The sequence below is a fragment of the Caulobacter sp. DWR1-3-2b1 genome, assembly GCF_049895765.1.
Classification (GTDB): Bacteria; Pseudomonadota; Alphaproteobacteria; order Caulobacterales; family Caulobacteraceae; genus Caulobacter.
The window spans coordinates 333,567-374,951 of sequence record NZ_JAFCSZ010000001.1 but is presented as its reverse complement, the minus strand read 5'-3'; the positions used below and the strand labels follow the sequence as shown (position 1 = coordinate 374,951).

The window sequence follows — 41,385 nt, the reverse complement described above, 5'->3', positions numbered from 1 at the left end:
GTCGGTCAACACGGTGTGGATCTTGTAGGGCACGGCCGCGATCAGGTGGCGCAGGAAGTCCCCGGCTATGTGTCTGGTGGCCTTCTCGTGGAGCTCGACGAAGGCGAACTTCGAGGTCCTGTCGATCCCGACGAACAGATAGAGCTTGCCTTGCTCGGTGCGGACCTCGGCGATGTCGATGTGAAAGTAGCCGATCGGATAGGTCTTGAACTTGCGCCAGTTGGGCTTGTCACCCTCGACCTGCGGCAGACGGGAGATGTCGTGACGCTGCAGGCAGCGATGCAGTGACGAGCGCGTCAGATGCGGGATGGTCGGCTGCAGGGCATACAAGCAGTCGTCCAGCGGCAGCAGCGTGTGCCGCCGGAAGGCGACGATGATCGCCTCCTCTTCGACCGTCAGGACCGTCGACCTGGGATCCTTCGGTCCGGTTCGCAGATCTTCGACCGAGGCCCGTCCCTTCCACTTGGCGACGGTCTTGGGGTTGATCCCATGACGCTTCGCCAGGCCCCTCAGGCTCTCTTGACTATGCTGTATCGCTCGACGGACCGCCGCTGTCGTTGTGGCGCTCCCGTGGTGTACCTGCCCCATAACGCATCCTTCCAACCATCGGAAAATAGTGCACCATCAAAGTCCGGGACCAAACATCTAGCTCCCGTGCGGCCAGGAACTTCTTTCCTGGATTTTTGGAAAACACCGCTGAGGCAGAGCGCCGCAGAGACGATGATCGACCCTTCCGGCACCAACTCCTAATGCCCTGTTAACCATATCTCGGCATCTTGAACCCTAGATTCTGAGCCCTGTTCGGGCCGGCTTTGACGGGGATTCTGATGACCGGCGCCGAAGTTCTTGATGTCGGTCGCGACGCGATCTGGCTGACCCTTCAGCTCTGCGCGCCTGTGTTGATCGTCGGCCTGGTGGTCGGCGTCGCCATCGGCCTGTTCCAGGCCCTGACCCAGATCCAGGAAGCCACCCTGGTCTATGCCCCCAAGATCGTGGCGATCTTCGTGTCCCTGCTGATCTTCCTGCCGCTGATGGGCGCGCTGATGGCGGGCTTCATGCGCCAGATCGCCGCCCGCATCGCTGGCATGTAGGGGAGGCGAGGACCGCTTGGACTCCTACGCGACAGCCGCCCAGGTCTATGTCGCCGGCCTCGTTTTCGCGCGGGTCGGCGCCATGGTCATGCTTATGCCCGGCATCGGCGACGCCTCGGTGCCGGCGCGCGTTCGCCTGGGCTTTGCCCTGCTGATGTCCCTGTTGCTGACCCCCTTGGTGCAGAACACTGTCCCCGGCGTGCCGACCTCGGTCGGTGGCCTGTGGGGCCAGGTGATCCACGAGATCTTGATCGGCCTGATGATCGGCTCGGTGCTGAAGCTGTTCTTTACCGCCATGTCGACGGCCGGCGAGGTGATTTCGATGCAGACGACCCTGTCGTTCGCCCAGACCACCAACCCATCGATGGGCCAGTCCAGCACGGCGGTGGCGACCTTCCTGTCGATGCTGGGCTTGACCCTGATCATGGCCACCGACCTGCACCACCTGTTCATCGGGGCGATCGTCAAGTCGTACGACATCTTCCCGTTCAGCCGCGCCGTGCCCGTACACGACGCTGCGACCCTGGCGGTGCGCACCGTGGCCGACAGCTTTTCCCTGGGCATCCAGCTGGCCGCCCCGGTGATTGTGTTCTCGCTGGTCTTCAACCTGGCCGTCGGCCTGGTGGGACGGGTCATGCCATCGTTCCAGATCTTCTTCGTGGCGTCTCCGCTCAGCGTGATCCTGGGCCTGTCCCTGCTGGCCCTGAGCCTTGGCGGCATCGCCATGGTCTGGACCGACCGCTACCGCGACCTCCTGATGATCTTCAACTAGGGGCGGGCCGTGGCGGAAGACACAGACAACGACTCGAAAACAGAAGAACCCTCAGCCAAGAAGCTGTCGGACGCCAAGGCCAAGGGCGACGTCGCCAAGAGTCAAGACGTTCCTCAGCTGGCCTCCCTGCTCGGCGCGGTTTGCGTGATCCTGATGGCCGGGGGCTGGCTGACCCGGGACCTTTCGGCGGCCCTGGTGCCGTTCCTGGCCCATGCCGGCCGGATGGATCTGAGCAGTGGCGGCGCGGTGGTCATCGCCCGGCAGGCGATCATGGCGGCCATGCCGCCGCTGGTCCTGGTGATGATTGTCACGGCCATCTTCGGCATCGTCGCCCACGTCGGCCAGACCGGCTTCATGATGACGCCGGAGAAGATCAAGCCCGACCTCAAGAAACTGGACCTGATCAAGGGCATGGGCCGGCTGTTCGGCATCGATGGCCTGGTGCAGTTCGCCAAGTCGGCGCTAAAGTTTATCCTCATCGGCATCATCGCCTATTACGTGCTCAAGCCGCACGCCAGCGAAGTGATCAACATGGTCGGCATGGCGCCGTCGGCCATGATCCCGGCGGCCATGAAGCTGGCGACCAAGCTGTTCTTTGCCGTCCTGATCCTGCTCAGCGTCACCGCCGGCTTCGACTGGTTCTGGCAGCGCCAGCGGTTCATGAAGCGGATGCGGATGACCCTTCAGGAGGTCAAGGACGAGTACAAGCAGTCGGACGGCGACCCCCACATCAAGGCCAAGCGCCGCCAGATCCAGATGCAGCGCTCGCGCCAGCGGATGATGCAAGCCGTGCCAAAGGCCACCGTCGTGGTCATGAACCCGACCCACTACGCCGTCGCGCTGAAATACGAGCCGGGCGAGACGCCGGCGCCGATGTGCGTGGCCAAGGGCATGGACGACCTGGCCCTGAAGATCCGCGCCGTCGCCGAAGAACACGGCGTGCCCGTGCTGGAAGATGCGCCCCTGGCGCGCGCGCTCTATGCTACCGTCGAGGTCGATGAGGAAATCCCAGCCGATCATTTCGAGGCCGTGGCCAAGGTCATCGGCTTCATCATGAACGGCAAGAAGCCCAAGGCGTCGGCGCGTCCTCTCTAATCGGCCGTTTTTAAAGCGTATTTCAAACGCCCTCTGACCTTGCGTTCCATAAAGAGTATCCTCGGATCGGCTCGAAGTGAGTCGCGACCGAGCATTGAACAAGGATTGCCGTCGTCCATGGCCGAAATGCCCGTCCAGGACATCGCCGAGACCGGTGTCTCGCGCCGCCGCTTCGACCCCTATATCTGGGGCGCGGCGATCTTCTTCGTGGCCGCCGCAGGTCTGGCCGCCGTCCCGGCCCTCCGCGCCGGACCGGCCACCCTGGCGGGCCTGCTGCTGCTGGGCGGCGTCGCCGGCGTCGCGATCCTTGGCCTCGTGGCCATCCGCGCCTCGGCCCATCATGAGAGCGACCTGGACGCCGCCGAAGGCTTCATCGACGCCCTGAACGAACCGACCGCCCTGGTCGCTGCCGACGGCCGCCTGCTGGCGGCCAATGCCGCCTGGCGCCTGGTCATTGGCGACGCCAAGCGCCTGCCCAAGGGCGTGGCGGGTTCCGGCCTGTTCGCGGCCCTGGTCCGCGCCCGCAAGGGCGAGATGGCCGAAGGCGCGCTGCGTGTCGACGGCGCCGACCGCGTGGCCGCTGTGTCGCGCTTGGCTGGCGGACGCCTTCTGGTCCGCTTGCCTCCGCCCGCCGTGGTCCAGACCATTGCTGCCGATGCCCTGCCGGCGCCCGTGGTCGAGGCCATCGCGCCACCGCCGGGTTCGCTGGACGCCTTCTCCGGCGCCTCGCCGTTCGGCGCGGCCCTGCTGGAAGGGCTGGACCCCTTCAATTCGCGTATTCTCGAGGCCAATCCGGCCCTCGCCGCCATGGCCGGTCCAAACGCCAAGGCCGGCGTGCTGTTTGGCGACCTGATCGAGCCCGTTACCCGCACCGAGGCCGAGACCCGCCTGGCGGGCGGCAAGGCCGGACCCTTCGAGGTGCGCCTGTCGCGCGACCCGACCCGCATCGCCCACCTCTATCTCTACAAGGCCGAGGGGCGTCTGGTCGCCTATATGATCGATGTCTCGGAGCAGAAGCAGATCGAGCTGCAACTGGCCCAGGCCCAGAAGATGCAGGCCATCGGCCAGCTGGCCGGCGGCGTGGCCCACGACTTCAATAATCTGCTGACCGCCATCCAGTTGCGTCTGGACGAACTGCTACACCGTCACCCGGTGGGCGACCCCTCCTATGAAGGCCTCAACGAGATCCGCCAGACGGGCGTGCGCGCCGCCGACCTGGTGCGCAAGCTGCTGGCCTTCTCGCGCAAGCAGACGGTGCAGCGCGAAGTGCTGGACCTGGGCGAGCTGATCTCGGAATTCGAGGTCCTGCTGCGCCGTCTGCTGCGCGAAGACGTCAAGCTGATCACCGACTATGGCCGCGACCTGCCGCAGGTGCGGGCCGACAAGAGCCAGCTGGAAACAGCGGTCATGAACCTTGCCGTCAACGCCCGCGACGCGGTGCGCGCCGCCAAGGGCGGCGGCATTGTTCGCATCCGCACGGCGCGGCTGACACAGGAAGAGGCTGTTTCGCTTGGCTTCCCGGGCGCCGACGGCGACACCGCCTTCATCGAGGTCAGCGACGACGGTCCCGGCATTCCGCCCGACGTCATGGGCAAGATCTTCGACCCGTTCTTCACCACCAAGCCGGTGGGCGAGGGCACGGGCCTGGGTCTGGCCACCGTCTATGGCATCGTCAAGCAGAGCGACGGCTGGATCCATGTCCACAGCCGTCCAGGTGAAGGCGCGGCGTTCCGCATCTTCCTGCCGGTGCACGTACCGACAGCAGCCGCCATCGCCGAGGCCGCCGCCGTCGCCGCCGCGCCGCCCAAGGCCCGTCCGCCCCGCGATCTCTCGGGCGCCGGCCGCATCCTGTTCGTCGAGGATGAGGACGCGGTGCGCGGCGTCGCCGCTCGCCTGCTCCGCGCCCGTGGCTACGAGGTTCTGGAGGCCTGCGACGGCGAGGAAGCTCTGCTGATCGCCGAGGCGAATGCCGGCACCATCGACCTGCTGATCAGCGACGTGATCATGCCGGGCATCGATGGTCCGACCTTGCTGAAGAAGGCGCGCGGCTATCTGGGCAATGCGCCGGTGATGTTCATCAGCGGCTATGCCGAGGCCGAGTTCAGCGACCTGCTGGAAGGCGAGACGGGCGTAACATTCCTGCCTAAGCCGATCGACATCAAGACTCTAGCCGAACGGGTCAAGCAGCAGATACAGGCGGCTTAGAGCATTTTCCGATAAGTGTGAAACGGTTATCGGATCGAAAAATGCTCTAAACCTCTGATTTAGAGCCATTTTCGCCCGATCCTGATGAAGCCATCAGGTCGGAAAGGGCTCTAGGGGTTAGCGACGGCGGGAGCTTCTCAGCCCCCGCCATCGCCGTCAGGCCTTGTCGATCGCCGTGACGATCTGATCAGCGGTCTGGCCCGTCAGATCCTTGGCGATTTCGCCGACCAGCTTGGCCTGGAGCGGCTTGCCCCAATGCTTGCGCAGCTCGCCGAGGGTCTTGGGCGCGGCGATGACCAGCAGGTGATCGAAGGCGCCGGATAGGGCCTGGGCGTTTAGCATCTCGGCCACGCCGGCGGCGTAGCCGTCTTCGGCCTGAGTGCTGTTGTCGGGGTTGGCGGCGCTTGACTGGTGACCGGTCGAGCCTGCGCCCTTGGCATCGATGGCGGGGGGCGGCAGCGCCGACAATTGCGGCTCGTGCTCTCCGGTGTTCTTGAACATCACCAGCTTTTCGCCGTCGACGACGGCGACTGTGGCGCCCTTGGGAAGTATCATGCGGCGTATCCTCTTGTGAGGCACGCTAACGGGTGGCGAAGGTGGAGGTTGCGACCGCAAGCGGCGGACGCGATCCGGCGCTCTATTCGGGCGGGCAGCCCTTGAATTCGCCGACCTTGCTGACCGACAGATGTGTCAGGTTCAGGGGCATCAGCGGAGCCATCGACGAGCGGCCTGAGCCGCTGAACAGGTCGAGCTTCAGGCCCTTGATCGCGCCGCCGACGTCGGAGGCGTACCAGTAGCCATCGTGCTTGCGACCGTCGGGCATCGGCAGGCCGACGGTTTCCTTGATGAAGAGCACGGTGCGGCGCGGGATCACGGTCTTGTCGACCGCCACGGTGCGCATGGCCACGACCTTGCAGCCCAGCGAGTCCAGGGCGCGGATGCCCTTGGCTCCGGCGTGGTACAGCGTCGCCTTCATCTTGTATTCGAGCGTGCCGGGGATCGTGCCGGTCAGCGCGCCGGCGATGAGGTCGCCCAGCGGATCGGAACGCGAGGCGGACTCGGAGTCCAAGGCGAAGGCGGGGAGGGCGGTGGAAATGGCCATGAAGGCCATAATTCCGGCGAGCGTGCGACGCATCGAGGGAATCCTCTTATCGGCGTATCTGTCGGGCGGGCTCTGGATAGTCCGATCACGGCCGCGTGACAACCCTTTGGAGGCGAACAGTGACCTTGCGCATCTACGGTGACACGAAATCGGGGAACTGCCTGAAGGTGAAGTGGACGGCCGAGTGCCTCCACCTGCCGTTCAACTGGATCGAAGTCGACATCATGAAATCGGAGTCGCGGACGGCCGATTTCCTGGCGATGAACCCGGCCGGCCAGGTGCCGGCAGTGATCCTCGACGACGGCGGAGCCCTGGCCCAGTCCAACGCCATCATGCTGCATCTGGCCGAGGGCTCGACGCTGATCCCCAGCGCTCCCTTCGAGCGCGCCAAGATGTATGAGTGGCTGTTCTGGGAACAATACAGCCACGAGCCCTATGTCGCCGTGGCCCGCTTCCAGGTGGCCTATCTGGGAAAGCCCGTGAGCGAGCTGGACCCTAAGCTGGTGGAACGCGGCCATGGCGCGCTGATCCGCCTGGAAACACAGCTGACACACACTCCCTATCTGGTAGGCGAGCGCCTCACTCTGGCGGATATCGCGCTGGTGGCCTACACCCGGGTCGCCCATGAGGGCGGTTTCGACCTGTCGCTATATCCGGCCGTCAAGGCGTGGGTGGGCCGGGTCGAGGTCGCCCTGGGTCTTTAAATGTTTCGCGGAGCTTCCATGTCGCGCCTGTCGTCCAGCCTCAAGGTTCTCGCCATTGCGGCGACCCTCGCCGCCCCGGCCAATTCCGCCTTGGCGTGGGGCTCGTCGGGCCACCGTCTGATCGGCGTGCTGGGCGTTCAGGGCCTGCCATCGGATGTGCCGGCCTTCGTGCGCACGCCGACGGCGGTCGCCACCATCGGCGAATATGCCCGTGAGCTGGACCGGTCGAAGGGCTCGGGCAAGATCCACGACCACGACCGCGATGCGGCGCACTTCCTGGACGTCGATGACGAAGGACGGATGTTCGGCGGACCGATGTTTACGGTCGCAACGCTGCCGCCCACGCGCGCCGACTACGAGACCGCCCTGCGCGCCGCTGGCATGGACAGCTGGAAAGCCGGTTACCTGCCCTACGCCATGATCGACGGCTACCAACAGCTGGTGAAGGACTTCACCTACTGGCGCATCCTGGTGGCGGCCGAGAAGTTGGCGACCGATCCGGTCAAGAAGGCCTGGTACGCCGCCGACCTGAAGCGCCGCGAGGATCTGCTGCTCCGCGACCTTGGCGTCTGGGCGCACTATGTCGGCGACGCCAGCCAGCCGCTGCACTTGTCGGTGCACTACAACGGCTGGGGCGATTATCCCAATCCCAACGGTTACACCAACGCCCGTTCGACCCATTCCAGCTTCGAAGGCCCCTTGGCGAAAGCCCTGGGCGACGAGGCCCAGGTGAAGGCGCTGATGCCGGCCTACACAGATTGCGCCTGCTCCATTGAGACCCGCGTCGTCGGCTATCTGACCACCACCTGGAAGCTGACCGAGCCGCTTTATGCGCTGGAGAAGTCGGGCGGCATGGTCGACACCGATCCGCGCGCCAGGGCCTTCGTCCAGACCCGTCTTGCGGCCGGCGCCGGCGCCCTGCGCGATCTGGTGACCGACGCCTGGCGCGAGAGCGCCAGCGGCAAGATCGGCTATCGCCCGGAGATCAGCGTCGCCGACGTCGAAAGCGGCAAGGCCGATCCGTGGCTCGATCTCTACGGCAAGGACTGACGACTTGCTCGCGTTCGGCCAACCGGCGCCGGGGTTAGACTATCTGGAGCGCCCGGCGGCCTTCGGGATCGTCGAGAATTCGGCTGGCGAGATCGCGCTGGTGCGGGTCAGCAAGCCTGGCAAGTCGCCCTATTTCGACCTGCCGGGCGGCGCCGTCGATCCGGGCGAAACCGAACCGCAAGCCGTGGTCCGGGAGTTTGGCGAGGAGACCGGTCTGGTCGTCAAGGTCGGGACCCTGATCGCCTCCGTCTCGCAGCTGTTCCTGAAGTCCGACGGCCAACCCGTGCGCAACTTTGGCGGCGTTCATACGGCGCGCATGATCCAGCTGAAGGCCGGACTCAAGGTCGAGGACGACCACGAGCTGGTCTGGCTGGATCCGCGCGACGCGGTGGTCGCCTTGCGCCACGACGCCCACGCCTGGGCCGTCGCCGCGTGGATGCGTGGCGGCTAGAGCATTTCCCGATAAGTGTGAAACGGTTATCGGATCGAAAAATGCTCTAAACTTCTGATTTAGAGCCCTTTTCGCCCGACCCTGATGAAGCCATCAGGTCGGAAAGGGCTCTAGACGGTTAGGTTAGAACAGGCCGAGCGAGCGGGTGGCGAACGCCGCAGGCTTGGCGCGGCGCGCGGCGCGAAGGTCGGCGATTTGCTCGCGGCTCAGTTCCGAACGGACGTCGGCGTTGAAGTCCTGGTAGCAGGCGCGAACCGACAGACCGCGAAGCTTCTCGGTCGTTGTGCGGGCCGAGCAGACCTCGTCGGCGGCCACGCGGGCGCGGCGGACGAATTCGGCAGCGTCGCCGGGGTTGACCAGCTTCAGGTCGCCCACCTGGATCCGGGCCGGTTCGGCGGCATGAGCGGCGGTCAGGCCGACGATCGGCGTGGCGGCCAGGGCCAGGGCGGCCACAGCGGCCAGACGGTTGATGAACTTGGTCATGTGCGTAACTCCCTCGATCTGCGCCAGGCGCGCTTGATGACGAGGGTGTAGACCTGACGTAACGCCGTTACCCGTTACGTCTGCTTCATGACGCGGAATTAAGTCTATGAAAGCAAAGTAATAATTCTGCCTTCATTTCGTCACGATCAAGCGGCGGCGAAGTCGCGGGCCGGATTGATCTCGCTCTGGCGGATCGGCAGGGAGAAGCACACCGTGGTGCCTTCGCCCGGCGTGCTGGTCATGTCCAGCGAGCCGTCGTGCATCTCGATCAGCGACTTGGTCAGGGCCAGGCCAAGGCCCGTGCCTTGGGTGGTCTTGGAAAGCTGGCTCTCGACCTGCTCGAACGGGCGGGCCAGACGCGCCAGGTCTTCCTTGGCGATGCCGATGCCGGTGTCCTGCACCGAGACCCGCACGCGCTCGCCCAGCGGATCGCGACGCACCTCGGCGCGGATCGTGACGCTGCCGGCCCGGGGCGTGAACTTGATGGCGTTGGACAGCAGGTTCAGCAGCACCTGTTTGACCGCGCGATAGTCGGCTTCGATCTCGGGCAGCTGCGGGAAGTCGATGAGCAGCTTCAGGCCCGCAGCCTCGGCGCGGTTGCGCACCAGACGCACGGCGTCCTCGGCGACGTCTTCCAGGTTCAGCGGCTCGAACTTCAGGTTCATCTTGCCGGCCTCGATCTTCGACATGTCGAGGATGTCGTTGATCAGGGCCAGCAGGTGCTGACCGGAATTATGGATGTCCTGGCTGTAGCCCTTGTAGCGCTGGTCGCCGAGCTGGCCGAACATCTCGTTCATCATGATCTCGGAGAAGCCGTTGATGGCGTTCAGCGGGGTGCGCAGCTCGTGGGACATATTGGCCAGGAACTCGCTCTTGGCCTTGTTGGCGCCCTCGGCCTTGACCTTCTCCATCTCGTACTTGCGGGCGAGTTCCGCCAGTTGCTCCTGGCTGCGCTCAAGGCCCGTGACGGCGCTCTGGAGCTGCTCCTCGTTGAGGCGGCGGGCTTCTTCCTGGTTCTTGATGGCGGTGATGTCGGCGGCGGTCATCACCAGGCCGCCTTCGGCCGTGCGGCGCTCGCTGATCTGGATCCAGCGACCGTCCATCATCTCGGCCTCGCGAACACCCTTGGCGCCGTCGGGCGCCGGGTGGTCCTGCTTGATGGCCAGGGCCGCGAAGCGGTTGACCTCGGCGCGCGGCGCACCGGGCTTCAGCAGCTTGGGCTCCAGATTGAAGACGCTGCGATAGTTGCGGTTGCACATCAGCAGTCGGCCCTGGCGATCCCACAGCACGAAGGCTTCGGAGACGCTTTCGATGGCGTCGCGCAGACGGTTCTCGGCGGCCTGGGCGCGGGCCTGGGCCAGGCGCTCCTCGGTGACGTCCAGAGCCACGCCGATGATGCGGACATAGCCGTCCTGGCCGGGCTTGCCGAACCCCTGGCCGCGGGCGTCGATCCAGATCGAGCGACCGCCCTGCTGGGTGGCGGGTACGCGGAATGAAACATCGAAGGCGCCGTACATGGCGGCGTTTGCCAGGGCCTGCCGGACGCGCTCGCGGTGATCGATGGAAATGCGGTCCAGCATCTCCTGGCCAGAGACTATGCCGCCGCCGCCCCAGCCGAACATCACGCCGGTGACGTCGGACAGGAACACCTGGTCGCCGCGCAGATCCCATTCCCAGATGCCGCAACGGGCGGCTTCGACGGCGAGACGGAAACGCTGCTCGCTATCGACAAATTCGCGGTGGGCGACCTCGACCTTGCGGCTCTGCAGCATCAGCATCAGGGCAAGGGCGATGCCGACACCCAGGGGGGCCAGCAGGTTGACGGCGCCTTCCATGACCTGTCGGTCCATGTTGGCGACGTTGCGCGATGGCGCGCCGGCCACGGCCAGCAGGGCGCCCTCGGCCAGGGGCTGCACCGCCACGTCCAGCAGGGCGCCACTGGCGGCCTGGCCGCGCAGGGCGGCGCTCTGGCCCCCGACGTCCTCCATCGACAGGGCGAAGGCTTCGCGGAAGGTTTGCATGCCTTGGACCGGGCGGCCCTGGGCAGCCACGAGGCGACCGTCGGGCAGGGCGATGGCGCGGGCGCCGCCCTTGCCGGGGTCGATCAGCAGGCGGTTGGGATCGCCGCTGGAGATGATGAAATTGCGTCCGGTCGAGGCCGGGGCGACGGCGGCGACATAGAGGCGGCCGGTTTCGCCGGCCGCGCCGATCCAGGTCGAGCGGCCCGAGGCGGCGGCGGCGCGGGCGGCGGCCTTCCAGTCGGCCCCCTCATCGCGGCCGGCGACGGCCTGGACGCCGGCTGGCCCGGCCACGGCGACGGCCATGGCCTCGCCGCCGCTGGCGCGCAGGGCGATCTCAGCGGCGTCCATGGTGTCGGCCGGGTCGCGTTGGAGGATGTCGGAGGCGGCCGAAAGACCGGCGCGCTGGGCGGCCAGATTGGCTTCGATGCGGCTCGCGACCAAGCTGGCCTCGGCGGCCAGCGGCGCGCCGCCCGGAGCCATCTCCGCCTCGCGCTGCAGGCGCTGGATCCCGAAGGCGGTATAGACGGCCAGCAGGAGCAGAGCGGCGAGGATGGCGACGCGGACATAGACCTGCGAAGGCGAGCGCGCGGCGATCGACCGCACGACACCCGCCGCGGAAGGTCCGGCTTCCGCAAGCCTCCCGGGTCTCGCATCCCCAACGCGCAAAACGGCTCCCGCTTCCCCTGGCGAGTCACTTCGCCAACATGGTGAATCTACCGCACGCCAAAGGCTTCCGTCACGGACGAACGGCCGATTTGGCGGGGGATGAGCCTATTGGTCGCAATCCATCCGCCGTCGAACAGACCCGGACGAGGACCAGTCGGCGTCAGTCCAGCGCCTTGGTCGCCAGTTCCAGCACGTTCTTGGACAGGCCCGGATGAGCGGCGATCTCCTTGAGCGCTTCGCGCATCTGGCTGCCCAGCGCCTCGGAATAGCGCCGCCAGCCGCCCAGGGCCTCGACCAGACGCGCCGCCGTCATGGGGTTGTAGGCGTCCACGGCCAGGATCTTCTCGGCCAGGAACCGATAACCCGCGCCACTCGGATCGTGGAACCGCGACGGGTTGAAGTTGGCGAAGGTCGAGACCAGAGCCCTGAAACGATTGGGGTTGGTGGCGTCGAAATCGGCGTGCTGGGTCAGGGCGACGATGCGTTCGAGGACGTCTTCCGACGGATCGCGCGCCTGGACCGCGAACCACTTGTCCAGCACCAGCGGCTCGGGCTTCCACTTGGCGTGGAACGCGGCGAGGGCTTGGTCGCGGGCTTCGCCGCCGATCTGCACTAGCGCCGACAGAGCGCCCATGGCGTCGGTCATGTTTGCGGCCGCCTCGAAGTGGCCGACGATGCGCTCGACGTTCACCGCATGCGGATCGGCTGTCAGCAGGTCGGCGCAGCCACTGCGCAGGGCGCGCTTGCCGGCCGCCTGGGCGCTGGCCGAGAACTCGCCGGCGACCTGCAGATCGCCATGCAGGCGACGCAGCAGGTCGCCCAGATGCACGGCGATGCGCGCGCGCAGGGCGTCACGTGCGGCGTGGATTGCCGCCGGATCCGCCGGCTCCATGGCTAGGGACAGGTCAGGCTCGCTGGGCAGGGCCAGCAGCAGGGCCTTGAAGGCGGGCTCGGAGGCGTCGTCGATCAGGGCGCGGCCCAAGGCGTCGGCATAGCGTTCCTCGCCGACCTCGTCGGGCGCGCCGCCCGCGCCGGCCAGGATCAGTTCGCGGGCCAGGGTCTGGCCGGCTTCCCAGCGGTTGAAAAGGTCAGGATCAGCGGCGAACAGCACGTAGCGATCCACCGGTCGTGCATCGGTGGTCAGTTTCACCGGTGCGGAGAAGCCGCGCAAAGCCGAGATCACCGGCTGGGAGGCGACGCCTTCCCAGCGCACCGTGGTGGTCGCGCCGTCTAGCACCACGACCTCGCTATCCCGCATGGGCGCGCCATCTGCGTCGAGCAGGCCGATGGTCACCGGGATCGGCAGGGGGCGCTTGGTGGGCTGGCCCGGCGTAGGCGCGGTGAACTGGGTGAGGGTGATTTCCAGCGCCTTGAAGTCCTCGTGGTACTCGCTGACCAGCGACACCGATGGCGTGCCGGCCTGTTCGTACCAGCCGAAGAAGTCGGTCAGATCGCGGCCCGAGGCGTCGGCGAAACAGGCGATGAAGGCCTCGACCGTGGTCGCCTGACCGTCGTGGCGCTCGAAATAGAGATCGCTACCCTTTCGGAACGCCTCGGCGCCCAGCAGCGTCTTGAGCATCCGGATGATCTCCGAGCCCTTCTCGTAGATCGTCGCGGTGTAGAAGTTGTCGATCTTCATATAGCTGGACGGCCGCACCGGGTGGGCCAGCGGGCCGGCGTCCTCGGCGAACTGGCGGGCGCGCAGGGCCTTGACGTCCTTGATCCGCTGCACGGCCGCGCCGCGCTGGTCGGCGCTGAAACTCTGGTCGCGGAAGACCGTGAAACCCTCCTTCAGGCACAGCTGGAACCAGTCGCGGCAGGTGATGCGATTGCCGGTCCAGTTGTGGAAATATTCGTGGGCCACGACGGCCTCGATGCGTTCGTAGTCGGCGTCGGTGGCGGTCTCGGGATCGGCTAGCAGCAAGGAGCTGTTGAAGATGTTCAGCCCCTTGTTCTCCATCGCGCCGAAATTGAAGTCGCGCACGGCGACGATCATGAAGAGATCAAGGTCGTATTCGCGGCCGAAGGCCTCCTCGTCCCACTTGATCGAGCGCTTCAGGCTATCCATGGCGTACTCGCCGCGCGGGGCCTGACCGGGATCGACGAACACCTTCAGGTCGATGGTCCGCCCGCTCATGGTGACGAAGCTGTCCTCCAGAACATCAAGCTCGCCGGCGACCAACGCGAACAGATAGGCCGGCTTGGGGAAGGGGTCGTTCCAGACCGCATAGTGGCGGCCAGCTTCCAACTGCCCGCTGTCGACCAGGTTGCCGTTGCTGAGCAGGTGGTGGAAGGCCGTGTCGGCCTCGATCCGCGCGGTATAGCGGCTCAGCACGTCTGGCCGGTCGGGGAAGTAGGTGATGGTGCGGAAGCCCTCGGCCTCGCACTGGGTGCAGAACCGGCCGCCGGACATGTAGAGGCCCATCAGCGCCTTGTTGGCGGCCGGGTCGATCTCGACCTCGGTGGTCAGGACGAAGGCGTCGGGCACATCGGCCAGGGTCAGATATTCTGCGTCGAGCTTGTAGTCCGAGGCGCTCAAGGCCCGGCCGTCGACAGCCGCCGAGATCAGCTTTAGTCGCTCGCCGTTCAGCACCAGGGGCTCGCCGGCCGCGCCGCTGCGTTTGATCGTCAGCGTCGCCCGCACCCGCGTGGCGCTGGGCTGCAGATCGAAGACCAGCTCAGTGGTCTCGATGGCGAACGGGAAGGGGCGATAGTCCTGGAGGCGGACGGCCTGGGGCGTGTCGGTGCGCATGGCTCCTATGTAGGAGCGTGCGTCGGCCGAGGCGAGAAAAAGCGCGTCATGGCGGCCCGAAAACCTACTCGGTCAGGCCAGCCGAGGTCGCCGTCTCGGGGGCCGCCGGAACCTCATGCAGATAGCGCTCGATGGCTGAGGCCTGCTGGGCCAGCGCTGTCAGGGCCGGCGGCGCGTCCTCTGGATAGTCGGCGACCAGTTCCAGAATCTGGCGGGCGATGGCGTGCAGGCGCGGGGCGCTGGAGATCAGCCGGGCCTGATACTCGATCTTGCGCGGATCGCGGTCGTACTCGGCCCCGGGCGTACGCCAGCCGCCCCAGTCATTGGGATCGGTGACCACCACCGGATAGGTGCCCGGATAGGGGTGATGAGGGCAGTCGCTTTCCTGCTGCCACTTGTTGCGGGCCCGCAGGACCCGCCAGTTGGCGACCATGCCGGCGCCCTCGGCGTCGACCTTGTCTTCGGGCTTCAGCTCATGGGCGTGGAATTCGCGGCCAAGACCGACGTCGTAGGTGACGCGCACGGGCTCGTCGAAGCCCTTGGCCCAGATCGGCACTATGCGCTCGATCGTCGCCCAGGCGCCGACGCTCTCGACCCACACCTTCTGGTTACGCTGATAGACGGTCTTGGCCATGAGTCCCAAACGCAGGCGCGAACTGTTCGGCTTGCATAAGAACCTGAAATCCTTGACGCCGGGTCAATCTTTCCCTGGAGCCAAAGGTCGTTCAGGGTGGATATCGAGGCGGGCCGGTTGAGAGCCATGCCCAGGGAGGCGTCCAGTGGATTTCGACTTTTCCGACGACCAGAAGTTCTTGAAGGACGAGGCGCGCAAGTTCCTAGACGGGCGCTGCGGTCCTGCTGTCGTGCGCGGCGTGCTGGACGACGCCACGCGCTCGTTCGATCAGGACCTGTGGCAGGCGGTCGCCGAGCAGGGCTGGCTGGGCGCCTGCATCCCCGAGGAATTCAACGGTCTGGGTCTTGGCCGGGTCGAGCTGTGCGCCATCGCCGAGGAACTGGGCCGCGCCGTCGCGCCGATCCCGTTCGCCTCGACGGTCTATTTCATGGCCGAAGGCGTAATGCTGGCCGGCAGTGAGGCTCAGAAGGCCGCTGTCCTGCCGCGCATCGCCGCCGGTGAGCTGATCGGGTGCCTGGCGACCTCCGAAGGTCCCGGGGTGGTCAATGCCTCGAACCTCGCCTGCCGTGTCGAGGGCGGCAAGCTGACGGGCGCGAAGATCCCGGTCACCGATGGCGACGTCGCCGACATGGCGCTGGTCCTGGCCAGCGAAGGCGGCAAGCCGGGTCTGTTCCTGGTCGACCTGAAGGCCAGGGGCGTAGCCCGCGAAACCCTCAAGAGCCTGGATCCCACGCGCGGCGTGGCCAGGCTGACCTTCGACGGCGTCACCGCCGAGCGGGTGGGTGAGGCGGGCGCCGGCCTTGACCTCGTCCAGGCGATCATGGACCGCGCCGCCGTGCTGCTGGCCTTCGAACAGCTGGGCGGCTCCGACAAATGCCTGGAGATGGCCAAGGGATACGCGCTTGGCCGCTACGCCTTCGGCCGCGTCATCGCCGGCTATCAGGCGATCAAGCACAAGCTGGCCGACATGTACGTCAAGAACGAGGTCGCCCGCTCCAATGCCTATTACGGGGCCTGGGCCCTGAACGTCGACGCGCCGGAACTGCCCATCGCCGCCTCGGCCGCCCGCATCGCCGCTTCCGATGCCTACTGGTTCGCCAGCAAGGAGAGCATCCAGGTGCATGGCGGCATGGGCTTCACGTGGGACGTCGACTGCCACCTCTATTACCGGCGCTCGCGCCAGCTCAGCCTCGTGGCCGGTGCGCCGCGGGTCTGGAAGGAACGGCTGGTCAGCCAGCTCGAACAAAAGAACGCGGCGTAAGGGAGAGACGATCATGGACTTCAACGATTCCCTCGAAGAAGCCGCCTATCGCGAGACCGCCCGCGCCTGGCTGGCTGAAAACGCCGCCGCTCATCGCGGCCAGTTCGGCGAGCTGAAACCCAACACTGACGAGCACATGGTTGCCGCCAAGGCGTGGCAGGCGCGCAAGGCCTCGGGCGGTTACGCCTGCATCACCTGGCCGGCCGCCATCGGCGGCGGCGGCGGCACGCCGATCCAGTCGGTGATCTTCGGCCAGGAAGAGACCAAGGCGGGCCTCTCCTACGGCTACTTCACCATAGGCCTCGGCATGTGCGTGCCCACAGTGATGGCCTTTTCCGACACGCAGACCAAGCAACGCTTCGTCAGCCCCGCCGTGAAGGGCGAGGAGATCTGGTGCCAGCTGTTCTCGGAACCGGCCGGCGGCTCCGACGTGGCGGCACTGCGGACCCGCGCTGTGCGCGACGGGGACGACTGGGTGATCAACGGCCAGAAGGTTTGGACCACCGGCGCCCACTATTGCGACTACGGCATCCTGCTGACCCGGACCGATCCCGACGTGCCCAAGCACAAGGGCCTGACCATGTTCTGGATCGACATGCGCGACGCCGCCGTCGAGTGCCGGCCCATCCATCAGATGTCGGGCGGTCGCGAGTTCAACGAGGTCTATTTCACCGACCTGCGGGTCAAGGACAGCCAGCGCCTGGGCGAGGTCGGCGAGGGCTGGAAGGTGGCCCTGGTCACCCTGATGAACGAGCGCCTGGCCGTGGGTGGCACGTCCGGTCCCAACTATCGTGAGATCATGGGCCTGGCCCGCCAGCTGACCGGCGCCACCGGTCCGGCGCTGAAGGACAATGCCTTCCGCGAGAGGCTGGCCGACTGGTACGTGCAGTCCGAGGGCCTGAAGTTCACCCGCTTCCGCACCATGACCGCCCTGTCGCGCGGCCAGACGCCGGGACCGGAAAGCTCGATCGGCAAGATCATCGCGGCCAACCAGATGCAGGAACTGGCCAACACCGCTGTCGAGATGGAGGACCAGTACGGCATTCTGGTCGATCCGGATCAGGCGCCAGCCGAGGCGGCGTTCCAGCAGAGCCTGATGTGGGCGCCGGGCCTGCGCATCGCCGGCGGCACCGACGAGATTCTCAAGAACATCATCGCCGAGCGGGTTCTGGGCCTGCCGGGCGATGTGCGGGTCGACAAGGACGTCGCCTTCAGGGACATGCCGACCGGGCGATAGTCGGCCTCGGCAGGACCACGGCTCGCCGCGCTCGAAAACCGGGCGCGGCGCGTCGGTTTCAGGGCAACCGAAGATTCGCTTCGCAGTTGTGTCATTTGCAATCGCACCACCATGATCGGCGACGAATCCAGCCTGGGTCTGATGGATTCTCCTGAGGCGCGAGTCCTTGCCTGGGCGCGGAAACACGCCGGTGGTCGAACGCCGTTGCTTCACCTTGACAGCATGCAACCCCGGGCACATGAGTTCTCGATGGTTATGGTTAACGGCGTGCTGGAGGAGGAGTGATGCACGAAGTCAGCGATGCTGTTTCGCGCTATTCCGCGCTCCGAAAGACCCTGTTGGGGGCGGTTTCCGGACAGGGCGCGCTGTTGAAGCGTATCCCTATCGGGGCGCTGGTCGCCGCCGTGGTGATTCCCCTGGTCGGCTGCGACGTCGGTCCCAACCTCTGGTTCCAGAAGCGCGCAAGCGCCTGCCCGCGTCCCCAGGCTGCCCAGGGCGTGTCGGGGCAATTCAACCAGCAACAGCAAGAGATCCGGGCGCTTCGCCAGGGCGGCTTCCGCGGCGACTTCTTCGCCCAGCTGGAATTGGCTCGTCGCTATGAAGGCCAGCGCTCGGTCGACAAGAATCTCGAGGATCAGGTCGAGGCGGCCACCTGGTACGCCATGGCCCTGGCCAATTCCGGCGGCTACGCGCCGATCGCGGCCTATGAGCGCCGTGGCAAGGGTGACGGCAAGGCGCTGTCGCGCTTCGACGACTGCCGCGCCTTCGAGCGCCAGAGCGCCTATGGCGCGCTGGACCGCCTGCTGTCGCGCATGTCGACCGAAGAGCGTGAGAAGGTCCGCAATCGCGTGATCTATGTGCTCTCCAGTCAGGGCGCCGACGGCTATCGCGTGCTGGCCCGCATGCATGACGGCTTCTTTGGGCCCTATGGCGAGCCCTCCGACAATCTGCAGGCGGTCGAGGCCCATGGCAGCCACAAGCGCGCCGGCACGCCCGCTGCGCTGGACCTGTTCCGCCGCAACGACGTTGACGCCTATCTCTACAATTATCTGGCGGTGCAGACCGGCGACGTCTCTGCCTATGTGATGCTCAAGGACTTCGAGCGCTCCTCGCCGCAGCGCGCGTCCTATGGCGGCTTCGTCGAGACCAAGGCCAAGCGCTGGATCCCGCCCTACGAGTTCTATCCGCCTGAATCCCCGGAATCGGGCGTGCCCCATTCCGACGAGGCCGACCAGTCGGGCGAGGCCAAGGAGGCCGCACAGGCGCGGCTGCACGAGCTGCCCTTCGTCCACATTGGCGAGGCTCTGGCCTATCTGCGCGTGATCCCGGCCCCGCTCATCGACGAGAAGCAACTCTCGACCAATGACGCCCAGACCTTCCAGGCGATGATCGGCCGTCCGATCACCGGCCGGCTGAGCGCCATCGAGAAGGTGCGGGTTGTGCAGTACGCAGCGGTCAATGGCTCGTCCAAGGCTCAGCTGGTGCTGGCGGTAATGTATTCCGAAGGCGTGGGCGTGCCGCGCGACTATGCTCGCGCCTATCACTGGTACGAAGAGGCGGAACGTCAGGGCTCTGCCGAAGCCAAATACGCCATGTCGACCTTCTTCTCGCTGGGCCTTCAGGGCGTGGCCGACCAGGATCGCGCCAAGGCGGTGGTCTATCAGCTGGATGGCGCCCTGGCCGGCTTCAAGCCTTCTGTCTGGCGCTTGCAGCAACTGCTGGCCCAGGTTTCGCGTCCGCCCAGACCCGCCGCCGAGCGCGGTGGCCGACCCTATATCGAGAGGGACTACCGATGAGCCGCCTGCGCCGCTTCCTGGCCCTGGTGGCCGTGCTGACGCTCGGCCTCGCCGCTGCGCCCGCTGTCGCCCTGGCTTCGCCGGACGCGAAGATCGACCAGCAGATCCGTCCGTGTTTCGGTCTTCTGCTGGAGCCGAACCTGTCGCATGGCTGCAAGGTTCGCTATAAGCCCAGGCCCTGCGCGCGTGGCTATTACCGTGTGCGCGGCAAGTGCGTGGCCGGCAATGGCGGCGGCTACGGTCCCGGCCGCGGTCGCTATGTCCCGCGCGAGATCAATTGCGACTACGCCTATCCCGGTCAGGTCAACGACACCTTGGCGCGGCTTTACGACGGCGACATCCTCACCCTGACCTCGAGACAGGGCGGCGCCTGCGTGGAGTCGCTGAACATCACGCAGTCGATCACCATCGTGGTTCGCAACTATACCCCGGGCCTGGGCAAGCCGATCCTGGTGGCGCCCAGCGGCCAGCCTTGCGTGCGCATCGCGCCAGGCGTCGGCTATGTGGTTCTCGACGGCGTTGGCTTTGAAAGCCTGCGCGCTGGCGAGGCCTCGTGCATCGTCGGTCGTGCGACAGAGCTGGCCCTGAAGGGCGTGACCGTTCGCTACGACGGCGCCGGTTCGGCCTTGCAGATCGAGGACAGCCGCGTCGAACTTGCCGACTCGGTCTTCATCGGCCGCACGCGCAAGCCGGTCGTCCGCGCCACCGGCGAGATCATGGCTTCCAATGTCGAGATCGCCGCCACCGCCGTGGGCGCCAATTTCGAAACCTCTGGCGACAGCCGCATGAAGGACGTCCGCATTACCCGCTTGGGCGATTGGAGCGGCTCGGACCGCACCCGCAACTCAGCCGGCTTTGTGCTTTCCGGCATGAACCGCGAGCAGCTGGTGCAGATCGACAGCCTCTATGTCGATGGCTTCTCGCGCGGCATCTATATCGCGGGCGGCGACGAGACGACCCTGTTGCGCCCCGTGGTGCGCGATAGCGACTGGGCCGTGCTGACCGAGGATAGCGACGTCCGCGTCCTCGACGGCCAGCTCGAGGCGGTCGATGTGGGTCTCTACGTCGACTCCGGAACCCTGAACGCGGCCAACAACAAGATCGTCGGCGTCATGCGGGCGGGTCTGTATGCCGAAAAGGGCGCCCAGATCCGGGCTCGGGACAACCGCGTCTTCGCCCGCCCCGGCGGCTGCGAGGCCCTGGTCACCGGCTATTTCGACGACGCCCTGACCTGCCGTCCATGGTTCGAGGCGCCCGAGCTGTTCCGCACTGGACGCGACCGGGCCCGTCTCGACTTCGACGATTATTGGCCCGCCCCTGGCATGACGATGGCCGGCGTCTCCGCCGACCGGTCGTCGAGCATCCCGGGCGAAGCGCCGCCAAGCGTTTCGTATCAGACCGGCAGGCCCCTGTCGGGCGCACACCAAGCTGAAGGAGCTCCGAAATGAGCAAGCTCGTCACCGGTCTGGTCGCGCTCCTGATGGCCACGACATCGCTCGCCGTCGCCGAGGCCCAGTCGGGCCGTCGAGGACCGCCTGGCGGTCGCGGCGGTCCGTGCGGCGGTCCGCTGGTTGGTCAGGCGCCGGACATCATGACCTATGACCGCGCGACGGGGACCCAGATCTTCGTCGGCGGCGGCAAGGGCGACACCGATGTGTCGGCCTATAACGCCCAGACCCGGTCTTCGGCCGCCTTGACGGGCGACCTGTCCAAGCCCGGCCTGGTTTCGTCCTGCGCCGTGGACGGTATCCTGAACCAGTCGTATGGCGTCCATTCCGAGCGTCCCGGCGAGCTCAGCGTCCACAGCAAGGACGGCCAGGGCGATCGCTGGGCGTTCACCCGCGCTGACGGCCGGGTCGAGATCTGGGACCCGCGCGGCGATAATCGCTGCTTCAAGTCCGGCGTTGGCGTGTTCAACTCGGGCGGCCGAGCCAGCGGATGCTGAAGACGAGCCTGATCCTGACGCTTTGCGCCGTGGCGCTCGGCGCCTGCGCCTCGCACGGCGGCGGACCCCCGGCCCCCTATTCGCCGTCGCCCGACCGGGTGACGCCGCCCCCCCCGCCGATCGAAGTGATCCGGCCGAAGGTCTGAGAACCCGCTCTCCCTGGCGAAGGCCGGGGTCCAGGTTCAGCCTGAGCGTCTGGGGATGATGCGCCTTCTGAGCGAGCAAGAAACGCCGGCCTCCCGGGGCTCGACCTGGGCCCCGGCTTTGGCTTCGCCGCCCTCCGGTTCGCCGGGGAGAGCCAATGATGAACTACGGCGCTATCGTTTTCAGGAAGGTCGGCGCCTTGCGCTTCATCGTCGCCTGCTCGTAGGCGTAGCCCAGGTTCAGCAGCAGCTTCTCGCTCCAGGCCGGGCCGATGAACGACAGCCCCACCGGCAGGCCCGTAACCTCGCCCATCGGCACGGTCAGATGCGGATAGCCGGCCACGGCGGGCAGGGTGGTCGATGAGCCGCCATAGTTGTCGCCGTTCAGCGGATCGATGGTCCAGGCCGGGCCGGTGGTCGGGGCGACGATGGCCACCGCGCCGGTGTCCTTCAGGATCTTGTCGATACCTTCGGGACCGGACAGGCGCTTGGAATCCGCCAAAGCCTTGATGTACTCCGGGTCGCTATAGCCCTTGGTCTTTTCGGCCTTCTCGAAGCTTTCCTGACCAAACCATTCGAACTCGTGGGGCGTGGCCTTGTTGAAGGCGATGACGTCGGCCAAGGTCCGGGTCGGCACCTTCTTTGGGTCGGTCGAGGCTAGGTAGGCGGCCAGATCCACCTTCAGTTCGGTATAGAGCACCACGCCCTCGGCCTTGCCGATCGGGCCTTCGTCGAACGCCTTCACCTCGACCAGCGTCGCGCCCTGGGCCTTCAGGTCGGCCAAGGCCTGCTCGAACACCGCGTCTGTCTTGGGAGAATAGCCGGTATAGAACCGCGCAACGGCCAAGGTCACGCCCTTCAGGGCGTCCTTCGACAGGCCCTTGGCGTAGTCGGTCTTGTGGCTGTCGGCGGCCTTGGTCGCGACGTCGGCGGGATCGGAGCCGGCGATGGCAGTCAGGATATCGGCGGCGTCCTTGACCGTCAGGGTCATCGGGCCGGCGGTGTCCTGGCTGTGGCTGATCGGCACGACGTGGGTGCGCGAGACCAGGCCCACGGTGGGCTTCAGCCCGACCAGGCCGTTGACCGCCGCCGGGCAGGTGATCGAGCCGTCGGTCTCGGTGCCGATGGCCGCCCAGGCCAGGCCCGCCGCGACGGCCGCGCCCGAGCCGCTGGACGAGCCGCAGGCGCTGCGGTCCAGCACATAGGGATTGCGCACCGTGCCGCCCACGGCGCTCCAGCCGCTGATCGAGTTGTTCGAGCGAATATTGGCCCATTCCGAAAGGTTGGCCTTGCCCAGGATCACGACCCCGGCGTCGCGCAGACCCTTGACCAGCGGCGCGTCGCGGCCGGTGACATTGTCCTTCAGGGCCAGCGAGCCGGCGGTGGTGGCCAGCGGCTCGGCGGACTCGATATTGTCCTTCAGCAGGATCGGCAGGCCGTGGATGGCCGAGCGAACCTTGCCGGCCTTGCGCTCGGCGTCGCGGGCCCTGGCGTCGGCCACGGCGGCGGGGTTTACGGCGATCACCGCGTGCAGGATGTCGTTCTTCGCCTTGATCTCAGCCAGATAGGCCTTTGTTGCCTCTTCAGAGGTCTGGGCGGCGGCGCTGGTCGCCAAAAGGGCGGCGACGGCCGCTCCGGCCAGGCAGGCGATCTTGGTCATGCGATATCCCCACGCGGGCCGAGGTTACAGGTCGGCCGAGCGGCTGGAGGATGGAGCCAAAACCCCGTCGCCGCCAAGCCCCTCCCGCGCCCTCAGACGAAGACGGCCACATTTTGCCGCGCCGCGATCAGCGGCTGGCCGGCTGCGTCCCACAGCATCATGCCTTGGGTGGAATAGCCGTCGCCGACCATCTCGGCGGTGCTGCGCAGCAGACGCCAGCCGTCGTCGTCTTCCGCGGGCATGCCCACGATGTCGAGCGACCAGGTCATGGTCGAGATCGGCCCGAATTTCGGAAACAGGGTCATGGCCGGCGGTGGCGGCGCGTCGGCCAGAGCCACCAGCGCCGCTACGGACCGCGCCGCCGGGTCGCGGTGGCGAATCCACAGCAGATATTCCGGCGGCTGGCCCGACAGTGGTCGCGCGCCGCCGGCCATCCGCACTTCGAACTGGCGGGAAAAGCCCGGGCCGGAGCCGGGCGGGAAGAAGAACTCGCAGTCCTGAGGAGCCGCCACGACGGGGCAGGGCAGGTCGCTGTACGACACAAGCGAGTCCCGCGCCGCGCCGAAGGTCAGGATGGCCCGGGTGGCCAGCCCCTGCTCGCCCATCAGATCGACGCCGACGAACAGGGTCGACTTGCCTTGGCGCAGCACTCTGGTCTCCAGGGCCAGCTCTCCGGCCGCCGGACCGATGAAGGCGAACTGGCCCGAGCGCAGGGGCGGGGCCTCGGGCAGGGCCCGCATTGCGGCTTCCAGGCACAAGGCCGCCGACAGTCCGCCATAGGTGGTGCGGCCCTGACGCCAGTCTTCGGTGACCTCGACGGCGTGGCCGGCGGCCGTGTCGGCGATAGCGGCGGTCAGTTCGGTATAGGTGGCCACGCGCGCGCTCTCTGGAGATTTGCCAAGAGGTTCGTTTTCTTTCGCTACGGAAGTCAAGGGCGGGTTGGCGGAGGCCGCGCCGACACCCCTAGGCCACCATGTCCTCGCGGATGGTCTTGCTGGCCTGCCAGAACAGGCCGAACGCCACCAGACCAAGGCCGGCCGACAGGATCAGCGCCCAGCGCACGCCCTGGGCTTCGCCCAGTCCGCCGGGGCCGGCCAACACGTCGCTGAGCAGGCCCACGGCCACCGGCCCCAAACCAAGGCCGATCAGGTTGATGACCAGCAGCAGCACGGCCGAGGCCGTGGCCCGCATATGGGGTTCGACGATGCTCTGGGCCGTGGCGTAGACCGGTCCGTACCACAGGGTGCCCAGCAGGGCGTTGATCGCCAGCAGGCCGATGGCGGGCATCGGGGCGTTCAGGCTGACGGCGGTGATGAAGATCGGAATGGTGATCACCGAAGCGATGGCCGGCACCATCACATAGGCCCTCAGGTCCTTGGCCCCCAGACGGTCGGCCAGAAACCCGCCCAGCCAGGCCCCGATCACGCCCGCCGTGCCGCCGATCAGCCCCAGGGCCAGGCCCAGAAAGCCCGCCGACTTCAAGCCAAATCCCGCGGCCAGTTGGGCGATCTCCGCCCCGTGATTACGAAAGAAGAACGACGCGATGAACGGCGCGTAGCCATAGCCGATGAAGGCCTTGATCGAGGCGGCCAGGGCCACCAGCCAGAAGGTCTTCTTGGTCGCCAGCACCGCCAGGGCGGCCTTGAAGCTGATCTGCGCGCTGGCCCGCGCGGCGATGTCGGCAGCGAGTTGTCGGCGGGGCTCGATCAGGGTGAAGGCCGCCACCAGGGCGAAAAGGATCCCCGGCGCGCCGGCCATCATGAAGGCCACGCGCCAACCATAGGCGTCGGCAACCAGGCCGCCCATGGCCATGCCGACCAGGGTGCCCAGCGGCGTGCCGATCGAATAGAAGGCGATGGCGCTGGCCCGTTTCTCCTTGGGCACATAGTCGGTGATCAGCGAGTGGGCGGGCGGCGTGCAGCCGGCCTCTCCGACGCCCACGCCGATCCGCATCAGGATCAGCTGCCAGAAGTTCTGGGTGAAGCCGCACAGCACCGTGAAGGCGCTCCAGACCGCCACCGACGCGCCGATGATGTAGGGCCGGTTCTTGGTCTCGGCCATGCGGGCGATCGGAATGCCCAGCACGGTGTAGAAGATCGCGAAGGCCAGGCCCGTCATCATGCCCAGCTGCCAGTCGGCCAGACCGAGGTCGCGCTTGATCGGCTCGGCCAGGATATTGACGACCTGCCGGTCCAGGAAGTTCAGGGTGTAGATGATCAGCAGCACCCAAAGGGCGTAGCGACGATAGCCGGATGAGACGGGGTTGATAACCGGCGACGGTGTGGCCGTATCCACCATGAGCGCGCTCCCTCAAACAGTTGTTCTAATTGTTGTGGCCACCTTAGACGCAGGCTAAGCGGAATGACTACCCGCCATCTCTTGCAGGAGCGCATCCATGGAAATCGTCATCGGCACCAAGAAGTGGTCCAGCTGGTCGATGCGTCCGTGGCTGGCGCTCAAGCACACCGGCGCGCCGTTCCAGGAAACCCTGATCGAATTGCGTCAGGTCGGGCTTTCGGAGGAGATCGGCAAGCATTCGCCCAGCAATCTGGTGCCGGTGCTGAAGGACGGCGACCTGGTGCTCTGGGACTCGCTGGCGATCTGCGAATATCTGGCCGAGGCGTTCCCGGACGCCGGCCTGTGGCCGAAGGACAAGGCCCTGCGGGCCCTGGGCCGCTCAGTGGCGGCCGAGATGCATTCGGGCTTCGGCGCCCTGCGCACCGAGTGCCCGATGGAGCTGGAAGCCCGCGACAAGATCATCGACCTGTCCGAGGCGGCCCAGAAGGACATCCGCAAGATCGCAGCCCGCTGGAACCAGCTGCTGGAGCGCTCGGGCGGGCCGTTCCTGCTGGGGGCGTGGTCGATTGCGGACGCGTTCTACACGCCGGTGGCGACGCGGTTTGTGACCTACGGGGTGAGGCTGGGGGACTACGGCGATACGGGGCTTGCGCAGAAGTACTGTGATCGGTTGCTGCAGACGCCGGAGTATCTGGCGTGGGAGCGGGACGCTCTGGCGGAGTAGGGGGGAGCGGACAGATCGAAGGTCGGCTGTGGGGTGGTTCTCAGACGTTCGTCAGGTATCCTGGCGACATGACTACGCCAACTAAGCACGATCCAAGCTTTCTGAAGTTGCTCGCATTCCTCGCGAGAATCCCTGCTGTCCAAACCAATGAAACACCGTGGGGCGGATTTGGTACGGGTAGCGACGAAGGCGGATGGTGGGTGAAGCTATCGCTGGATATCGACCATCCTCTCGCATGGAACGCCGTGCAGGAGATTGGCTACGTCCTCAACGAGTTATCCCTCTCCGAGCGCCTTCCGACCGTGTTCAAGCCGGTGTCGCCGCCGCCATATCTAAATGGCGGACCGCGCGACTACCTCTGTTGGCTCGTCGAGTGCCGGGATAAAGCCATGAAGCCGGGGACGGTTGCGGATTGGCTGGAGGGCCGCTTGCCTCAACCCGTCGACGACGTCTCGGCGTGGCCAACGGACGAGTAGCTCAAACTTCCGCTCAAGGTTGAAAGCCATCATCGCCAGGCCCGGGACCGGACCTACACCCGGTCCGCAACGGGTGGGGACAGACCTAGGCACCACTCAGCCAAATGTTAGCCTCACCGCAATGTCCCAATTCCATCTCCGCCGCGATCCCATGTGGGGCCAGCCTTGTCTGGCCTACAACATCCAAGCGCTCTTCGATGAAGAAAGCCTGGCACGCCTTGCCGATGTCCAGGATCGTGTGCGGCGTCGGTGCGGAGGCATAATGCGCCCCACACCGCCACATACGATGCATGTCTCCGTCTTCTCGATCATCCCCGCCCGATGGGTGAGCAACGACAAAGAGGCCATTTGGAAGAGGTTGGAACCTCTCGTGCGCCAGGAGTTGTCTGTGGAAGCCGCTAATGCTGTGTCTATCCGCTTTCTGGAAATTAGGATCGCGCCGTCGGCGCTCATCCTGTCCACGCCGCATCAGCCTGGCCCGATCCACCGCCTGCGAGATCGGCTGAACGCTTTGGCGGCGTCAGTCGACTTTCCGACTCAGACTTTCGATCGCACGCACCTTACACTCGCCCGTCCCGATCGTGACGGGACGATGGACCCGGCGGTTGTCGCCGAGGTGGAAGCAACGCCCGCCGTTGTCGATGTTCAGGTGCGAGCAATCCGGCTCATCAGAGAGACTGTGTATCCGAGCTTGGAAATCGACGTGTTGGCCTAGAGCATTTTCCGATAAGTGTGAAACGGTTATCGGATCGAAAAATGCTCTAAACTTCTGATTTAGAGCCCTTTTCGCCCGACCCTGATAAAGCCATCAGGTCGGAAAAGGCTCTAGTGTCTGAGCCCGACACACCGGGTCCGCATAGGGGTCGTAAGCGACCCCGGCTTCATGCCCCACAAGCGGACGCTCTGCACCCCGCTCATCCTTAAATCTCTTGGAGGCTGGAGCGTGCCGGACTGGAAAGGTCTGTCAAGGACGGCCCTCTGGGCCGCCGCGGCGCGGCCGGTCGGAGACCGGTGTCGGCGGAGAGACCTTGCCAGTCCGGCGATCGTCTCGCCGTGAGATTTAGGGATGGCTCCCTTCGGCGCGAAGGGGGGCGGGGCTCCTTACAACCATACAAACTCTTGTCATCCCGGCCGTAGCGCAGCGGAGCGCCGGGACCCAGGGGCGACCGCAATGCGCCGGCCCCTGGGTCCCGGCTCGCGCCAAGGCGCGTCCGGGATGACAAAGGTTTTGTAGGGCAAGAGAGGGGATGGGCTGCCCTCAGTCCCCGAACAGTCCGGGATAGAGCCTAGCAAATCCAACGCTCTAAAAATAAATGGAGCGCGCCAGTCCCCCGCGCTGAAACCGCCCGCATAATCAATCTCACCTGACAGCACGGGAAGGGCGTCCGGCCGGCGACCAGCGACGGCTGTCAGGGGTGATCGAGCGGGGCCACCGGTCGGACGATTGTCCGTGCCGGCGTGCTTAAAGGAGGGCGGGGGACGTAAACCCGCCCATCGGAGGACAGCCAAAGCCTCCGCCCGTCCGAAGGTTCGCTCCGGGCTTCCGGGAGAGCCGAGGCTGCAGCTCAAGGGCTGGGTCCGGTTTCGAAGGGGAGAAGCCTGGGTGGGGCAAAAGGCTGAACAGGCCTGCGCACCCCGGCCAGAGGGATAACGATCACGCGGAGCGTCTGTCTTCGTCGAAACGGTATTCACTACTCCCTCATCCGGGCGAGGCCCGGACGCTCCGCGACCCTTCCCATCTCTTCAGCGGTCAACCGCGTGAAGCAGCGAAGCTGTGTCCCGTGCCCCGCCGCGACCCATCGACCCACGTTCACAATTAACCGGGATTCACCACACCTCGCGACCCGGCCTTAACCAAGTCTCCTGCATCCTGACCTTGCAAACGGGATTGGAATGGACATGGCCCAGCACGTCGAGACCCTGGTGATCGGAGCCGGCCCCGCGGGCCTGACGACCGCCTACACCCTGGCCAAGGCCGGGCGGGGCGTGACCGTGCTGGAGATGGACCCGGTCTATGTGGGCGGCATCAGTCGCACCGTCGACTACAAGGGCTTCAAGTTCGACATCGGCGGACACCGGTTCTTCTCGAAGAGCAAAGAGGTGGTTGATCTCTGGAACGAGATCCTGCCGGACGACTTCATCGACCGGCCGCGCCTGTCGCGCATCTATTACCGCGAGAAGTTCTACGCCTATCCGCTGAAGGCCTTCGAGGCCCTGGCCAATCTGGGGATCTGGACAGCCGCGCGCTGCATGGCCTCGTTCGGCTTCGCCAAGGCTCGCCCGATCAAGGACCCGACCACCTTCCACCAGTGGGTGCGCAACCAGTTCGGCGAGAAGCTGTTTTCGATCTTCTTCAAGACCTACACCGAGAAGGTGTGGGGCATGAGCTGCGACGAGATCTCGGCCGACTGGGCCAGCCAGCGCATCAAGGGCCTGGACCTGGCCGCCGCCATCGTCGACGGCGTCAAGCGCTCGCTCGGCGTCAAGGCCAAGACCAGCCAGGGCTCGCCCAAGACCTTGATCGAGAGCTTCCGCTATCCCCGCAAGGGCCCCGGCATGATGTGGGAGGCCTGCGCCGACAAGATCCTGGCCCTGGGCGGTCAGCTGCGGATGGGCCGCAAGGTCGATGGCCTGCACTATGACAAGATGGCCAAGATCTGGACCGTTTCGGTGACCCGCGCCGATGGGACGGTCGAGATCTACACCGCCGACGACGTGGTCTCCTCGGCCCCGCTGCGCGAGCTGATGCAGGCCGTGTCGCCGACGCCGATCAGCCTGTTCCACGCCGGCGAGCTGATGTATCGCGACTTCATCACCGTGGTGCTGATCGGCAAGCCGCAGAAGGAACTGCCCGACAACTGGATCTATATCCACGACCCCTCGGTGAAGGTCGGCCGGGTGCAGAACTTCCGCTCGTGGTCGCCCGAAATGATCCCGGACGGCGTCTCGACCTGCCTGGGGTTGGAATATTTCTGCTTCGAGGGCGACGGTCTGTGGACCTCGACCGACGAGGACCTGGTCGCCCAGGCCAAGCGCGAGATCGCCAAGATCGGCCTGATGAATCCCGACGAGGTCTACGACGCCTGCGTGGTGCGCCAGCACAAGGCCTATCCGGTCTATGACGACGCCTATGCCGAGCACATCAAGATGATCCGCCTGGACCTGAAGATGCACTTCCCGGGCCTGCATCTGGTCGGCCGCAACGGCATGCACAAGTACAACAATCAGGACCACGCCATGATGACCGGCCTGCTGACGGCCGAGAACATCATCGCCGGCAAGACGATCCACAACGTCTGGGACGTCAACGAGGACGCCGAATACGGCGAGGCCGGCGTCTCGGGAGCACGCGAGGCCCTGCGCAGCGAACGCGCGGCGCCGCGCAAGGTCGCCGCCTGAGCATGACGATCCTGGCCGACCTCTGGCGCCGACTGCCGGTCGGTCTGCGCGAGCTGGGCCTCTACGGCCTGGCCAGCGCAGCCGCCCTGGCGGTGGACTGGGGTTTGCTACTGGCACTGCACGGGGCGGGCGTGAACTACCTGTTCGCCACGGCCGTCGGCTTTTCCGCCGGCATCGCGGTGACCTATTTCCTGAGCGTCTCGGTGGTCTTTCGCCATCGCCCGATCGCCGACCGGCGGCGGGAGTTCGCCGGTTTTCTCGGCGTCGGCATCGCCGGCCTCGTCCTCACCCAGTTGCTGATGGCCCTGTGGGTCGAGCGGCTGGCCATGGCGCCGGGCTTGGCCAAGATCCCGACGGCGGGTCTGGTCTTCATCTTCAATTTCACCGTCCGGCGGGCGCTGCTGTTCCGCGCGCCTCGCGCCCTCTCTTGAGTTTTGGGGGCGTGAGCGAACAAGCGACCTCGCGGATCGGCCGCTGGGCGTTCCTGGCGGTCGCTGCGTCGCTTGTGGCTCTGAGCCGCGTGCATCTGGGCCTGCGCCACGACGCCCGGCTGTATTTCGGCGACGCCCTGGCGCGGCTGGACCCGCAGGGCGTCGGCCGCGACCTGATCTTCGCCCATGACGGCCAGTTCGGCTTCAGCGTCTATACGCCGGTGCTGGCCTGGCTGGTCGGCGGGCTGGGACTGAACACGGCCGTGATGCTGGTCAGCGCTCTGGGTCTGGCCGTGTGGCTGGCGGCCTTGCTGTTGCTGATGTCGCGGCTGCTGGCCGACCTTCCCATCGTCTGGCGTCGCGCCGCGACGATCCTAGTCGTCGCCGTCGCTCCCTATTACGGCTCGCATGAAGTGTTCGCCTATGGCGAAGCCTTCGCCACCCCGCGCATTCTGGTTGAGGCTGTCGGCATGGCGGCCCTCGCGGCATGGCTTTGTGACCGACGATGGCTGGCCGGCGGCATGCTGGTCGCGGCCCTCGCCCTGCACCCGATCATGGCCTTGTGCGGCCTCGCTGTCCTGTTCGTGGCCCTGTGCCTGGAAGATCGCCGCTGGCTGCTGGCCGGCCTCTTCGGAGCGGTCGTCTTGGCTGTCGCTGCGGCCTTGCGCCTGCCGGTCGCCGAGCGGCTCTTGCAGGTCATGGACCCGGCCTGGCGAGCGATCAGCCAGGCGCGCAGCCCGGTGGTCTTCGTTTCCCTGTGGCCAGCCGAGGCCTGGGGCCGCGTCGCCGTGCAAGCCGTGACCCTGGGTCTCGCCGCCGCCTTGAGCCTGGGTCCCATCCGTCGCCTGATGACAGGCGCCCTGATCGCCGGATTGCTGGGCGTCGGCTTTGCCGGGGCGGCCGACAGCCTGTCGCTGGTGCTGCCGATACAGGTCCAAGCCTGGCGGACCCTGGCCCTGATGGCGGTTCTGGCCGCCGGCGGTCTGGCGATCTGCGTGCGCGAGCTTGCAGGGCGTGGCCCGACGGGCGCGCTGGCCGTATGCGCCCTCGTGGTGGGCTGGACCTATATCGGCTGGGGCGTGTTCGCCGTGATAGCCGCCGCCTTGGCGCTGAGCGCCGTCCTGATCGGCGACCGCGCCGTCTGGAGCGCGCCGAACCTGGCAAGGCGGGTGATGATCGGCCTGACCGCTGTGCTGATCCTGGCCTGGGCGGTGGTCCGGCTCAGGGGGCTGCAACAGGGCCTGGCCATTCTGCCGGAGGGGCAGGGCGCCGGCCCCGGCCTGATCTGGAACAGCGGCCTGCCCGGCTGGGTCGCCGGCGCTATGGCGCTGGTCCTGGCCAGATGGCCGGTCTTGCTGAAGCCGTGGTCGGCGATCCTGGGCGCTGTGCTTCTGGCTATACTGGCCCTGGCGCTGTGGGACAGTCGCCCAGGCTTCGTGCGCGAACGCGATTCGGGTCACGATCCTCACCTGCGAGCGATGTTGGCGGAACGTCCCGGCGATTTGCTGTGGCTGGCCGGCAGCGTCGAGCCCTGGACCCTGGCCGGGCGCGCCAGTTGGGCCAGCAAACTTCAGGGCGCGGGCGTGGTGCTGTCACGGCCACTGGCGGTCGTGCTGACCGACCGAATCGACCGCCTGATCGCCGCTGATCTGGTGGGCGAGGACTGGAAGACGCCCTTCGGCGCCGCGCCATCGACGCCGAAGATGCCGAGGTTGCGTCAGGTGTCGGGTCTGTGCGCGGCAAGCGACGCCCCGGCCTGGATCATCGCGCCGATGGACCCTGATGCAGCCCTCGATCCGGCCTTGCGCGGCCGCGTCTGGACCGCGAGCCAGCCCTATGGGCTGGAGTTTCCCGGGCGGTGGCTTACCACCCGGACCTATGCTGTAATTCCATGCGCGGGCCGTTGAAGGGCCTCGCCTTGGTGCTCTTGAAGGGCGTCCGGCGTGCGTAGCGACCTGGCGCTCCAGCAGACCAGATGCACGAACAGATCGACGAGGCCGATGAAGGCCGCAATCGCGAAAATTCCCGATGTCAGGATGATGACGAGGTTGGTCATGATAGCTCTCCCAAGCTAGGCTGTTTAACCGTGAGTGAAGCGTTTGGTTCCGCCTTCAGAACCCTCCCAAATCCATGCTGCGGCGCACCCTCTCTTGACAACGTTGTCACGTCTGGACGCAATGCCGCGTCCCGCGAAGACGGACAGGGGAGTGAATCATGACAGGCTTGGGTTACGGCGCGAGGACGTGCGCCACAGTGAACGGATCGGCGGAAAGCCGGTCGTCGCGGAACGAGGTCTGAACGATGGCTAACGCTGCAACAGCCCAAAAGGGCAAGGGCGTCGCCCTGGCCGTCGTCTATATCACTTGCCTGTTCTTCATCTGGGCGCTGGTCACCAATCTGTTGGACCCGCTGCTGAAGACCATGAAGACGGTCTTCACCCTCAGCCCGGTCGAAGCCAACCTGACGGGCTTCGCCTTCTTCATCGCCTATGGACTGATGTCGCTGCCCTCGGCGGCGTTCCTGTCCAAGTTCGGTTACGCCAGGTCCGTGATGGTCGGCCTGGGCGGCATCGTCGCGGGCTGCTTCATCGCCATCGCGGCCGCCCAGCTGCACACCTATAGCCTGGTGCTGACCGCGCTCTTCGTGATGGCCTCGGGCATCACCCTGTTGCAGGTGGCCGCCAACCCGCTGATTGCCTCGCTGGGCAAGCCCGAGGACTCTTCGTTCCGGCTGAACCTGTCCCAGGCCTTCAACTCGCTGGGCGCGGCCTGTGGCCTGTGGTTCGGCGCCAACTTCCTGCTCAAGGGCGAAATCTTCGAGAAGGACATCGTCGTCACCCAGGCCATGCGCGAGCAGGCTCTGGGCTTCGTCTCGAACGTCTATCTGGCCATCGGCGTGGGCCTGGCCCTGTTCATCCTGGCCATCTTCCTGGTGCGCCAGCGGATCACCGACGCGGCGCCGAAAACCGGCAAGCTGGTCAGCCCGTTCAGCGCCCTGAAGTCGAAGTGGGCCAATCTCGGCGCGTTCGGCATCTTCGTCTATGTCGGCGCCGAAGTGGCGATCTCGCTGAACCTGCTGCTGTTTCTGGAGCAGACTAACGTCCTCAACATCTCGGCCGAGCAGGCGGGCAAGCTGACCACCTTCTACATGGTGTTCGCCATGATCGGCCGCTTCGCCGGCTCGGCCCTGCTGAAGGCGGTGAAGGACTATGTGCTGCTGACGGTCGTGGCTCTGGGCGCGATTGCCCTTTGCCTGGTCGTGATCTTCACCAAGGACATGGTCCCGACCGCCTCCACCGGCGTGCTGAACCTGTTCCTGGCCCAGGCGCCGCTGACCAGCGGTCTGATCCCGGCCTTTGCCGCCCTGCTGATCGGCCTGTTCAACTCGATCATGTTCCCGACCATCTTCACGCTGACCCTGCAGCGGTCCTCGGCGCCGACCTCGGCGACCTCGGGCCTGCTGTGCATGGCCATCGTCGGCGGCGCCGTGCTGCCGCTGATCTTTGCGTCCATCGAGGAAGCGACCGGTTCGAAGGCCCTGGCCTTCGCCGCGCCGCTGGTCTGCTACGTCTATGTCCTGTGGTTCGCGCTCGCCGCCAAAAAGGCGCCGGTGCACGAAATCACCGAGGAAGTGGTCGGCGGCCACTAAACTTCGGCCAAGCTCATGAACGCCCGTCGACACCTCAAGTGTCGGCGGGCGTTTCGGCATTTAATGGCGCCACGATCCTGACGCGGGGGCATGATTTCCAAGGATCGACGAGTACAGGTCAGCCTTGGATTTGCGATGAGCGGACGACCGCCAGGCCTAGAAACGGCGCGCCGTAAGAACGCCGGACGAGGCCGCCTTCTGGCTGTGACGGTCAGCGTCGCCGCTCACGTTCTGGCGCTTGGTGGTCTCCTGCTGTCGCGTCCCGCCTCGCCGCCGGTCGAGCCGGAGTCGATCATCGTCTCGATGGTCGAGCCGCCTGCGCCGCCGCCACCTCCACCGCCTCCGCCCGAAACAGCTCCGAGGACGGAAGAGCCATCGCCCGCCAAGGCCGCCCGGCCGCGCAGTCCCGCTCGGCCGACCGCTGCGCCGCCTGATATCGAGCCGATCCAGGCGGCCAAGGTGGCGACGCCCGAACTGGTGGTCGGGCTAGGCGACTCCGACCTGGTCGGCGCGGCCACCGCTGGCTCCGGCTCAGGTGGCGGAGCAGGGTGCAACATGGTGCGCCTGCTGCAGATAGCGCTGCGCAAGAACCCCCGCGTGCAGGCCGCCGTAGCGGCCGCCCATCCCGAGACCATCCGGGCCGGCCGCGCGATCCTGGTCTGGGACGGCGATTGGGTGAGGACCAATACCCAGGAGGGCAAGGGGTTGGCGGGCATCCGTCAGGCCATCGCCATGGAGGTAGCCTTCGCTCCCGAGGCCTGCCGCGCCGAGCCGGTGCGGGGGCTGGTGCTGATCTCCCTGAAGGACGGCCCCGGCGCTCCGCGCCTAGCTTTGGGATCTCGCACCTGGCGCTGGTCGGATCTGCTGTTTGCGCGCTGACATGCGCCGCCCATGCCTCAGCTTTGCTAAAGCCGATCCTTGAAAAACCGTGCTGGTAAAGCCCACTTATCCGCACGACATTAGCGTCCAGGACAGTTTTCAGGATCGACCATGGCCGCCGCGACTTCCAAATCCCGCTTTATCAGCGGCTTCGGCTTCCAGGTGCTTATCGCCATGGTCATCGGCCTAGGCCTTGGTCTGCTGGCCCGTGAACTGGGTCCGGCGAAAGGGGAGGCGGGCTTTGTGCTCGCCGAGACCCTGCGCCAGATCGGATCGATCTTCGTCCAGCTGCTGCGCGTTCTGGTGCCGCCGCTGGTGTTCACGGCCATCGTCGCCAGCATCGCCAATCTGGCGGAACTGCAGAACGCCGCCCGGCTGGTCTGGCGCACCCTGTTCTGGTTCGCCATCACCGCCCTGATCGCCGTTTTAATCGGCATCGCGCTTGGACTGATCCTGCAGCCGGGCCTGCACACCACGGTCGCGGCGACCCAGGCCCATGCCCCCAAGACCAACGGCTCGTGGCTCGACTTCCTGACCGGTCTGGTGCCTGCCAATGTGCTGGGCCTGACGGCTTCGACCTCAATCAACGACGCCGGCGCCGCCAAGACCTCGCTTTCGTTTAACGTGTTGCAGATCCTGGTGATCTCGCTGGTCACGGGCATTGCGGCCTTGAAGGCGGGTGAGGCGGGCAAGGGCTTCCTGGCCTTTAACTCCTCCGCACTCGTTGTCGTCCGCAAGGTGCTCTCGTGGGTGATCCGCTTGACGCCCATCGGCACCATCGGCCTGCTGGGCAACGCCGTGGCGCAATATGGCTGGACCACCCTGGGCCAGCTGGGCGCCTTCACCGGCGCGATCTATATCGGCCTCGCCCTCGTGCTGTTCGTCGTCTACCCGGTGCTGCTGGCGAGCAATGGCCTCAACCCCATCAAGTTCTTCGCCGGCGCCTGGCCCGCGATCCAGCTGGCCTTCGTATCGCGCTCGTCGGTGGGGACGCTGCCGGTGACAGAAGCGGTGACCGAGCAGAGCCTGGGCGTGCCGCGCGCCTATTCGGCCTTCGCCGTACCACTGGGCGCGACCACCAAGATGGACGGCTGCGCGGCCATCTATCCGGCGATCTCGGCCATCTTCGTGGCTCAGTTTTTCGGCCTTCAACTTGGGCTGACCGACTATTTCCTGATCGTCTTCGTTTCGGTGATCGGCTCGGCCGCCACTGCGGGCCTGACCGGCGCGACGGTGATGCTGACCCTGACCCTGTCGACCCTGGGCCTGCCGCTGGAAGGTGTGGGCCTGTTGCTGGCCATCGACCCGATCCTGGACATGGGCCGCACAGCGGTGAACGTCGCGGGCCAGGCCCTGGTGCCAACCATCGTCGCCAAGCGCGAGGGGATACTCGACCTTGAGGTCTACAATGCGGGGCGGACTCCGGCCGATCCGACGGTCCAGGCCGCCGAATAGGCGAGCCCGGTTGCGCCTGTCGTCTTTAGCGGCGAGTTTGGCGCCCTCGTAAGCGTACCGGGGGATTTCGTGGTTTCAAAGGCGTTCAAAGACAGGCCTTCCGGGCTTAGTCGTCGATCCATGCTCGCTGGTGCGGCGGCCCTTGTGGGATTCGCCGTCACGGCCCCGGCTCGAGCGGCCGTCAAAGGCTCCGAGCGGATCGAGAAGCTGATCGCCGCCATGACCATCGAGGAGAAGGCCGGGCAGCTGTCCTGCTTCGCCGACATGATCCGCCCTCCGATCGGCGACATCAATCCGCTGGTCAATATCCGCAACGCCCAGATCCTGCTGGCCGAGACCCGCGCCGGCCGCATCGGCACGCTGATGAACGGCCTGGGCACGGCGGGCGCGCTGGAGGCTCAAAAGGCGGCGGTCGAGGGTTCGCGCCTGAAGATCCCGCTGATCTTCGCCGCCGACGTCATCCATGGCTTCCGCACGGTGTTCCCGATCCCGCTGGCGGAGTCGGGCAGTTTCGATCCGCACCTGTGCGAACGCACCGCCCGCGCCGCTGCCTCGGAGGCCAGCGCGTCTGGTCTGCACTGGACCTTCGCGCCAATGGTCGATGTGGCCCGCGACCAGCGCTGGGGCCGGGTGGCAGAGGGCGCCGGAGAGGACGTCCATCTGAGCGAGGTGCTGGGCGCGGCCCGGGTGCGCGGCTTTCAGGGCAAGGACCTCAAGGCCGAAGACAGCATGCTGGCCACCCCCAAGCATTTTGCCGCCTATGGTGCAGTGACGGCGGGGCTGGAGTACAACGCCGTCGAGCTGTCCGAAGCCACCCTTCGCGAGGTGCACCTGCCGCCGTTCCAGGCCGCTTTCGACGCCGGCGCCCTGACCACCATGTCGGCCTTCAACGACATCAACGGCGTGCCCTCGAGCGCCAATCGTCGCCTGCTGACCGACCTGCTGCGGGGCGAGTGGGGTTTCAAGGGCGTAGTGATCTCGGACTACACCGCCGACCAGGAACTGGTGGCCCACGGCTTCGCCGCCGACGACCGCGACGCCGCGCGCCTGGCGATCCTGGCGGGCGTCGATATCAGCATGCAGAGCGGTCTCTACCTGCGCTACCTGCCTGAACTGACCGCCTCGGGCGCGGTGCCGATGGCGGTGGTCGACGCCTCTGTGCGCCGGGTGCTGGCGCTGAAGGAGGCCCTGGGTCTCTTCGACAATCCCTATCGCTCGATCAGCGCCAAGGCCGAGGCGGCCCGCACCGCGACGCCGGCCCTGCGCCAGCTTAGCCGCGAGGCCGGCGGTCGCTCCATCGTCCTTCTGCGGAACGAAGGCGGCATCCTGCCCCTGCCGCGGGCCGGCAAGCGCCTGGCCCTGATCGGCCCGTTCGCGGAGGACCGCGACAACGTCGTCGGGCCGTGGGCCTTCTTTGGCGATAAGACCCTCAATGTCGATCTCGCCACCGGCCTGCGCGCCGCCATGGGCGACCCGGCCAGCCTGATCGTCGAGCGCGGCTGCGAGGTCGAGACCACCATCGCTGGCGGCTTCGAGCGCGCGGTGGCGGCGGCCAAAGCGGCTGACATCGTTCTGCTGGCGGTCGGCGAGAGCCAGGACATGACCGGCGAGGCCAAGTCCCGCACCGACATTCGCATCCCGCCGGTCCAGCAGCGTCTGGCCGAGGCCATCGCCGCCACGGGCAAGCCCGTCGTGGTGCTGCTGCGCCACGGCCGCGCCATCGCCCTGGAAGGGGTGGTGCGCGACGCCAAGGCGATCCTGGCGACCTGGTTCCTGGGCAGCGAAATGGGTAACGCCGTCGCCGACGTGCTGTTCGGGGCGGTCAATCCGTCAGCCCGCCTGCCGGTCAGCTTCCCACTGGAAAGCGGTCAGGAACCGTTCTTCTACAACGGCCGCACCACCGGTCGCCCCGCGCCGATCGATCCGAACGCCCAGGAGTACAAGGCCCGCTGGCGGTCGATCCGTAACGAGGCGCTGTACCCGTTCGGCTTTGGCCTGGGCTATTCGACCTTCGCGCTCAGCGACCTGAAACTCGGCGCGCCCCAGCTGCGGTGGGGCGATACGCTGCATGTCACCGCCAGGGTCGCCAATACCGGTCAGGTCCATGGCGAGCATGTGGTCCAACTCTATATCCGCGACCGGGTCGCCAGCCGCACGCGCCCCGTGCGCGAGCTCAAGGGTTTCCAGCGCGTCTCCCTTGCCCCTGGCGCCAGCCGTGAGGTGAAGTTCGAGCTGAAGCGCCAGCACCTGATGTTCGTCGGCGACGGAGATCGCTGGGTGGTCGAGCCCGGCATGTTCGACATCTGGGTCGCCAATTCGTCGATCGACGGCTTGGCGGGCAGTTTCGAGCTGATGAAGGGCTAAAGCATTTTCAAGCGAAGTGGATCCCGGCTCGCGCGAAGAAAATGCGTTAAAACAAGGATCTAGAGCTCCGGACTGACGCAGTCAGGACGGAAAAATGCTCTAGACCCGCTCGGCGGGGCGGGGCGGGGCGGGGAGCGGTCGCTTTGCGAATGCTCCAGCGGGACTTCGAAGTGGAAGGTCGAGCCGGCCCCGGCCTCGCTGTCCACGCCGATCTCGCCGCCCATCAGGTCGACCAGCTCCTGGCAGATCGCCAGGCCCAGGCCGGAGCCGTCGTGCGAGCGGGTCATCGACGGATCGATCTGCGAGAACTTTTCGAACAGTCGCGTCTGGTCTTCCCGCGCCACGCCCATGCCCGTGTCGCTGACCTCGACCCGAACACCGGCCGGCGTCTCGCGGACAGTTATGTTGACCGAGCCCTGATCGGTAAATTTCACCGCATTAGCGATCAGATTGCCCATCACCTGGCGCAACCGCATCGGGTCGCCGATCCACACGCCCCGGCACTTCGGCGAAACCGTGTGATGCAGGGCGATGGCCTTGCTGGCCGCAGCGCCCGAGAACGCCGCGCAACTGCTGTCGACCAGGGCCATCAGGTCGAAAGGCTCGCAACGAAGCTTCACGGCGCCCGATTCCAGCCGGGCTAGGTCGAGGATGCTGTTGAGCAAGGCCAGCAGGGCGCGGCCGGACTCGTTGATGATCCCCAGGCGCCGGCGTTGAGGCGGCGACAGCCGACCGCACTCCATGATCTGGGCCATGCCCAGAACCCCATTGGGGGGCGTGCGGATCTCGTGGCTCATATTGGCCAGGAACTGGGTCTTGGCGACATTGGCCGCCTCGGCCTGTTCCTTGGCGCCGATCAGGTCCAGACGGTTCTGGGCCAGTTTGTCCAGTGACTCCATCACCCGCAGCAGCAGCACGATGCTGGCGCCGACCAGAACGATGAAGCCCGCCACCAGCCACGGCGCGGCCTTGCACAGCAGCGACATGCCGGGGTTTGTCGGCGTCCAGGCCAGAACGCCGACCTCCTTGCCCGTGGGATCCAACAGCGGCACGCCGGGCACGTTAGCTTCTGAACGGGCCGCGAGGGTCAGGTCAGGCGTGCCAAGATCCTCTTTCATGCCGCGAATGACGCTGGCGCTGATCCGGCGCGCGGACACGACGATGGTCGGCAACGACGACGAAGTAGACCTCGTCGCCGGAGCGGATCAGGCCCGCGGCCGTGGCGACGCCTTCCAGATTGAGCCTGCCGGCCGCATGGGCCACCGCCGCCTTGGCGGCCACAGCATCGATCAGGACCTTCGTGTCCAAGGGGACCGCGCCGAGCCGCGATGCGGGGACACGCGCGCCGGCCACGGAGGCGTAGGTAATCTTGCGCCTCGCACGGCAAAGGTCTGGTCGTGGCCGAAGTACTGGTTGTAATAGTCGGCGAAATTGGTGTCGGCCCAGGCCAGGTCCACTGTCGGCCCGGTGGCTTGGTAGGCGTCGTCCCAGACGGTCGCCGAGGTCAGCTCGCGGGTCATACGCTTGAGGTCGCGCTGAACGGTGCGTTCCACGAGCTCGCGCTCCCGGACGCCTTGCATGTGGTCGAGCTGGCGGGCGGCGAACAGCATTAATGGCAGGCCGCCCAGGATCGACACCAGCACGAGCACGATCGTCGAGCCGACGATCCAATGGATCGACCTGAAGCGTCGTGTTTCCGAGGAGGGTGCAGATCGCGCCATGGGGAATTAAGACGGCTCAAGGCTAGCGACTCGTAAAGTGCGACCCTTGGCCGCAACAGTCGATCGATCCCTGGCGCGAGGCCAAATCGTTAGGTTTTCCCGTCACCAGTGGCTGAATAACCGGCTTCTGGAGGGCGGCATGTACAGGTTTCTCAGTGGCGTCATCCTGACGGTTACGCCCTTCGCGGCCCTCGCCGCCGAGCCTGCGGCCATGTCTCTCGACTATGAGTTGGGCGTGGTTTCCGACTACCGCTATCGCGGCCTGTCGCTGTCGGATGAGCGCCCCGCGCTGCAGGGCGGCGTCACGGCCTCTCTGGCCAGCGGGTTCTACGGCTCTGTCCGGGCGTCTACTACCGACGAATACTGCGCAGGCGCAGACGGCGAGGGCGCGACCGTCGAGGTCGACTACGCGGCCGGCTGGGCGTCCGCCATCGCAGGCATGGACGTCGACGTCGCCGTTACGCGCTATACCTATCCCGGCGGCGAAGACGTCGCCTATTTCGAGTTTCCGGTCACGGTCGCCAAGAGCTGGAACGCCTGTACCGCTAAGGTCGGCGGCGCCTATGCGCCGCGCCAGAAGGCCCTGGGAACCGAGGGCGACGGCTATGGCTTCGGGCGTCTGGAATGGTCGGCCTCGTCGGCGCCCGTGACCCTGGCCGTCCAGGCTGGCTACGAGACCGGCGCCTTCGCGCCGGGCGGCAAGTGGGACTGGTCGACCTCAGCCGCGCCCCGGTTCGGACCTGTCAATGCTGAGCTGGGCTTCATCGACAGCGACCGCGCGGGCAGAGGCCTGGTGGCTGGGCTGAAGGCCGCGTTCTAGGCGGGCTTCGAGCGCAAAATCGCCCGGTTTCTGAAGGTTCGGCGAATCACCTCGACCGCTCAACGTCTGGTCGGCGCCATCGCGGCGGCGTTGGGCGGTAAG

The 41,385-nt window shown here is 66.4% G+C and carries 36 protein-coding genes and 3 pseudogenes; 25 read left to right on the top strand and 14 right to left on the bottom strand.

Annotated features, from left to right (window positions below; all coding sequences use genetic code 11):
• Window positions 1-588, bottom strand: a pseudogene (locus tag ACP69S_RS01860) (IS481 family transposase); the annotation flags it as partial.
• A 236-nt stretch (window positions 589-824) separates the two neighbouring features.
• Here ACP69S_RS01860 and fliQ point away from each other — a divergent pair.
• From fliQ to cckA, 4 genes are all read left to right on the top strand, one after another.
• Window positions 825-1,091, top strand: coding sequence for a flagellar biosynthesis protein FliQ (gene fliQ / locus ACP69S_RS01855; RefSeq protein ID WP_419255820.1), 267 nt, complete (start codon window positions 825-827; stop codon window positions 1,089-1,091).
• A 16-nt stretch (window positions 1,092-1,107) separates the two neighbouring features.
• The gene (fliR, locus tag ACP69S_RS01850; protein WP_425994281.1) at window positions 1,108-1,863 is read left to right on the top strand and encodes a flagellar biosynthetic protein FliR; all 756 of its coding nucleotides are present in this window, start codon (window positions 1,108-1,110) and stop codon (window positions 1,861-1,863) included.
• 9 nt (window positions 1,864-1,872) lie between these two features.
• On the top strand, window positions 1,873-2,958 hold the full coding sequence (flhB, locus tag ACP69S_RS01845; RefSeq protein WP_425994280.1) for a flagellar biosynthesis protein FlhB: 1,086 nt from the start codon (window positions 1,873-1,875) through the stop codon (window positions 2,956-2,958).
• Between the two features lie 117 nt (window positions 2,959-3,075).
• Window positions 3,076-5,163 carry a cell cycle histidine kinase CckA gene (gene cckA, locus ACP69S_RS01840; protein ID WP_425994278.1) on the top strand — a complete coding sequence of 696 codons (2,088 nt, stop codon included), beginning with the start codon at window positions 3,076-3,078 and terminating at the stop codon, window positions 5,161-5,163.
• Between the two features lie 156 nt (window positions 5,164-5,319).
• Here cckA and ACP69S_RS01835 read toward each other — a convergent pair whose 3' ends face one another.
• Entirely contained in the window at window positions 5,320-5,718 is a 399-nt protein-coding gene (locus ACP69S_RS01835; protein ID WP_425994275.1) for a host attachment family protein, read from the bottom strand.
• 82 nt (window positions 5,719-5,800) lie between these two features.
• Window positions 5,801-6,298, bottom strand: coding sequence for a 3D domain-containing protein (locus ACP69S_RS01830; RefSeq protein WP_425994273.1), 498 nt, complete (start codon window positions 6,296-6,298; stop codon window positions 5,801-5,803).
• Between the two features lie 86 nt (window positions 6,299-6,384).
• Here ACP69S_RS01830 and ACP69S_RS01825 point away from each other — a divergent pair, with 86 nt between their 5' ends.
• Genes ACP69S_RS01825 through ACP69S_RS01815 form a run of 3 tightly spaced genes read left to right on the top strand, consistent with a single transcriptional unit; the run spans window position 6,385 to window position 8,470 of the window.
• Window positions 6,385-6,969, top strand: coding sequence for a glutathione S-transferase family protein (locus ACP69S_RS01825; RefSeq protein WP_425994272.1), 585 nt, complete (start codon window positions 6,385-6,387; stop codon window positions 6,967-6,969).
• An 18-nt stretch (window positions 6,970-6,987) separates the two neighbouring features.
• Window positions 6,988-8,019, top strand: a complete 1,032-nt coding sequence (locus ACP69S_RS01820) for a S1/P1 Nuclease (protein ID WP_425994270.1) — start codon at window positions 6,988-6,990, stop codon at window positions 8,017-8,019.
• A 4-nt stretch (window positions 8,020-8,023) separates the two neighbouring features.
• Complete coding sequence (locus ACP69S_RS01815; RefSeq protein ID WP_425994268.1) at window positions 8,024-8,470, top strand: NUDIX domain-containing protein; 447 nt, start codon at window positions 8,024-8,026, stop codon at window positions 8,468-8,470.
• Between the two features lie 123 nt (window positions 8,471-8,593).
• Here ACP69S_RS01815 and ACP69S_RS01810 read toward each other — a convergent pair whose 3' ends face one another.
• The 4 genes from ACP69S_RS01810 to ACP69S_RS01795 all read right to left on the bottom strand — a co-directional run bounded on the left by ACP69S_RS01810 (window position 8,594) and on the right by ACP69S_RS01795 (window position 15,026).
• On the bottom strand, window positions 8,594-8,953 hold the full coding sequence (locus ACP69S_RS01810) for a UrcA family protein (RefSeq protein WP_425994266.1): 360 nt from the start codon (window positions 8,951-8,953) through the stop codon (window positions 8,594-8,596).
• A gap of 146 nt (window positions 8,954-9,099) precedes the next feature.
• Entirely contained in the window at window positions 9,100-11,640 is a 2,541-nt protein-coding gene (locus tag ACP69S_RS01805) for an ATP-binding protein (RefSeq protein WP_425994264.1), read from the bottom strand.
• Window positions 11,641-11,800: 160 nt separating this feature from the next.
• Complete coding sequence (pepN, locus tag ACP69S_RS01800; RefSeq protein WP_425994262.1) at window positions 11,801-14,392, bottom strand: aminopeptidase N; 2,592 nt, start codon at window positions 14,390-14,392, stop codon at window positions 11,801-11,803.
• 64 nt (window positions 14,393-14,456) lie between these two features.
• Window positions 14,457-15,026 (bottom strand): hypothetical protein, encoded by a 570-nt coding sequence (locus tag ACP69S_RS01795; RefSeq protein WP_425994260.1) that lies wholly within the window; start codon window positions 15,024-15,026, stop codon window positions 14,457-14,459.
• 145 nt (window positions 15,027-15,171) lie between these two features.
• Between ACP69S_RS01795 and ACP69S_RS01790 the strand changes: the two genes are divergently transcribed.
• From ACP69S_RS01790 to ACP69S_RS01765, 6 genes are all read left to right on the top strand, one after another.
• A complete protein-coding gene (locus ACP69S_RS01790) occupies window positions 15,172-16,287 on the top strand; it encodes an acyl-CoA dehydrogenase family protein (protein WP_425994258.1) in 1,116 nt (371 codons plus the stop codon).
• Between the two features lie 13 nt (window positions 16,288-16,300).
• Window positions 16,301-17,524 (top strand): acyl-CoA dehydrogenase family protein, encoded by a 1,224-nt coding sequence (locus ACP69S_RS01785; protein WP_425994256.1) that lies wholly within the window; start codon window positions 16,301-16,303, stop codon window positions 17,522-17,524.
• Window positions 17,525-17,808: 284 nt separating this feature from the next.
• Window positions 17,809-19,320, top strand: a complete 1,512-nt coding sequence (locus ACP69S_RS01780) for a tetratricopeptide repeat protein (protein ID WP_425994254.1) — start codon at window positions 17,809-17,811, stop codon at window positions 19,318-19,320.
• Window positions 19,317-20,768: a hypothetical protein gene (locus tag ACP69S_RS01775; protein WP_425994253.1), complete on the top strand. Its 1,452-nt coding sequence runs from the start codon at window positions 19,317-19,319 to the stop codon at window positions 20,766-20,768. Before ACP69S_RS01780 ends, ACP69S_RS01775 begins: the two co-directional genes overlap by 4 nt.
• Entirely contained in the window at window positions 20,765-21,265 is a 501-nt protein-coding gene (locus ACP69S_RS01770) for a hypothetical protein (RefSeq protein WP_425994251.1), read from the top strand. The genes ACP69S_RS01775 and ACP69S_RS01770 overlap by 4 nt, the downstream gene beginning before the upstream one ends.
• A complete protein-coding gene (locus ACP69S_RS01765; protein ID WP_425994249.1) occupies window positions 21,259-21,411 on the top strand; it encodes a hypothetical protein in 153 nt (50 codons plus the stop codon). Before ACP69S_RS01770 ends, ACP69S_RS01765 begins: the two co-directional genes overlap by 7 nt.
• A gap of 163 nt (window positions 21,412-21,574) precedes the next feature.
• Here the strand turns inward: ACP69S_RS01765 and ACP69S_RS01760 are convergent.
• The 3 genes and pseudogenes from ACP69S_RS01760 to ACP69S_RS01750 form a co-directional block, all read right to left on the bottom strand.
• Window positions 21,575-23,180: pseudogene (locus ACP69S_RS01760) on the bottom strand (amidase).
• A complete protein-coding gene (locus tag ACP69S_RS01755; RefSeq protein ID WP_425994247.1) occupies window positions 23,161-23,943 on the bottom strand; it encodes a thioesterase family protein in 783 nt (260 codons plus the stop codon). Before ACP69S_RS01755 ends, ACP69S_RS01760 begins: the two are co-directional and overlap by 20 nt.
• Window positions 23,944-24,031: 88 nt before the next feature.
• Window positions 24,032-25,366 (bottom strand): spinster family MFS transporter, encoded by a 1,335-nt coding sequence (locus ACP69S_RS01750; RefSeq protein WP_425994245.1) that lies wholly within the window; start codon window positions 25,364-25,366, stop codon window positions 24,032-24,034.
• Window positions 25,367-25,463: 97 nt separating this feature from the next.
• On the opposite strand from ACP69S_RS01750, the gene ACP69S_RS01745 reads away from it, so the two are divergent.
• The 7 genes and pseudogenes from ACP69S_RS01745 to ACP69S_RS01715 all read left to right on the top strand — a co-directional run bounded on the left by ACP69S_RS01745 (window position 25,464) and on the right by ACP69S_RS01715 (window position 32,303).
• Window positions 25,464-26,090 (top strand): glutathione S-transferase family protein, encoded by a 627-nt coding sequence (locus ACP69S_RS01745; RefSeq protein ID WP_425994243.1) that lies wholly within the window; start codon window positions 25,464-25,466, stop codon window positions 26,088-26,090.
• A gap of 68 nt (window positions 26,091-26,158) precedes the next feature.
• Complete coding sequence (locus ACP69S_RS01740; protein WP_425994241.1) at window positions 26,159-26,566, top strand: hypothetical protein; 408 nt, start codon at window positions 26,159-26,161, stop codon at window positions 26,564-26,566.
• Window positions 26,567-26,717: 151 nt separating this feature from the next.
• Window positions 26,718-27,281, top strand: a complete 564-nt coding sequence (locus tag ACP69S_RS01735) for a hypothetical protein (protein WP_425994239.1) — start codon at window positions 26,718-26,720, stop codon at window positions 27,279-27,281.
• Between the two features lie 399 nt (window positions 27,282-27,680).
• Window positions 27,681-27,796: pseudogene (locus ACP69S_RS01730) on the top strand (hypothetical protein); the annotation flags it as partial.
• Window positions 27,797-28,465: 669 nt separating this feature from the next.
• Window positions 28,466-29,965 (top strand): NAD(P)/FAD-dependent oxidoreductase, encoded by a 1,500-nt coding sequence (locus ACP69S_RS01725; protein WP_425994238.1) that lies wholly within the window; start codon window positions 28,466-28,468, stop codon window positions 29,963-29,965.
• A 2-nt stretch (window positions 29,966-29,967) separates the two neighbouring features.
• The gene (locus ACP69S_RS01720; protein WP_425994236.1) at window positions 29,968-30,396 is read left to right on the top strand and encodes a GtrA family protein; all 429 of its coding nucleotides are present in this window, start codon (window positions 29,968-29,970) and stop codon (window positions 30,394-30,396) included.
• 11 nt (window positions 30,397-30,407) lie between these two features.
• Entirely contained in the window at window positions 30,408-32,303 is a 1,896-nt protein-coding gene (locus tag ACP69S_RS01715) for a hypothetical protein (RefSeq protein WP_425994234.1), read from the top strand.
• Here ACP69S_RS01715 and ACP69S_RS01710 read toward each other — a convergent pair.
• A complete protein-coding gene (locus ACP69S_RS01710; protein WP_425994233.1) occupies window positions 32,273-32,452 on the bottom strand; it encodes a hypothetical protein in 180 nt (59 codons plus the stop codon). The two genes, ACP69S_RS01715 and ACP69S_RS01710, sit on opposite strands and share 31 nt — an antisense overlap.
• A 245-nt stretch (window positions 32,453-32,697) precedes the next feature.
• Between ACP69S_RS01710 and ACP69S_RS01705 the strand changes: the two genes are divergently transcribed.
• From ACP69S_RS01705 to bglX, 4 genes are all read left to right on the top strand, one after another.
• A complete protein-coding gene (locus tag ACP69S_RS01705; protein WP_425994231.1) occupies window positions 32,698-34,044 on the top strand; it encodes a sugar MFS transporter in 1,347 nt (448 codons plus the stop codon).
• A gap of 135 nt (window positions 34,045-34,179) precedes the next feature.
• The gene (locus ACP69S_RS01700) at window positions 34,180-34,923 is read left to right on the top strand and encodes a hypothetical protein (RefSeq protein ID WP_425994229.1); all 744 of its coding nucleotides are present in this window, start codon (window positions 34,180-34,182) and stop codon (window positions 34,921-34,923) included.
• Between the two features lie 111 nt (window positions 34,924-35,034).
• A complete protein-coding gene (locus ACP69S_RS01695) occupies window positions 35,035-36,378 on the top strand; it encodes a dicarboxylate/amino acid:cation symporter (protein ID WP_425994227.1) in 1,344 nt (447 codons plus the stop codon).
• Between the two features lie 120 nt (window positions 36,379-36,498).
• Window positions 36,499-38,742, top strand: coding sequence for a beta-glucosidase BglX (bglX, locus tag ACP69S_RS01690; RefSeq protein ID WP_425994226.1), 2,244 nt, complete (start codon window positions 36,499-36,501; stop codon window positions 38,740-38,742).
• 59 nt (window positions 38,743-38,801) lie between these two features.
• On the opposite strand, the gene ACP69S_RS01685 is transcribed toward bglX, so the two are convergent.
• The 3 genes from ACP69S_RS01685 to ACP69S_RS01675 are packed head-to-tail and all read right to left on the bottom strand — an operon-like array spanning window position 38,802 to window position 40,463.
• Entirely contained in the window at window positions 38,802-39,860 is a 1,059-nt protein-coding gene (locus tag ACP69S_RS01685) for a sensor histidine kinase (protein ID WP_425994224.1), read from the bottom strand.
• A complete protein-coding gene (locus tag ACP69S_RS01680; protein WP_425994222.1) occupies window positions 39,835-40,050 on the bottom strand; it encodes a hypothetical protein in 216 nt (71 codons plus the stop codon). The genes ACP69S_RS01685 and ACP69S_RS01680 overlap by 26 nt, the downstream gene beginning before the upstream one ends.
• A complete protein-coding gene (locus ACP69S_RS01675) occupies window positions 40,032-40,463 on the bottom strand; it encodes a CHASE4 domain-containing protein (protein ID WP_425994220.1) in 432 nt (143 codons plus the stop codon). The genes ACP69S_RS01680 and ACP69S_RS01675 overlap by 19 nt, the downstream gene beginning before the upstream one ends.
• Before the next feature lie 139 nt (window positions 40,464-40,602).
• Between ACP69S_RS01675 and ACP69S_RS01670 the strand changes: the two genes are divergently transcribed.
• On the top strand, window positions 40,603-41,283 hold the full coding sequence (locus tag ACP69S_RS01670; RefSeq protein WP_425994218.1) for a TorF family putative porin: 681 nt from the start codon (window positions 40,603-40,605) through the stop codon (window positions 41,281-41,283).
• The last annotated feature ends 102 nt before the right edge of the window (window positions 41,284-41,385 follow it).

What these genes read in the sequence shown, in the direction of transcription:
- cckA (WP_425994278.1), top strand. Translation starts at nt 3,076, where the DNA reads ATGGCCGAAATGCCCGTCCAGGACATCGCCGAGACCGGTGTCTCGCGC.
- ACP69S_RS01835 (WP_425994275.1), bottom strand. Translation starts at nt 5,718, where the DNA reads ATGATACTTCCCAAGGGCGCCACAGTCGCCGTCGTCGACGGCGAAAAG.
- ACP69S_RS01830 (WP_425994273.1), bottom strand. Translation starts at nt 6,298, where the DNA reads ATGCGTCGCACGCTCGCCGGAATTATGGCCTTCATGGCCATTTCCACC.
- ACP69S_RS01820 (WP_425994270.1), top strand. Translation starts at nt 6,988, where the DNA reads ATGTCGCGCCTGTCGTCCAGCCTCAAGGTTCTCGCCATTGCGGCGACC.
- ACP69S_RS01810 (WP_425994266.1), bottom strand. Translation starts at nt 8,953, where the DNA reads ATGACCAAGTTCATCAACCGTCTGGCCGCTGTGGCCGCCCTGGCCCTG.
- pepN (WP_425994262.1), bottom strand. Translation starts at nt 14,392, where the DNA reads ATGCGCACCGACACGCCCCAGGCCGTCCGCCTCCAGGACTATCGCCCC.
- ACP69S_RS01795 (WP_425994260.1), bottom strand. Translation starts at nt 15,026, where the DNA reads ATGGCCAAGACCGTCTATCAGCGTAACCAGAAGGTGTGGGTCGAGAGC.
- ACP69S_RS01785 (WP_425994256.1), top strand. Translation starts at nt 16,301, where the DNA reads ATGGACTTCAACGATTCCCTCGAAGAAGCCGCCTATCGCGAGACCGCC.
- ACP69S_RS01780 (WP_425994254.1), top strand. Translation starts at nt 17,809, where the DNA reads ATGCACGAAGTCAGCGATGCTGTTTCGCGCTATTCCGCGCTCCGAAAG.
- ACP69S_RS01775 (WP_425994253.1), top strand. Translation starts at nt 19,317, where the DNA reads ATGAGCCGCCTGCGCCGCTTCCTGGCCCTGGTGGCCGTGCTGACGCTC.
- ACP69S_RS01770 (WP_425994251.1), top strand. Translation starts at nt 20,765, where the DNA reads ATGAGCAAGCTCGTCACCGGTCTGGTCGCGCTCCTGATGGCCACGACA.
- ACP69S_RS01765 (WP_425994249.1), top strand. Translation starts at nt 21,259, where the DNA reads ATGCTGAAGACGAGCCTGATCCTGACGCTTTGCGCCGTGGCGCTCGGC.
- ACP69S_RS01750 (WP_425994245.1), bottom strand. Translation starts at nt 25,366, where the DNA reads ATGGTGGATACGGCCACACCGTCGCCGGTTATCAACCCCGTCTCATCC.
- ACP69S_RS01745 (WP_425994243.1), top strand. Translation starts at nt 25,464, where the DNA reads ATGGAAATCGTCATCGGCACCAAGAAGTGGTCCAGCTGGTCGATGCGT.
- ACP69S_RS01740 (WP_425994241.1), top strand. Translation starts at nt 26,159, where the DNA reads ATGACTACGCCAACTAAGCACGATCCAAGCTTTCTGAAGTTGCTCGCA.
- ACP69S_RS01735 (WP_425994239.1), top strand. Translation starts at nt 26,718, where the DNA reads ATGTGGGGCCAGCCTTGTCTGGCCTACAACATCCAAGCGCTCTTCGAT.
- ACP69S_RS01725 (WP_425994238.1), top strand. Translation starts at nt 28,466, where the DNA reads ATGGCCCAGCACGTCGAGACCCTGGTGATCGGAGCCGGCCCCGCGGGC.
- ACP69S_RS01720 (WP_425994236.1), top strand. Translation starts at nt 29,968, where the DNA reads ATGACGATCCTGGCCGACCTCTGGCGCCGACTGCCGGTCGGTCTGCGC.
- ACP69S_RS01710 (WP_425994233.1), bottom strand. Translation starts at nt 32,452, where the DNA reads ATGACCAACCTCGTCATCATCCTGACATCGGGAATTTTCGCGATTGCG.
- ACP69S_RS01705 (WP_425994231.1), top strand. Translation starts at nt 32,698, where the DNA reads ATGGCTAACGCTGCAACAGCCCAAAAGGGCAAGGGCGTCGCCCTGGCC.
- ACP69S_RS01700 (WP_425994229.1), top strand. Translation starts at nt 34,180, where the DNA reads ATGAGCGGACGACCGCCAGGCCTAGAAACGGCGCGCCGTAAGAACGCC.
- ACP69S_RS01695 (WP_425994227.1), top strand. Translation starts at nt 35,035, where the DNA reads ATGGCCGCCGCGACTTCCAAATCCCGCTTTATCAGCGGCTTCGGCTTC.
- bglX (WP_425994226.1), top strand. Translation starts at nt 36,499, where the DNA reads ATGCTCGCTGGTGCGGCGGCCCTTGTGGGATTCGCCGTCACGGCCCCG.
- ACP69S_RS01685 (WP_425994224.1), bottom strand. Translation starts at nt 39,860, where the DNA reads ATGAAAGAGGATCTTGGCACGCCTGACCTGACCCTCGCGGCCCGTTCA.
- ACP69S_RS01675 (WP_425994220.1), bottom strand. Translation starts at nt 40,463, where the DNA reads ATGGCGCGATCTGCACCCTCCTCGGAAACACGACGCTTCAGGTCGATC.
- ACP69S_RS01670 (WP_425994218.1), top strand. Translation starts at nt 40,603, where the DNA reads ATGTACAGGTTTCTCAGTGGCGTCATCCTGACGGTTACGCCCTTCGCG.